Source organism: Nonomuraea sp. NPDC001699 (assembly GCF_053596455.1).
In genome coordinates, this window is the sequence record NZ_JBSFGF010000001.1 from 166,471 (window position 1) to 221,795 (window position 55,325).

Annotated in this window: 53 protein-coding genes (2 of these 53 only partly in view); 32 read left to right on the forward strand and 21 right to left on the reverse strand. The window is 69.3% G+C overall.

Going from position 1 to position 55,325, the window contains the following annotated elements; all coding sequences use genetic code 11:
* Positions 1–213 carry the start of an FHA domain-containing protein gene (locus tag ACWCSU_RS00845; protein ID WP_125644444.1) on the reverse strand. Its footprint begins 435 nt before the window's first position, so 213 of the gene's 648 nt are visible here — the first part of the coding sequence; it begins with the start codon at positions 211–213; the stop codon falls past the left edge of the window.
* 181 nt (positions 214–394) lie between these two features.
* Here ACWCSU_RS00845 and ACWCSU_RS00850 point away from each other — a divergent pair, with 181 nt between their 5' ends.
* From ACWCSU_RS00850 to ACWCSU_RS00860, 3 genes are read left to right on the forward strand one after another with little or no spacing between them, the layout of a single operon-like run.
* The gene (locus tag ACWCSU_RS00850) at positions 395–1,516 is read left to right on the forward strand and encodes a citrate/2-methylcitrate synthase (RefSeq protein ID WP_357707762.1); all 1,122 of its coding nucleotides are present in this window, start codon (positions 395–397) and stop codon (positions 1,514–1,516) included.
* The gene (locus ACWCSU_RS00855; protein ID WP_357707760.1) at positions 1,513–1,812 is read left to right on the forward strand and encodes a DUF3017 domain-containing protein; all 300 of its coding nucleotides are present in this window, start codon (positions 1,513–1,515) and stop codon (positions 1,810–1,812) included. Before ACWCSU_RS00850 ends, ACWCSU_RS00855 begins: the two co-directional genes overlap by 4 nt.
* 53 nt (positions 1,813–1,865) lie before the next feature.
* On the forward strand, positions 1,866–3,083 hold the full coding sequence (locus ACWCSU_RS00860) for an NADP-dependent isocitrate dehydrogenase (RefSeq protein WP_449932654.1): 1,218 nt from the start codon (positions 1,866–1,868) through the stop codon (positions 3,081–3,083).
* 252 nt (positions 3,084–3,335) lie between these two features.
* On the opposite strand, the gene ACWCSU_RS00865 is transcribed toward ACWCSU_RS00860, so the two are convergent.
* Entirely contained in the window at positions 3,336–3,839 is a 504-nt protein-coding gene (locus ACWCSU_RS00865; protein ID WP_449932656.1) for an SRPBCC family protein, read from the reverse strand.
* 143 nt (positions 3,840–3,982) lie between these two features.
* Between ACWCSU_RS00865 and ACWCSU_RS00870 the strand changes: the two genes are divergently transcribed.
* From ACWCSU_RS00870 to ACWCSU_RS00915, 10 genes are all read left to right on the forward strand, one after another.
* Positions 3,983–4,882, forward strand: a complete 900-nt coding sequence (locus ACWCSU_RS00870; RefSeq protein ID WP_397040410.1) for a LysR family transcriptional regulator — start codon at positions 3,983–3,985, stop codon at positions 4,880–4,882.
* Between the two features lie 815 nt (positions 4,883–5,697).
* Positions 5,698–7,056, forward strand: coding sequence for a radical SAM protein (locus tag ACWCSU_RS00875; RefSeq protein ID WP_449932659.1), 1,359 nt, complete (start codon positions 5,698–5,700; stop codon positions 7,054–7,056).
* Complete coding sequence (locus ACWCSU_RS00880; protein ID WP_449932661.1) at positions 7,037–7,495, forward strand: hypothetical protein; 459 nt, start codon at positions 7,037–7,039, stop codon at positions 7,493–7,495. The genes ACWCSU_RS00875 and ACWCSU_RS00880 overlap by 20 nt, the downstream gene beginning before the upstream one ends.
* 115 nt (positions 7,496–7,610) lie before the next feature.
* Complete coding sequence (locus ACWCSU_RS00885; RefSeq protein WP_357707751.1) at positions 7,611–8,069, forward strand: hypothetical protein; 459 nt, start codon at positions 7,611–7,613, stop codon at positions 8,067–8,069.
* Between the two features lie 100 nt (positions 8,070–8,169).
* Positions 8,170–9,042 (forward strand): SPASM domain-containing protein, encoded by an 873-nt coding sequence (locus ACWCSU_RS00890; RefSeq protein WP_449932663.1) that lies wholly within the window; start codon positions 8,170–8,172, stop codon positions 9,040–9,042.
* A 215-nt stretch (positions 9,043–9,257) separates the two neighbouring features.
* Positions 9,258–10,460, forward strand: a complete 1,203-nt coding sequence (locus tag ACWCSU_RS00895; protein WP_449932665.1) for a S8 family serine peptidase — start codon at positions 9,258–9,260, stop codon at positions 10,458–10,460.
* Positions 10,461–10,469: 9 nt separating this feature from the next.
* Positions 10,470–11,636, forward strand: coding sequence for an NAD-dependent epimerase/dehydratase family protein (locus tag ACWCSU_RS00900; protein WP_449932667.1), 1,167 nt, complete (start codon positions 10,470–10,472; stop codon positions 11,634–11,636).
* Positions 11,637–11,779: 143 nt separating this feature from the next.
* A complete protein-coding gene (locus ACWCSU_RS00905) occupies positions 11,780–12,763 on the forward strand; it encodes a zinc-binding dehydrogenase (RefSeq protein ID WP_449932669.1) in 984 nt (327 codons plus the stop codon).
* Positions 12,764–12,785: 22 nt separating this feature from the next.
* On the forward strand, positions 12,786–13,541 hold the full coding sequence (locus ACWCSU_RS00910; RefSeq protein ID WP_449932671.1) for a hypothetical protein: 756 nt from the start codon (positions 12,786–12,788) through the stop codon (positions 13,539–13,541).
* Between the two features lie 86 nt (positions 13,542–13,627).
* The gene (locus ACWCSU_RS00915; RefSeq protein ID WP_449932673.1) at positions 13,628–13,933 is read left to right on the forward strand and encodes a hypothetical protein; all 306 of its coding nucleotides are present in this window, start codon (positions 13,628–13,630) and stop codon (positions 13,931–13,933) included.
* Between the two features lie 50 nt (positions 13,934–13,983).
* Here ACWCSU_RS00915 and ACWCSU_RS00920 read toward each other — a convergent pair whose 3' ends face one another.
* On the reverse strand, positions 13,984–14,565 hold the full coding sequence (locus ACWCSU_RS00920) for a GNAT family N-acetyltransferase (protein WP_449932675.1): 582 nt from the start codon (positions 14,563–14,565) through the stop codon (positions 13,984–13,986).
* Between the two features lie 52 nt (positions 14,566–14,617).
* On the opposite strand from ACWCSU_RS00920, the gene ACWCSU_RS00925 reads away from it, so the two are divergent.
* Entirely contained in the window at positions 14,618–15,541 is a 924-nt protein-coding gene (locus ACWCSU_RS00925; protein ID WP_357707743.1) for a LysR family transcriptional regulator, read from the forward strand.
* On the opposite strand, the gene ACWCSU_RS00930 is transcribed toward ACWCSU_RS00925, so the two are convergent.
* Genes ACWCSU_RS00930 through ACWCSU_RS00950 form a run of 5 tightly spaced genes read right to left on the reverse strand, consistent with a single transcriptional unit; the run spans position 15,510 to position 20,321 of the window.
* The gene (locus ACWCSU_RS00930; RefSeq protein ID WP_449932677.1) at positions 15,510–16,262 is read right to left on the reverse strand and encodes a serine hydrolase; all 753 of its coding nucleotides are present in this window, start codon (positions 16,260–16,262) and stop codon (positions 15,510–15,512) included. The genes ACWCSU_RS00925 and ACWCSU_RS00930 overlap by 32 nt on opposite strands.
* Positions 16,259–17,842 (reverse strand): N-acyl-D-amino-acid deacylase family protein, encoded by a 1,584-nt coding sequence (locus ACWCSU_RS00935; protein WP_449932679.1) that lies wholly within the window; start codon positions 17,840–17,842, stop codon positions 16,259–16,261. The genes ACWCSU_RS00930 and ACWCSU_RS00935 overlap by 4 nt, the downstream gene beginning before the upstream one ends.
* 31 nt (positions 17,843–17,873) lie before the next feature.
* The gene (locus ACWCSU_RS00940) at positions 17,874–18,626 is read right to left on the reverse strand and encodes an amino acid ABC transporter ATP-binding protein (protein ID WP_357707809.1); all 753 of its coding nucleotides are present in this window, start codon (positions 18,624–18,626) and stop codon (positions 17,874–17,876) included.
* A 1-nt stretch (position 18,627) separates the two neighbouring features.
* A complete protein-coding gene (locus ACWCSU_RS00945) occupies positions 18,628–19,458 on the reverse strand; it encodes an amino acid ABC transporter permease (RefSeq protein ID WP_449932681.1) in 831 nt (276 codons plus the stop codon).
* Positions 19,455–20,321 (reverse strand): ABC transporter substrate-binding protein, encoded by an 867-nt coding sequence (locus ACWCSU_RS00950; protein WP_357707736.1) that lies wholly within the window; start codon positions 20,319–20,321, stop codon positions 19,455–19,457. Before ACWCSU_RS00950 ends, ACWCSU_RS00945 begins: the two co-directional genes overlap by 4 nt.
* Before the next feature lie 122 nt (positions 20,322–20,443).
* Here ACWCSU_RS00950 and lysA point away from each other — a divergent pair, with 122 nt between their 5' ends.
* A complete protein-coding gene (lysA, locus tag ACWCSU_RS00955; protein ID WP_357707735.1) occupies positions 20,444–21,679 on the forward strand; it encodes a diaminopimelate decarboxylase in 1,236 nt (411 codons plus the stop codon).
* A 16-nt stretch (positions 21,680–21,695) separates the two neighbouring features.
* Here the strand turns inward: lysA and ACWCSU_RS00960 are convergent, their stop codons facing one another.
* Positions 21,696–22,211 (reverse strand): pyridoxamine 5'-phosphate oxidase family protein, encoded by a 516-nt coding sequence (locus ACWCSU_RS00960; RefSeq protein ID WP_449932684.1) that lies wholly within the window; start codon positions 22,209–22,211, stop codon positions 21,696–21,698.
* A 356-nt stretch (positions 22,212–22,567) separates the two neighbouring features.
* Between ACWCSU_RS00960 and ACWCSU_RS00965 the strand changes: the two genes are divergently transcribed.
* Positions 22,568–23,596: a polysaccharide deacetylase family protein gene (locus ACWCSU_RS00965; protein WP_357707733.1), complete on the forward strand. Its 1,029-nt coding sequence runs from the start codon at positions 22,568–22,570 to the stop codon at positions 23,594–23,596.
* Here ACWCSU_RS00965 and ACWCSU_RS00970 read toward each other — a convergent pair.
* A complete protein-coding gene (locus ACWCSU_RS00970; RefSeq protein ID WP_449932687.1) occupies positions 23,571–23,960 on the reverse strand; it encodes a hypothetical protein in 390 nt (129 codons plus the stop codon). The genes ACWCSU_RS00965 and ACWCSU_RS00970 overlap by 26 nt on opposite strands.
* A 546-nt stretch (positions 23,961–24,506) precedes the next feature.
* On the opposite strand from ACWCSU_RS00970, the gene ACWCSU_RS00975 reads away from it, so the two are divergent.
* Both ACWCSU_RS00975 and ACWCSU_RS00980 read left to right on the forward strand, forming a co-directional pair.
* The gene (locus ACWCSU_RS00975) at positions 24,507–26,672 is read left to right on the forward strand and encodes a protein kinase domain-containing protein (RefSeq protein WP_449932689.1); all 2,166 of its coding nucleotides are present in this window, start codon (positions 24,507–24,509) and stop codon (positions 26,670–26,672) included.
* Between the two features lie 55 nt (positions 26,673–26,727).
* Positions 26,728–27,702 carry a malate dehydrogenase gene (locus tag ACWCSU_RS00980; protein WP_357707730.1) on the forward strand — a complete coding sequence of 325 codons (975 nt, stop codon included), beginning with the start codon at positions 26,728–26,730 and terminating at the stop codon, positions 27,700–27,702.
* A 34-nt stretch (positions 27,703–27,736) separates the two neighbouring features.
* Here the strand turns inward: ACWCSU_RS00980 and ACWCSU_RS00985 are convergent, their stop codons facing one another.
* Together ACWCSU_RS00985 and galE are read right to left on the reverse strand one after the other, a co-directional pair.
* Complete coding sequence (locus tag ACWCSU_RS00985) at positions 27,737–28,969, reverse strand: MFS transporter (RefSeq protein ID WP_449932691.1); 1,233 nt, start codon at positions 28,967–28,969, stop codon at positions 27,737–27,739.
* 219 nt (positions 28,970–29,188) lie between these two features.
* Positions 29,189–30,139: a UDP-glucose 4-epimerase GalE gene (gene galE / locus ACWCSU_RS00990; RefSeq protein ID WP_364086101.1), complete on the reverse strand. Its 951-nt coding sequence runs from the start codon at positions 30,137–30,139 to the stop codon at positions 29,189–29,191.
* 86 nt (positions 30,140–30,225) lie between these two features.
* On the opposite strand from galE, the gene ACWCSU_RS00995 reads away from it, so the two are divergent.
* Together ACWCSU_RS00995 and trpS are read left to right on the forward strand one after the other, a co-directional pair.
* Entirely contained in the window at positions 30,226–31,539 is a 1,314-nt protein-coding gene (locus ACWCSU_RS00995) for a hemolysin family protein (RefSeq protein WP_449932694.1), read from the forward strand.
* A gap of 14 nt (positions 31,540–31,553) precedes the next feature.
* Positions 31,554–32,558, forward strand: coding sequence for a tryptophan--tRNA ligase (gene trpS, locus ACWCSU_RS01000; protein ID WP_357707725.1), 1,005 nt, complete (start codon positions 31,554–31,556; stop codon positions 32,556–32,558).
* Positions 32,559–32,593: 35 nt separating this feature from the next.
* Here the strand turns inward: trpS and ACWCSU_RS01005 are convergent, their stop codons facing one another.
* The 3 genes from ACWCSU_RS01005 to ACWCSU_RS01015 form a co-directional block, all read right to left on the reverse strand.
* A complete protein-coding gene (locus tag ACWCSU_RS01005; protein WP_357707724.1) occupies positions 32,594–32,800 on the reverse strand; it encodes a hypothetical protein in 207 nt (68 codons plus the stop codon).
* Positions 32,801–32,896: 96 nt separating this feature from the next.
* A complete protein-coding gene (locus ACWCSU_RS01010) occupies positions 32,897–34,087 on the reverse strand; it encodes a helix-turn-helix domain-containing protein (RefSeq protein WP_449932697.1) in 1,191 nt (396 codons plus the stop codon).
* A gap of 134 nt (positions 34,088–34,221) precedes the next feature.
* Entirely contained in the window at positions 34,222–34,695 is a 474-nt protein-coding gene (locus tag ACWCSU_RS01015) for a MarR family winged helix-turn-helix transcriptional regulator (protein WP_364086107.1), read from the reverse strand.
* A 93-nt stretch (positions 34,696–34,788) separates the two neighbouring features.
* Here ACWCSU_RS01015 and ACWCSU_RS01020 point away from each other — a divergent pair, with 93 nt between their 5' ends.
* Positions 34,789–35,652 (forward strand): haloalkane dehalogenase, encoded by an 864-nt coding sequence (locus tag ACWCSU_RS01020; protein WP_449932700.1) that lies wholly within the window; start codon positions 34,789–34,791, stop codon positions 35,650–35,652.
* On the opposite strand, the gene ACWCSU_RS01025 is transcribed toward ACWCSU_RS01020, so the two are convergent.
* Complete coding sequence (locus tag ACWCSU_RS01025) at positions 35,649–36,155, reverse strand: MarR family winged helix-turn-helix transcriptional regulator (RefSeq protein WP_357707717.1); 507 nt, start codon at positions 36,153–36,155, stop codon at positions 35,649–35,651. The genes ACWCSU_RS01020 and ACWCSU_RS01025 overlap by 4 nt on opposite strands.
* A 61-nt stretch (positions 36,156–36,216) precedes the next feature.
* On the opposite strand from ACWCSU_RS01025, the gene ACWCSU_RS01030 reads away from it, so the two are divergent.
* Positions 36,217–37,494: an amidohydrolase family protein gene (locus ACWCSU_RS01030; protein ID WP_449932702.1), complete on the forward strand. Its 1,278-nt coding sequence runs from the start codon at positions 36,217–36,219 to the stop codon at positions 37,492–37,494.
* Positions 37,495–37,524: 30 nt separating this feature from the next.
* A complete protein-coding gene (locus ACWCSU_RS01035; RefSeq protein ID WP_449932704.1) occupies positions 37,525–38,538 on the forward strand; it encodes a YihY/virulence factor BrkB family protein in 1,014 nt (337 codons plus the stop codon).
* A 48-nt stretch (positions 38,539–38,586) separates the two neighbouring features.
* Here the strand turns inward: ACWCSU_RS01035 and ACWCSU_RS01040 are convergent, their stop codons facing one another.
* A complete protein-coding gene (locus ACWCSU_RS01040) occupies positions 38,587–39,573 on the reverse strand; it encodes a D-alanyl-D-alanine carboxypeptidase family protein (protein WP_449932706.1) in 987 nt (328 codons plus the stop codon).
* A gap of 198 nt (positions 39,574–39,771) precedes the next feature.
* Between ACWCSU_RS01040 and ACWCSU_RS01045 the strand changes: the two genes are divergently transcribed.
* Entirely contained in the window at positions 39,772–40,002 is a 231-nt protein-coding gene (locus tag ACWCSU_RS01045) for an SCO4848 family membrane protein (RefSeq protein WP_357707710.1), read from the forward strand.
* Here ACWCSU_RS01045 and ACWCSU_RS01050 read toward each other — a convergent pair.
* Entirely contained in the window at positions 39,974–41,365 is a 1,392-nt protein-coding gene (locus tag ACWCSU_RS01050; RefSeq protein ID WP_357707709.1) for a peptide ligase PGM1-related protein, read from the reverse strand. The two genes, ACWCSU_RS01045 and ACWCSU_RS01050, sit on opposite strands and share 29 nt — an antisense overlap.
* 489 nt (positions 41,366–41,854) lie before the next feature.
* Between ACWCSU_RS01050 and ACWCSU_RS01055 the strand changes: the two genes are divergently transcribed.
* Entirely contained in the window at positions 41,855–43,081 is a 1,227-nt protein-coding gene (locus ACWCSU_RS01055) for a M20 family metallopeptidase (protein ID WP_357707707.1), read from the forward strand.
* Between the two features lie 47 nt (positions 43,082–43,128).
* Here the strand turns inward: ACWCSU_RS01055 and ACWCSU_RS01060 are convergent, their stop codons facing one another.
* Positions 43,129–45,009 carry a Xaa-Pro dipeptidyl-peptidase gene (locus tag ACWCSU_RS01060; RefSeq protein WP_449932710.1) on the reverse strand — a complete coding sequence of 627 codons (1,881 nt, stop codon included), beginning with the start codon at positions 45,007–45,009 and terminating at the stop codon, positions 43,129–43,131.
* A 340-nt stretch (positions 45,010–45,349) separates the two neighbouring features.
* Between ACWCSU_RS01060 and ACWCSU_RS01065 the strand changes: the two genes are divergently transcribed.
* The 6 genes from ACWCSU_RS01065 (at position 45,350) to ACWCSU_RS01090 (ending at position 52,163) form a co-directional block, all read left to right on the forward strand.
* Positions 45,350–46,366 carry a BMP family lipoprotein gene (locus tag ACWCSU_RS01065; RefSeq protein ID WP_449932712.1) on the forward strand — a complete coding sequence of 339 codons (1,017 nt, stop codon included), beginning with the start codon at positions 45,350–45,352 and terminating at the stop codon, positions 46,364–46,366.
* Positions 46,367–46,461: 95 nt separating this feature from the next.
* Entirely contained in the window at positions 46,462–48,069 is a 1,608-nt protein-coding gene (locus ACWCSU_RS01070; RefSeq protein ID WP_449932714.1) for an ABC transporter ATP-binding protein, read from the forward strand.
* Positions 48,069–49,211, forward strand: coding sequence for an ABC transporter permease (locus tag ACWCSU_RS01075; RefSeq protein ID WP_357702390.1), 1,143 nt, complete (start codon positions 48,069–48,071; stop codon positions 49,209–49,211). The genes ACWCSU_RS01070 and ACWCSU_RS01075 overlap by 1 nt, the downstream gene beginning before the upstream one ends.
* Complete coding sequence (locus ACWCSU_RS01080; RefSeq protein WP_449932717.1) at positions 49,208–50,497, forward strand: ABC transporter permease; 1,290 nt, start codon at positions 49,208–49,210, stop codon at positions 50,495–50,497. Before ACWCSU_RS01075 ends, ACWCSU_RS01080 begins: the two co-directional genes overlap by 4 nt.
* Positions 50,494–50,889 carry a cytidine deaminase gene (locus ACWCSU_RS01085; RefSeq protein WP_357702394.1) on the forward strand — a complete coding sequence of 132 codons (396 nt, stop codon included), beginning with the start codon at positions 50,494–50,496 and terminating at the stop codon, positions 50,887–50,889. The genes ACWCSU_RS01080 and ACWCSU_RS01085 overlap by 4 nt, the downstream gene beginning before the upstream one ends.
* Positions 50,890–50,891: 2 nt before the next feature.
* Positions 50,892–52,163 (forward strand): thymidine phosphorylase, encoded by a 1,272-nt coding sequence (locus ACWCSU_RS01090; protein ID WP_449932719.1) that lies wholly within the window; start codon positions 50,892–50,894, stop codon positions 52,161–52,163.
* A 70-nt stretch (positions 52,164–52,233) separates the two neighbouring features.
* Here ACWCSU_RS01090 and ACWCSU_RS01095 read toward each other — a convergent pair whose 3' ends face one another.
* Complete coding sequence (locus ACWCSU_RS01095) at positions 52,234–52,620, reverse strand: MarR family winged helix-turn-helix transcriptional regulator (RefSeq protein WP_449932721.1); 387 nt, start codon at positions 52,618–52,620, stop codon at positions 52,234–52,236.
* A gap of 135 nt (positions 52,621–52,755) precedes the next feature.
* Here ACWCSU_RS01095 and ACWCSU_RS01100 point away from each other — a divergent pair, with 135 nt between their 5' ends.
* Positions 52,756–54,114: an MFS transporter gene (locus tag ACWCSU_RS01100; protein ID WP_357702400.1), complete on the forward strand. Its 1,359-nt coding sequence runs from the start codon at positions 52,756–52,758 to the stop codon at positions 54,112–54,114.
* 49 nt (positions 54,115–54,163) lie between these two features.
* Here the strand turns inward: ACWCSU_RS01100 and ACWCSU_RS01105 are convergent, their stop codons facing one another.
* On the reverse strand, positions 54,164–55,325 hold the 3' portion of the coding sequence (locus ACWCSU_RS01105; RefSeq protein WP_449932724.1) for a hypothetical protein. The gene runs 494 nt beyond the window's last position; 1,162 of the gene's 1,656 nt are visible here — the last part of the coding sequence; its start codon lies beyond the right edge, outside the window — the gene reads right to left on this strand; its stop codon occupies positions 54,164–54,166.

The following is a 55,325-nucleotide window of genomic DNA, read 5'->3' on the forward strand; positions in this document are numbered from 1 at the left end:
CGGCCTGCCGTTCACCCGTGTGCCGTTGCGGGACAGGCCCAGGTCAACGACGTACAGGTAGGGTCCTCGTCTGACGAACTCGGCATGGAGTCGAGACACACTGGGGTCGGTGAGCCGGATGTCCACACCCCGGCCTCTCCCGACCGTCGTGATCTCGGGGCGCAACGGGACCACGTCGCCGGTGTCCTCGATGCGTATGAACGGCCCCTCCACGGCAGTTCCTCCCCAGGTAGCCCGCCGTAACTATTACTACAGCTCCGGCTTACCCAACCGAGGGGATGCGGAATCTCCTTTGCCGAAAGGAGAATCCGTCGTGAAATTGGTCTGGACCTCTGCGGACGGTTTTACCTGCTCACGGGTAGACTTCGGAGGAAGATAAGCGGAGGAATCACTCATGGCGGACAAGCCCACGAAAGGCCTGGCCGATGTCGTCGCCGCGTCCACAGCGCTGAGCGACATCGACGGCAAGGCCGGTCGCCTCTTCTACCGTGGATACGACATCCACGACCTGGCCGGCCGAGCGACGTTCGAGGAGACCGCGTACCTGCTGCAGTACGGCAAGCTGCCCGGCCGGGCGGAGCTGGAGGCGTACGGGGCCGACCTGGCGCAGGGCAGGGAGCTCGGCGCGCTGGTCGCGGCGAACGTCGCGGAGATCGCCGAGAAGCAGAAACCCATGGAGGCGCTCCGCTCGCTCGTCTCCCTCTCCGGCGCCGACGACCCCGACAAGGACTCCACCGCCCCCGACGCCAACCTGCGCAAGGCGGCGCGCCTGACCGCGCAGCAGCCCGTGCTGGTCGCCCGCTACCACGCCGCGCGCACCGGCGGCGCGGTCCCCGAGGCCGACCCCGGGCTGAGCATCGCCGGGAACTTCCTGCTCCAGGTCACCGGCCGCGCCCCCGAGGCGCGCGCGGTCGAGATCTTCGACGAGTGCCTGGTGCTGCACGCCGACCATACGATGAACGCCTCGACGTTCGCCGCCCGCGTCTGCGCCGCGACCCTGTCGGACATGCACTCGGCCATCGTCGCGGCCATCGGCACGCTCAAGGGCCCCCTGCACGGCGGCGCGAACGAGCAGGTCATGAAGACGCTGGAGTCGATCTCGCCGGGCGGGGTGGCCCAGGCCGTACGCGACAGGCTCGCCGCGGGCGAGAAGATCATGGGCTTCGGCCACCGCGTCTACAAGACCGAGGACCCGCGCGCCACGCATCTGCGCCGGATGTCGGCCGAGCTGGCCGAGTCCACCGGCGACGACACCTACTACCGGATGTCCAAGGAGATGGAGGAGGTCGTCTTCGAGACGAAGGGCCTCTATCCGAACGTCGATTTCTACGCGGCGTCCGTCTACCACTACCTTGGCATTCCGACGGACCTGTTCACCCCCGTCTTCTCGATCAGCCGCATGTCCGGCTGGACCGCGCACGTGATCGAGCAGCATGCCGACAACAGGCTGATCCGGCCCGACAGTGAATACATTGGCGAGCGCGATCAGAAGTGGAAGCCAATAGAAGAGCGTTGAGCCGAGAGAACGAACGCGAACGTTGGGGACCGTTCCCGCTGATCCTGGCGGGAGCGGTCGTCACCGTGCTCGTGATCCTGCTGGTGGACCCGCGCTGGGGCGGGTTCGCGCTGGGTGGCGTGCTGATGGTCGCCGCCGCGCTCCGGTTCGCCGGGTTCGACGGGCAACTGGCCGTCCGCGACAGGAGGACGGACGTCATCACGCTGACCGCGTTCGGCTTCCTGATGGCCTTGACCTCGCTGGCGCTGTACAACAACGCGTTCAAGGCCTGGCTTCTGTCCCTTTTGGCCGGTTGACGGGACGGTCCGATAGCCTCAACGCATCCATTCATTGAAGGGGAACCATTCGCATGCCCAAGATCAAGGTGGAGGGTCCGGTCGTCGAGCTCGACGGCGACGAGATGACCCGGATCATCTGGCAGTTCATCAAGGACCAGCTGATCCTTCCCTACCTCGACGTCGACCTGAAGTACTACGACCTGGGGATCGAGTACCGTGACTCGACGGACGACCAGGTCACCATCGACGCCGCCAACGCCATCAAGAAGTACGGCGTCGGTGTGAAGTGCGCCACCATCACCCCGGACGAGGCGCGGGTCGAGGAGTTCGGGCTCAAGAAGATGTGGAAGTCCCCCAACGGGACCATCCGCAACATCCTCGGCGGCGTGATCTTCCGTGAGCCGATCATCATGTCGAACGTGCCGCGGCTCGTGCCCGGCTGGACCAAGCCGATCGTCGTCGGCCGTCACGCGTTCGGCGACCAGTACCGCGCCACCGACCTGAAGATCCCCGGCGAGGGCACCCTGACCCTCACGTACACGCCGAAGGACGGCTCCGAGCCGATCGAGATCGACGTGTACGACTTCCCGGGCAGCGGCGTCGCCATGGCGATGTACAACCTCGACGAGTCGATCCGCGACTTCGCCCGCGCCTCCATGCGCTACGGCCTGGCCCGCAACTACCCGGTCTACCTGTCGACGAAGAACACCATCCTCAAGGCGTACGACGGCCGCTTCAAGGACATCTTCGCCGAGGTCTTCGAGACCGAGTTCAAGGCCGACTTCGAGAAGGCCGGGCTCACCTACGAGCACCGCCTCATCGACGACATGGTCGCTGCGGCGCTCAAGTGGGAGGGCGGCTACGTCTGGGCCGCCAAGAACTATGACGGCGACGTGCAGTCCGACACCGTCGCGCAGGGCTTCGGCTCGCTCGGCCTGATGACGTCCGTCCTCATGACCCCCGACGGCCAGACCGTCGAGGCCGAGGCCGCCCACGGCACCGTCACCCGCCACTTCCGCGAGCACGAGAAGGGCAACCCCACCTCCACGAACCCGATCGCCTCGATCTTCGCGTGGACGCGTGGCCTGGCCCACCGCGGCAAGCTCGACAACACCCCCGCCGTGACCGACTTCGCCAACAAGCTGGAGCAGGTCTGCATCGAGACCGTCGAGAGCGGTCAGATGACCAAGGACCTCGCCCTGCTGGTCGGCAGCGACGCCAAGTGGCTCACCACCCAGGACTTCCTGGCCGCCCTGGACGAGAACCTCAAGAAGAAGATGTCTGCTTGAGAGAGAACGGCCTCTACCTGCGGCTTCGTCGTACGGTAGGGGCCGTTTCGCATGTCCGGCAGTCTGAGCTTCGGGATGACACCCGCTCGTACGAGGGCCGTCCTTCAGGGGACGTTGTTGAAGCCCGGCCGGCACGTCGATGTCCGCGCTGCGCGCCGCGTGAGAGAGGTGTCTCCGACCCTGTGGATCAAAGACGCCTTCCTTTTGACGGTCGCCTCGCAGCAGGCCATCTCCTTGCCGTGACTGCCAGGGTCACGGCGCCTCGGCGGCGGTCTTGATCGAGCCGAGCCAGCGCGTCAGCTCGGCGTGCAGTTTCGCGCTGTTGTAGAAGAGCCCGAGCAGGGAGCCGGCCATGGACTCCTCGGTTCGCAGGAGCGTGGTTCCGTCCTGCCGGGTGGTGATGAGGTGGCGGTGCGCGGCGCGCGAGCCCATCGCGCTGCCGGTCCAGGTGATCTCGCGCAGTGGCTCGACGACGGCGAACCGGGAGCTGATGGCGGTACGGCCGTTGACCCAGGTGAACGGCGTATCCACCGTGACGCCGCCGTCGCCCGCGATGCGCACGTCGCGGATGGCTCGGTGGAATGCCGACCATGCGGTGGGGTCGGCGAGCAGACCCCAGACCCGCTCAGCCGGTGCGTCGATCACCACCTCGTGCGCGGAGCGGATGGGCGCCTCCTCGTCGATCCGGTGCCGCTTGGCGTAGTTGTTGTGCAGCTCATCCAGCGACGGTCCGCGGTAGCGAATCTCCCGCAACATCTGGGTCCCCCATGCGTGATCACGAGTGGGCTGGGCGTTCGCCAGCCGTTTGCTCCGTCCACTCTCGTCAAGACCCTGGCCTGGATCAACGTATACTTCACGCCCGTGCCGATAACGCACGGGTTATGACTAGGGCGGGGCTTGTGGAACTTCGGGACATCGAGATCTTCCTGACGCTGGCCGAGGAGTTGCATTTCGGGCGGGCGGCCGAACGGCTGCACGTGTCCCAGGCCCGTATCAGCCAGGCCATCAGTCAGCAGGAACGCCGGCTGGGCGGGGAACTGTTCGACCGCTCCAACCGCCGCCAGATCCGTCTCACCCCGCTGGGCCGGCAACTCAGCGACGACCTTCGACCGATCTACACGAGCCTGAACGACAGCTTGGAACGCGCGCGAATGGCCGCCGAAGGCGTCGCCGGTGTGCTCACGCTCGGCAGCATGGGCCCGCAGGGCTGGATGATCCGCGAGATCGTCGATCGGTTCCGCAACCGATGTCCGGCCGTCCGGCTCGTGCATCGCGAACTCAACGTCGTCGACCCGCTCACATCGCTTCGAGCCGGTGAGGTCGACGTGGCCCACCTGTGGCTGCCGGTCGGCGAACCCGACATCACCACCGGTCCGGTCACCCACACCTCACCGGTCGTCGTCGTCATGGCCGCCACTCATCCGTACGCCGACCGGGAATCGCTGAGCTTGGAGGACTACGGAGACCTGACCTTCATGGGACACCGATCACCGATCCCGGCATCCATGGAAGAGGCGTTCCAGCCCTTTCACACGCCGTCCGGGCGCCCGGTCGCCCGCGGCCCGGTCATCTCCAACTGGGAGGACGAGCTCAAGGTCATCAGCACTGGACAAGCCGTCGGTGCCGCCGCCGCCGAGGCCGCCCGTTTCTATCCTCGACCGGACCTCGCCTATGTCCCCGTGACCGATGCCCCGCCCCTTCGATGGGCTTTCGCCTGGCGCGCCACCGACACCAACCCGCTCATCCGTGCCCTCGCAGAGGCCGTCGACACCCTGCCGCGTCCAGGCTCGCGGCGCTGAAGGACATGCCGGCGGAGAGCGAATCCACTCATCACAGCAGTCAGTCGGCGACCCTGACGACGCGGATAAGGCGTTGCGGGCCCGGCTGCTCGGCATGAGGGGGTGTAGGTCCGCAGGGTGATGCGCGGACGAGGTTTTCGCTGAGGGCCGTGATGTTGTCTCCGGCGCCCAGGAGCGCTGAGGCGTAGGAGTGGCCACAAGGCTGTGTATGGTGCGCTCGCGGGCGGCCTGTGCGGCTCGGGATGCCACCTGCTCCGTCTTCGTTGGACGTTCTTCATACTCGGCCGGCCGCGACGTCAGGTCATCAACGGGCCGTCCGCGGATCCATACGGCGGACTTCCGCGGAGTGCCTGGCGGCGCGCCGTACTGCCTGACGACTTCGCCGGCCGTCGGCTTGTGGAAGCGCCTCGACGCACCGCCAAGAGGCCGTCGTGAGCCAGGCGCCGGCGTTGAGCGCCCGGGCCCGGCAGCGCCACCGGTCGGGAACGCCTCGACGCCTGGCCGGAAGCATTCACCATCAACTGATGGGTGAGCTTAGGTGGTCGCTCGAACAGCGGATGGCCGAACCTTTGCAGCAGTCTTCGTTGACTCCCTCAAGACGGCAGATAGTCTCGGACCAGAGCTCGGGATTGAGATAGCATCCGAAGTTTTTCGAAGCCTCTTGAGGTGAAGTTCTCGGTTCTGCGACGCAGAACTCTCGTCAGCCCTCAAGGAATCGCGTCCGGATGGCATCGACGGTTGGAATTCCCGCTGAGCGGCGCCGGGCGAGTGCATTCAATGGTTGAAATCACAGCCAAGTCCAAGGGAGTGGTCGCATGGACATGAGGAGTGCGCTGCGCGACGGCCAAGGTGTCCTGAGCACCGAGGTGTCGATTTTCGACGGGGCCGACGGCGAAGCGATAGTCCACCTGCCATTGAAAGGGCGGGCCTTCCGTGTCGACGAACGCGTCAGGCGGAATGTCGAGGAACTCGCGGCAGGTCTGAGGGCGCCCGACGAGATCGGCGACGACGTCCGGGAGGTCCTGCACCGCATGGGCATCCTGGGTGGCGAAAGGACGCCTGAACCACGGACGCCGCCTCTGCAGGAGTTCACCCCCCTCGAGGCCACGCTGATCCTCACCGAGAGCTGCAATCTCGGGTGCACCTACTGCTATGCGAGCGCCCTGCCGAAGAAGTCTCCGCCGATGAGCGAAGAGATAGCGCGCGCGGCTGTCGACCTCGTGCTCCAGAACGCGAGCAAGACGGAGCAGAATCTTGCGCTGTTCCGCTACATAGGCGGCGGTGAGCCCACGGTCGAGTGGAATCTCCTCAAGGCGATCACGGAGTACATCGGCACGACGTCTCGGGAGCTGGGAGTTCGGTACCAGATCCGCCTCATCACCAACGGCACGCTGCTGACGCCGGATCGGGTCGCCTGGATCAAGGAGAACATCCAGTTCGTGACCTTGTCCTTCGACATCCTGCCCGAGCTCCAGGCGCAGCGGGCGTACGCGAACGGGCGGTCGACGCACGGAAAGCTCCTCGATGTCGTCAGGGAGCTCGCGGACAATGGAGTCGCCTTCCACCTGCGTACCACCGTGTCCGCCCGAGGTGCGAGTCGGCTGGCCGAAATGGTGGCGTTCGTACACGAGCACACGGCAGCCAAGAGCATTCGCTTCGAGCCGATGGCCGAGATCGGGCGATCGCTTGAGCAGGGAATGGCCAAACCCTTGCAGCAGGAGTTCGTCGACTCCTTCAAAGAGGCGTACGAGCTCGGCCGGGAGCTCGGCATCGAGATCACCTGCAAGATGTTCCAGAATACCCTGAGGCGAAGTTCGCGGTTCTGCAACGCCGAATTCTCCGTCACTCCCGAAGGGATCGTGTCCGGCTGCCATCGATACAGCCGGGAGGAGCACGACGGATACGATCTGTTCCGCATCGGGCGATACGACGGCCAGCGGTTTCAGTTCGACATCGACCGGGTGAACGCCCTGCGGTCCATCGATGTGCACTCGTTCGCCGAGTGCACATCGTGCATGGCGCGCTGGAACTGCGCAGGCGGTTGTCTTTCTGCCCGGGTGGGACGCAACGGGGAGATCTCCCAGAAGGGCCCGCTTTGCGACCTCACCAGAGACCTGCTCGTATTCTCCATCGAGCAGCAAGTGGAGGATGCAAATGTCGAACGAAGAGGATGAGCTGTTCGTCTCGGACCCGATCGACCTGAGCCGCCAGGTTTATGTGGACGGTAACGACTACCAGCTCCTCTGCTGCGGCCCGGGTGGTGGAGGGAGCTCCGGAGGCGGGGGTTCGACAGACGAATGGGTGACTGCGGCTGAAGTTCTGTACGAGCTGACCGGAAATCCGGGTCAGGTCGTGCGCGACGTCATCACCTACCAGCATGAGGAAGGCACCGCGATCGAAGTCGACCTGCTGAAGGGGTACTTCAAGATCAAACGCGGTGACGAAACGCTGTACTCCGGTCGCAAGGCCTTGGAGTTGCTGATGCGGATGAAGAGCCTGACCTTTGATCAGGCGCTTGAATGGATCGTCGAGAAATACTCCGTCGAAACGGCCAGAATGCTGGCCGAGGATTACGTCAAGAGGCGCTTGGCGGCCCTCTCCGATCCCTCCTGAAGCGACGGCGACTCCAATCGGGGTCCGCCGGGTCTCGTGGTGCTGCCTCCGTCACGCCGGGGACCGGACCAGAGACCTTCCTGCAGTATCTGTCGAGCGAGAAGTAGAGGATGAGATGTCGAACGAAGAGGATGAGCTGTTCGTCTCGGACCCGATCGACCTGAGCCGCCAGGTTTATGTGGACGGTAACGACTACCAGCTCCTCTGCTGCGGACCGAGTGGCGGAGGAACTTTCGGAGGAGGGGGTTCCACGGACAACTACCTGACTGCGGCGGAAGTTCTCTATGAGCTGACCGGAAATCCGGGTCAGGTCGTGCGCGACGTCATCACCTACCAGCACGAGGAAGGCACCACGATCGAAGTCGACCTGCTGAAGGGACACTTCAAGATCAAACGCGGTGACGAAACGCTGTACACCGGCCGTAAGGCCTTGGAGTTGCTGATGCGGATGAAGGGCCTGACCTTTGATCAGGCGCTTGAATGGATCGTCGAGAAATACTCCGTCGAAGCGGCCAGAATGCTGGCCGAGGATTACGTCAAGAGGCGCCTTGCGGCGCTCTCCGACCCCTCCTGAAGGGACGGAGCAGTACTTCTGACCGACGTGGGGTTGCCCGCTACGGCCCTGGCCGCGATCCAGTAGCACGCCGGCCCGGCACGGGCATGGAGGAGACAAGGTGCCGCCGCAACGCGTCCTTGAGATCACGACCAACATCGGCTGTCGGCTGCGGTGCTCCTACTGCCCGCAGTCGACGGTGGTCCGCGCCTATCACAAGGAGCCGGACGGGGGCGGAGCTCCGCGGGCGTTGCTCCACACCATGACCCGGGAGTCGTTCAGGGCGTACATCGACACCGTTCCGGCGTCCGTGCACATCCACTTCTCCGGCTTCAGCGAACCCTGGCACGCCGAAGACTGCGTCGAAATGATTCACATCGCGCATGAGCGCGGCCACACGATAGCTGTTTTCACGACTGCGGATCGGATGACGGCCGAGGACGTGTCCCGCCTCGCCGGCATCCCGTTCAAACGGTTTCTGGTGCATCTGCCCGACGGCGGAGGGGAGATGCGCAAGAAGGTGGGCGCCGAGTACGTCTCGTTGCTGAGGCTGTTGGCGTCGAGCGCGATCCATAATCTTGAGTACCACACCATCGGCACGCCCCACCCGCGGATCGCGACCGAACTCGACGCAATGTGGTCCACTCGACGCATCCAAAGTCGTGCAGGCAATGTGAAATGCTCGTCCACAGCGGTCGGCGTGGCTTTCAGCGCAGCCGAGATCGCGGCACGGAACGCGCGTACGACATTGATATGCCGCAAGGACCGCATATTCGCCAACGTTCTTCTGCCCAACGGGGACGTACACCTCTGCAGCATGGACTACGGCCTGGAACACCGGCTCGGCAATCTGGGGGACCAGACGTACCAGGAGATCGCGACGGGGCCGGGATTCGCGCGGACTCTTGCCGCGCTGAACGATCCGGATTCGGATGTTCTCTGCCGGCGATGTGAGTACGCCCTGCCGGGCGCCTATCGCGGCCGTGACACGTGACACGGTTCGAGGCCCGTCCTCCCGAAGGGCCGGAGACAGCAGAGAATTTTCTTTCCTTTGAGGATGGCCGACGACCTGGGCGGCAGACTCCGAGCTACGCTCGGAGTCGCGACGCCGACCACCGCGTCTGCGGAGGCGCTCTTCGAGGTGCTTTTCGAGAGCGCCGACGGTTCACCTGTTCCCACTCGTTGAGATCACTCCGTGCTGGAGGTGGCGTGATCGATATTGGCGGCCTCTACCATGCGCAGTGGCATCTCCACAGTCGGCTCAAGCACGATGAGGTAGATGTCCGTTCATCGCTTCGCTGCGACGAGGCGTGGGCTGAGCTGAACAACTTCGGCGACCCTCATGTGGTGGTCGCGACCACCGACAGTGGGTGCCGGCTCGACCATCCTGCTTTCGGCGGGCTGGAGAAGTTCGCCGGATGGGGATACTTCGAGGGCAGGGAACTGCGCACCATGGCCACGTCGAGGAGCATGGGCTCGGGGATGTACCTGCCCGGTCAGCATCATGGAACCTCAATGTGCGCGCTGATCTCGGCGGTCGGCGGAGACCAGCCTGTCGGCGTCGCGCCGGCATGCCGGTTACTGCCGATCAGATTGCCGACCGATGCCAACCTCGCCCATGTCTCGGAGGATGCGATACTTCGCATCCTGGATTACGTGGCCGAACGGGCGGACGTGCTTCTGATCTCCTGGTCGAAACTCCCGTACTTCTTGCTGTCGAGTACCGTTGTCGACCGCATCGGGGAGCTCACGGAGTGCGGAGGCCGGCGCGGCAGAGGAGTTGTCGTCGTCTGTGCGGCAGGTAATTCCAACTGTCCGATCCAGTTCAGTTCCGGGACCGCGATACCGTACGAGGCCCATTTCGGGAGGGGCAGGCCGTTCGGGCCGGACGTCAAGCGCTCAAGGACGTTTCGCAACGTTCTCGTCCCGTTGCCGGGCGTGTTGCATGTGAGCTCTGTTTCAAGTTTGGCCCGGCGTTGCCACTACTCGTGTTACGGCCCGGGAATCGATCTCTGTGCGCCGTCGAGCAACTCGCGGGTGTTCCGGGGTGACATGCTGGCCGGTCTGGGGCTCACGACGGCCACGGGTGACCCGGCGAAACCAACCCATCGGTTCAAGGGCACCTCGGGTGCGGCGGCGCTCGTTGCCGGCACGGCCGCGCTGGTGGTGAGTGTGAACTCAGGACTGTCGGCGTTGGAAGTGTGCCGGGTCTTGCAGGAATCCGCTTCGAAGGATCTGGACCACGCCGGTTACGGACCGCCTTCGCCCGCGTCACCTGATTCCGCATGGGACCTTCCTCCCGTCACTCCCTTCGGTCAGGGGTCGTTCAACGACCATGGGTGGAGCCCCTGGTTCGGCTACGGCAAGGTGGACGCGGTCCAAGCGGTGACATTGGCACGGAATTGGAAGTGAGCTGGCCTGATGGAGGGCACAGACCGGGTGAACCGTTGTCGCGACCGCGAGACAGACCTGTGGATCGCGGTGACCCCAGAATGCGCCACCTCCGTCCGCTCGGAGGCGGTGCACGAGCCCTCGGCGGACGTCGCGCTGAACGCCGGAGCCGGCGCTGTGGTCCAGGCCGCCGACAGCGGGCATCGATCGCGATCAGGCGGAGTTGTGCGCGCTCTGGTAACCGGTGCCGCCGGATTCATCGGAAGCCACCTCGTCGAGCGACTGCTCGCCGAGGGCCATCGTGTGCGGGGAATCGACTGCTTCAGCGACTTCTACTCGCCCGCACTCAAGCGCGGGAATCTGGCGGGCGCCGTCGATCACCCGCGCTTCGAGTTCGTCAACGCGAATCTCGCCCGTGTCGAGATCGACCGGCTCCTGGGTGAGGTCGATGTGGTGTTCCATATGGCCGGCCAGCCAGGCGTACGAACGTCATGGGGTGACAACTTCGCGGCGTACGGCCGGAACAACGTGGGTGTCACGCAGCGGTTGCTGGAAGCGGCGAGCCGCGCTTCCGTCAGACGAATGGTCTTCGCCTCCAGCTCCTCGGTGTACGGGGAACAGCAGGCATGGCCCACCGGCGAGGAGGCGCCGACGCTGCCGGCAAATCCGTACGGAGTCACCAAGCTCGCTGCCGAGCATCTGTGCCGGGTGTACGCGCGGAGCCACCAGTTTCCGGTCGTGAGCTTGCGGTATTTCACCGTGTACGGTCCCCGGCAGCGGCCGGACATGGCGTTGCACCGCATGCTGAGGGCTGCCTGGGACGGCGTGCCGTTCCGGCTCTTCGGCGACGGCGACCAAGTACGCGACTTAACCTTCGTCGCAGACGTGGTGACAGCGACCATCGCCGCCGGGACATTGCCGGTGGAGCCGGGTGCGGTGCTCAACGTCGCCGGTGGCTCGGCGACGTCGGTGAAGGAGCTGATCTCAATGGTGGAGGAGGTCGTCGGTCTTCCCGTGCCGATTCTGGGCGGCGCATGCCAACCGGGCGACGTCTCGCGCACCGGAGGCGCCATCGAGCGAATCAAACGCGTGCTGTGCTGGAGTCCACGAGTCGAACTCCGGGAAGGGGTCCGGGCCCACGCGGAATGGTATCGGCGGTGCGTGTCCCTTCAGGGGACTCTTCGGCACCGCTCTTGATCCGTCAGCGCGACCGTCCGTGCGGTGGTCGCGATCGGGCCGGATCACCTGAGCAGACTCGCCTCTGCCATTGACGATGATCCCCCGCTCTCAGGGCTGAAGAGCCCATGCGTGCGGGGTTACGGGCCGGTGGGAGCCGTGACGTGAGTTACCGACAACGTGAGGTCGTCTTCGAAGGTCCGGGTGACATCTCGATAAGACCACGCGAGCTGCCCTCATCGCCGTCGCCCTACAACCTGATCGTTCGAACGCGCTCGTCGATCATGAGTTCCGGCACTGAGACGGCGTTTCTCTACCACCCGCCGGGGTCTCCGGCGAGTCCGAGATTTCCCATCCGGCCCGGGGCGGGGATCGTCGGAGAAATCGTGCGGGTCGGGGACGCCGTGAAAGGGGTTCGTCCCGAACTCAGGCTGGGGCAGAGGGTGTTCGTCAGACAGCATCATCAGGCGTATGCGCACTGTGATGCTCTGAGCGACTGCATCTACCCGGTTCCTGACGATGTCACCGACGAGGCGATGCTCCTCGCCCGCCAGGCGATCATCGGAATTCACGCGGTCAGGACCGCCGGTATCGGGCTCGGTACTTCTGTTCATGTCATCGGGCTGGGGGTCATCGGGCAGCTGATCGCCCGTCTTGCCGTCATCGCCGGTGCGCGGCCGGTGTCCGCCGTGGATCATCATCGGAACCGTCTTGCCGCGGTCCAGCGGGTCGCACAGGTGGCACCACTCGCCGAAGACGTGAAGAACGAGGTCGACGTCGTACTTGTGGCATGCGGCAGTCCTTCCGCCGTCACGGAAGGGCTCGAGATGACCGCGGTGGGCGGCGCCCTGCTGCTTGTCGGCGGCCGGGCGGGGATGACGAGTATCGACCTGACAGGCCGGGTGTTCCGGCGGAATGTCCGGATCATCGGTGTGCACCAGACCGGCGCCGTGGGGCCGAACGGCGACTCCGCGAAATGGCAGAGCCTCCTGGATCTGGCTGTTCGCCTCATCCGTGACGGGTCGCTCAACATAGAAGGACTCATCACCCATCATGTAGCTCCGAGTGAGATCGCGTCCTCGTACGAGTTGTTGCTCGGGGACAAAGGCAACCGCATCGGGGCGATCATTGATTGGACCATCGATTGAATGGCGGTTCGGAATGTCATCAGTGGGGATCTGGTGCGCGGTCTCGGAATCGGAATATGCCTTGCTCGGTCTCACCCTGCGAAATCTGCTCGAACACGACGCTGTCCGCACCGCGCTGGTACTTCACACCGGCCCCAGGCGTCCTCCCGACTACGGCGGTCTCGCCTCCCGCTACAGCAAGGTTCGCGAAGTTCACCGGGACTTCGGCGAGGGGTACTCCAGGAGCCTTGGCCAAGGAGGCTACGACCAGTTGTCGGCCAGGAACCATGCATTGGACCTGATCGAGGACTCCGGTGTGGAGTGGCTGCTCCAGTTCGATGCCGACGATTATTACGATCCCGGCCTCGTCTCGATCGTGACGCGACTGGACGAGGGGCACGATGCGGTGGTCTGCTCCTACTACACCCTGACGTCGGAGACTCGTCATTGGCATGAGCCGCGACTGGACAAAGTCGTCGGAGGAAAGCTGTTGCTCGACCCGCACACGAGAGTCTGGCGCTCTTCCCTGCAGAAACGGTTCGAGCTCTGTCCGGTCGCCTCGAAACAGTACGAGAACATCACCCGTCACTGCGGTGTGTCCTTCTCCGGTCATCCTCCATGGCACTTCAGGACCTTGGAGGGGCAATTCCACTTCCACCTTCACTGCCTGCTGGGCAAGCGGCACACCGCGGCTCGCACGGTGAGCCGGGAGTTGCCGACGCCCATCTCGCCGGAACTGCAGGAGTGCCTACAGGAGCTGAAACGTTGTGCAGGCCCGCGAGTGGCGGGGGATGGGTGAGGGGTTGACGGCGGAGCGGGAGTGGTTATGTTCCTTTTAGGAAAGTTTCCTAAAAGAACGTCCATCGGTCCTCAGGAGGCGTCCTCATGCTGTCCAGGAAGTGGGCCACCGGCCTGCCCGCCGCGACCCTGCTCACCACCGCGCTGCTCGCGGGCCTCGCCCCGGCCGCGCACGCCGTCCCCGACGGCTGCACCACCAGCGTGAACGGCTCGACGGCCGAGAGCCGCTGCACCGGCGGCACGGGGCAGCACCAGATCGCGATCACCGTCCTGCACGTCAACCCCAGCGTCGGGTACGTCTACAACGTCGGCCCATGGGTCTCTCCCGGCCAGGTCTCCGCGGCCACCATCCCGCCCGGCACGATCATCTCCATCCGCACCAACAAGCGCTGAGACGCGGGCGGCCGCCTCCGGGCGGCGGGCTGACCCGCCGTCGAGGCGGGCTACCTGCTCGCCCGGCGCCAGTCGCTCGCGGCGAGGCGGTACAGGACGTGGCGGCGCAGTCGGTGCCCGGGTGGCAGGACGGGGTGGTCGAAGTCCCCGCCCGGGTCATGGACCATGCCGAGTCGTCGCATGACGGCGCTGGAACGCGTGTTGACCGTGGCCGTGAAGGAGACCACCTCCGCCAGCCCGAGGCGGTCGAAGGCGAAGCCGAGCGCGGCGGCGGCCGCCTCGCTCGCGTAGCCGTGGCCCCACGAGGCGCGCTTCAGCCGCCAGGCGACCTCCGTGGCCGGCATGAAGTCGGCCTCGAAGGTGGGCTGGTTCAGGCCGGTGAAGCCGATGAACTCGCCGGTGTCCAGCCTCTCCAGCGCCCAGCGTCCCCAGCCCTGCCGGGTGATCGCCTCGTCGCTGGCGGCGGCGAACGCGTCGCTCTGCTCGCGGCTGAGCGTGGCGGGGAAGTGTTCCATGACCTCGGGATCGGCGTTGAGCGCCGCGAAGGGCTCGCGATCGGCGGGCAGCCAGGGGCGCAGCAGGAGCCGCTCGGTGCGCAGCCCGACCGGCGGCAGAAGGGTGGAGTCGATCACCGGTGACATCTTATGCGCGGAGCGAGGTGGGGGAGCTCGTACGCTTGGTCCCGTGTTGAGTAGTAACCGGCTGCGTGTCCTGCTTGAGGTGTTCCGGACGGGCAGCATCGCCGGTGCGGCCCGGGTGTTGAAGCTGTCGCCGTCTGCCGTGTCCCACCAGCTGTCGCGGCTGGAGCAGGAGGCGGGGGTCGGGCTGGTCGAGCGCAACGCCCAGAGCCTGCGGCTGACCGAGGCCGGACGCCGCCTGGCCATCCGCGCCCAGGAGGTCGTCGACATCATCGAGGCGGCCGAGAAGGACCTGCTCGCCCAGGCCAGGGTGGACGCCGGCGAGCTGCGCATCGGCTTCTTCGCCTCCGCCGGGTACCGGTTGCTGCCGCTGGCTCTGTCGCGCTTCGCCTCCCGGTATCCCAAGGTGGCGCTCGACCTGGTGGAGGGCCAGCCGTACGAGCTGCTGCCCGATCTGGAACGCGGCGCGCTCGACGTGCTGGTGGTCTTCGAGCACGCGCTCGACCCGTGGCAGTGCCCGGAGGGAGTGGAGGTGGTCCACCTGTTCCACGAGCCGCAGCTCCTGGTGCTGCCGACCGGCCACCCCGCCGCCCAGCGCTCCGGCATCCGGCTCGCGGACCTGGCCGAGGAGCCGTGGATCACCACGTTCGGCGCCGAGCACCCGGTGTCGATCCTCGAACGGGCCAGCACGCTGGAGGGCTTCTCGCCGCGCATCCGCTGCCGCAGCGACCACTACGAGGTCACGATCGGCCTGGTACGGGCCGGGCTCGGCGTCGCGCTGGTGCCCAGCCTCGGCCTGCAGGGCGCGACCGGGCTGCACACCTGCCGCCTGACCACGCCCAACCTGTTCCGCAGGATCGGCGTGGCCAGGCGGCCGACCAATCCGAACCCGGCCGCCCGGTCGTTCCTGGCCTACCTGCGTACGGCCTCGGCCCAGCTCAGGAACTCGCTGGAGCCTTCACTGCGCTGAGGCGGGCGGCGACGTCCAGGCCGGCTCGCCGTACGGCGGTGGTCAGGTCGTGCTCGCTGCCCGCCGGGCCGTGGGCGAGGACGGCGTAGGCGATGCGGCCGTCCATGATGCCGACGTCGGACCGGACGCCCTCGTCGGTGCCGGTCTTGTTGGCCAGCCAGTCGCCCTCGGGATCGTGCCTGAGCAGGGCCGGGACGAGACCGTGGTCGGTGTTCCTGCGCATCCACCCGCGCATGAGCGCCTGCCACCCGCCCGGACCGGCGAGGAGCGCGGCCAGGCCGGAGAGCTCGGCCGCGGTGCCGATCGCGAACGTCGGCGGGTCCTGCGGGGTGCGCGGCTCCCTGATGCGGTCGAGCAGCCTGGTCCGCGACAGCCCGAGCGCCGCGGCGGCGGCGTTGACCCGGTCCAGGCCGATCGTGCGCAGCAGCGCGTTCGTGGCGGTGTTGTCGCTGACGGCGGCGGTCAGCACGGCGAGGTCGCCGACCGTCCAGCTGCGCGCCGACAGCGCCGTGAGCAGCCCGGAGCCGCCGCAGTAGTCGTCGTCGTGCAGCGTCACCGGCGTGTCGGGGGCCAGGATGCCGCCCTCGACACTCATCGCCACCTCGGCCAGCAGCAGCAGCTTGCCGACACTGGCCAACGGCAGCTCGGCGTCCTCGTTGACGCCGTGGAACTCGCCCGTCGCCAGATCGCGCGTCGCGACGGCGAGCGTGATGTCGTTCACCGCCCGATGATCCTTCCTGGTCTGTCCTCGGTGAGCCTGTTGTCCTGCACGGCGAGCCGTCCGGCCACGACGACGGCCCTGATGCCGACGGGGGGCAGCAGCGGGTCGGCGTAGGTCGCGCCGTCGGCGACCGTCCCGGGGTCGAAGAGCACCAGGTCGGCGTGCGCCCCGTCGCGTACGACGCCCCTGTCCTCCAGCCCGAACCGGTCGGCCGCCATGCCGGTCATCTTGTGGACGGCGGTCTCCACCGGGAACAGCCCCTGGTCGCGGGAGTAGCGGCCGAGCACCCTGGGGAAGGTGCCGGCCAGACGGGGGTGAGGGTGGCCCGGCTTGGGCACGCCGTCCGAGCCGATCATGGCGAACTCGCTCGACAGGACCCGCTGGACGTCGTCCTCGCGCATGGAGTGGCTGATGATCGTCACCTCGCCCTCCTCGGCGAGGAGCAGCTCGGCCGCCGCGTCCACGGGGTCGCCGCCCAGCTCGGCGATCGTGCGGCCCTCGGCCTCGGGGTGACGGGTGGCGCAGGCGACCGAGATGCGGTCCCAGCCGCCGTTGCCGACCGTGTTCTCCCAGCCCGGCACGCCCGTCTCGATGGCCGCGCGCATCCGGTCGCGCTGGCCGCGGTCGCGCAGCCGGTCGAGCAGCGCCTCGGTGCCGCCGTCGTTGGCCCACGGGGGGAACATCGCCGACAGGGACGTGCTGCCCTCGGTGTAGGGGTAGACGTCGCAGGTGAGGTCCATGCCCTGGGCGCGCAGCGCGGCGATGCGGGGGAGCGTGCGCAGGGTCTTGCCCCAGGCGTGCTTCCCGGCGGTCTTGTGGTGGCTGACGTGCAGCGCGGCCCCGCTCCGGCGGGCGATCTCGACGGCCTCCTCCAGCGCCTCCTCGACGCGGGACATCTCGTCCCGCAGGTGGGTGACGTACGGCTTGCCGTGCCTGGCCGCGACACGGGCCAGCGCGACCACCTCGGCGGTGTCGCCGTACGTGCCCGGGGTGTAGATGAGGCCGGTGGACAGCCCGGCGGCCCCGGCGGCGAGCGCGTCGTCCAGCAGCGCGCACATGGTGTCGAGCTCGGCGGGGGTAGCCGGGCGGTCCTCGTAGCCGAGCACACCGGCCCGGAGGGTGCCGTGGCCGACGAGGGAGGTCAGGTGGTTCGACCGGGGAGCCCGCTCGTGCGCCTCCACGAATTCCTCGTAGTCCTGAAAAATGGGGATGTTGCCGCCGAAGCCGGCCCTGCTGGACCGGCGCAGCGCCGGCACCCGCTCGGGCAGTGCCGGGAACAGGCTCGACCCGCAGTTGCCGCAGATCTCCACGGTGACGCCCATGAGCACGGGCGCGGCGGCCAGCTCCCGGCCCGCCTCGCCGAGCAGGGTGACCGCGTCGGAGTGGGTGTGGACGTCGATGAAACCGGGCGCGACCACCAGCCCGGCGGCGTCGATCACCCGCCCTCCGCCGCCGTCGGACGGGCCGCCCCCGGGCAGCAGGACGAGGCGGTCACCGCGGACGCCGACGTCGGCCCGGCGCAGCGGCGAGCCCGTCCCGTCGGCCACGAGGCCGCCGCTGATCAGCATGTCGAGGCTCACGTGGCCGAACCCTTCCCGAGTGGCGAGCCGTTCACAGCACCTGCCCGAGAAAGGCCCGGGTGCGTTCGTGACGTGGTGCGGACAGCACCTCGCGGGGCGGCCCCTCCTCCACGATCACGCCGTCGTCGATGAACACCAGGTGGTCGCCCGCCTCTCTGGCGAAGCCCATCTCGTGGGTCACCACGATCATCGTCATCCCGCTGGCCGCCAGGTCGCGCATGACCTGCAGCACCTCCTGCACCAGCTCGGGGTCGAGCGCGCTGGTCGGCTCGTCGAACAGCATGAGCTTGGGGTCCATGGCCAGGCTGCGCGCGATCGCGACCCGCTGCTGCTGGCCGCCCGAGAGCTGCCGCGGGTAGTGGCCGGCCCGGTCGGCCAGCCCCACCCGGTCGAGCAGCGCCTTCGCCCGCTCGGCCGCCTTCGCCTTCGGCAGGCGCTTGACCGTGCACGGGCCCTCCATGACGTTCTCCAGCGCGGTCATGTGCGGGAACAGGTGGAAGCGCTGGAAGACCATGCCGATCTCCTGGCGCTGGCGGCACAGCTCGTCGGGCCGCAGCAGGTGCAGCTTGCCGCCCTGCTCGCTGAAGCCCATGAGCTTGCCGTCGACCCACACCCGGCCCGCGTCGATCGTCTCCAGCCGGTTGACGCAGCGCAACAGCGTCGACTTGCCGGACCCGGACGGGCCCACCACGCAGACCACCCCGCCGGCCGGCACGTCGAGGCTGACGCCCTTCAGCACCTCAAGCTGGCCGAAGCGCTTCCTCACCGATTCGATCTTCACCATGCTAGTGGCCACGGCTGAACCTCCTCTCCAGAAAGCGCTGGCCGACGGTGGCCACGCTGGTGAGCAGCAAGTACCAGGTGGAGGCGACCACCAGCAGTGCGATCACCTCGAAGTTGTCCAGGTAGATGCGCTGGGAGACGGTCAGCAGCTCCGCGCCGGAGATGACCGAGACCATCGAGGTGGTCTTCAGCATGGAGATGAACTGGTTGCCGGTCGGCGGGATGATCACCCGCATCGCCTGCGGCAGCACGACCCTGCGCAGGATCTGCCGGTGCGACATGCCCAGCGACTCGGCCGCCTCCTGCTGCCCCGGATCGACCGACCGGATGCCGGCTCGGACGATCTCCGCCATGTACGCGCCCTCGTTGATGGTCAGCCCGAGCAGCGCCGCCGTGAACGGCGTGATCAGCTCGTTGGCCGGCCACTGGAGGAACATCGGCCCGCCGAACGGCACGCCGATCCCGATCTCGGGGAAGACCAGGCCGATGTTGAACCAGAAGATGAGCTGCACCAGCAGCGGCGTGCCCCGGAAGAACCAGGTGTAGAGGCCGGCCGCGCCGCGCAGCACCGGGCTGTCGGAGAGCTGCATGACGGCGGCGACCACGCCCAGGGCGACGCCGATGACCATGGACAGCGCGGTGAGCGCGATCGTGATCCACAGGCCGCCGAGCACGCGGCCGTCCAGCAGGAACTCGGAGATCACGTCCCAGTGGAGGTTGGGGTTGACGATGACGGTGTAGGCCAGCCACGCCATCAGCAGCGCCGCGACCGCCGCCGCGACGAGCCGCCCCGGTCTGGGCGGCTTCACCGCCTCGATCGGGAGCTCCATCATGCGCCGGTGTTGATCGTGACCTTGGGCACGGCGTTGGCCGTCGTGCCGTACTTCTCCAGGATCTTGCCGTACTCGCCGCTGTCGATCAGTTCCTGGAGCGCCTTGGCGACGGCGTCGCGCAGGCCGGTCTGCTTCTTGTCGATCGCGATGCCCCAGGGGCCGGCGTCGTACTGCTCGGCCAGGACCTCGTACTTGCCGGTCTCCTTGGCGTACATGGCGGCCACGGGGGAGTCGACGATCGTGGCGACGGTGCGGCCGGAGTCGATGGTGAGCAGGCCGGTGGGGGCGTCCTCGCTCTGCATGATCTCCATCTTCTGGGCGCACTTCTCGTTCTGGCGCTTGCCGATCTCCAGGTTGGAGCTGCCCTTGGCCAGGACGACCTTCTTGCCGCACAGGTCTTCGAGGGTCTTGATGCCCTCGGGGTTGCCCTTCTTGACCATGATCGAGCCGCCGGCGTTGAAGTAGTCGACGAAGTCGACGGCCTTGCGGCGCTGTTCGAGGTCGCTGAGCGCGGCCATGGCGATGTCCCACCTGCCGCCCTGGAGGCCGGGGATGAGACCGTCGAAGGAGGCGTTGATGATCCGGGTCTTCAGCCCGAGTCGCTGCCCGACGGCCACGGCCAGGTCGGCGTCGACGCCGGTCATCTCCTGGGTGCCCGGCTTGTACATCTCCATCGGGGGATAACCTTCCGAGGTCGCCATGCGGAGCTCGCCCGACTTCCTGATGGAATCGGGGACGAGATCGCTGGCGCTCTTGCCGGTCGAGGAGGGCGGCGTGGGGGTCGCCGTACCCGAGGTGGACCTCCCGCATCCCGCGCCGAGAGCGCAGGCCGCCACCAGGGCGATGACCAGGTGTGTTCGCATGGCATGTCATCGTGGCCAGGCCGTCAGGCGCCACCAAGTCTCGTGAAGGCATGCGACCCTCAGCAACGAATCCGTCGATGCTCGACCCCGTGAGCCCTCGGGGTTGCTTACGCTCGCCCCTCATGAGTTTGGACATCTGGCCCCAGACCGCCGCATGGCACGACGGGGAGCTGCATCTCGGCGGGATCGGCGCGGTCGAACTGGCCCGGGTGCACGGCACGCCCGCGTACGTGCTGGACGAGGCCGACTTCACCGCCCGCGCCCGCGCCTGGCTGGACGCGCTCCCCGACGGCGACGTGCACTACGGCGGCAAGGCGTTCCTCTGCCCCGAGGTGGTGCGCTGGCTGGACCGGCTGGGCCTGTCGCTCGACGTCTGCACGGGCGGCGAGCTCGCCGTGGCCATGGCCGGCGGGATGCCGCCCGAGCGGGTCGTCTTCCACGGCAACAACAAGTCGGCCGACGAGCTGCGCCGGGCCGTGGCCTGGGGCATCGGCTGCGTGGTCGTCGACTCCTTCGCCGAGATCGCCAGGCTGGCCGGGATCGCCGCCTCCCTGGGCGTGCGGCAACGGGTGATGATCAGGGTGACGCCGGGCGTGGACCCGCACACCCACGCCTTCATCGCCACCGGCGGCGAGGACTCCAAGTTCGGCTTCTCGCTCAGCGCCGGCGCCGCGGCGCTCGCGGTGGCGCAGGTGACCGCCGAGCCCTCGCTGGAGCTGTACGGCCTGCACTCCCACATCGGCTCGCAGATCTTCGAGCTGGACGGCTTCGCCACCGCCGCGGCCAGGATGGCCGCCTTCGCCGCCGAGACCGGCGTCATGAGGCTCGACCTGGGCGGCGGCCTCGGCATCGCCTACACGCCGGACGACCCCACCCCGCCCACGCCCGCCGAGCTGGTCGCCGTGCTCAGGAAGGAGACCCAGGGCCTGCACCTGGCCGTCGAGCCGGGCAGGTCCATCGCCGGCCCGTCCACGGTGGCCCTCTACGAGATCGGCACGATCAAGGGCCGGTACGTCAGCGTGAACGGCGGCATGAGCGACAACCCCCGCCCCGGCATGTACGGCGCCGCCTACACCGCAGTGCTGGCCAACCGCGCCTCCGACGCCCCTGCCGGTGCCTTCACCGTGGTCGGCAAGCACTGCGAGAGCGGCGACGTGCTGGTGCGCGACATCGCGCTGCCCGGCGACGTGCGGCCCGGGGACCTGCTCGCCGTACCGGTGTCGGGCGCCTACCAGCGCTCGATGGCGAGCAACTACAACCACGTGCCCCGGCCGCCGGTCGTGGCGGTGCGGGACGGCGAGGCACGGGCCGTCGTCCGCCGGGAGAGCGAGGAGGACCTGCTGCGGCTCTACCTGTGAGAGCCGCGCCGGCCGGTCAGGACGTGAGCTTGGCGAGATCGGGGGCGTAGACGGTCATCCAGTGCGGGTGCAGCCGGAAGTAGACGACGTCGTCGTCCCAGTCGAAGGCGTTCTCGCCGTAGAAGTCCTTGAGGTAGGCGAGCAGGTCGGGCCAGTCGGCGGCCGGCTCGCCGTCCTGCGGGTTGAGGATCTCCACCGTGCCGTGGGTGAACACACCCAGGTCCTCCCCGCGCATGTGCGCGACGCTGGCCACCGGACGGGCCGCCAGGTGGCGTGCCTTGGCGGCCCCGCGCGCGGTGCCGAAGACCCACCTGCCGTGCAGGAAGTGGCCGTCCGCGCCGCTGATGCGGGGCTCGCCCTTCGCCGTCACGGTGGACAGGGCGAGGACGCACATGCCGGTCAGGACGCGGGTGAGCTGCTCGGCGTCCAGGGTGCGCTCGGTGACGACCGAGCGCAGGTGCGAGGTGGAGCGGGAGAGTGAGGCGTCGAGGAGCGCCTGAAGCTCTTCGAGCTCCTGCGGGGTTTCACGCATTGAGGTCCTTGTCTGTCCGTACGCACCGGCCCCCGTTCGGCTGGGCCGGCAGGACCATGCTCGTCCGGAAACCCGACACCCTGTGTCATGTTTTCCGGACTCAGGACGAATCTCTGACGCGGGCGGCCTGTTCCTCCTGGACCCCGCGGGCGGTGCGCAGGAAGCCGAGGATCACCGCCAGTTCGTCCGGCCCGTAGCCGTCCACGATGTCGCTGCTCGCCCGCGGGTTCGGCCTCGGCGGGGGATGACGCTTTTCGCAATCCCTGACGCTTCTTTGACGAGGTCGCGGCGTGGCGCAGTTGATCATCTGGGTAAGGCCCAACCTGTAACAGTCGTACGCGTCTCGGGGGGTTCGGATGCGACTGGGTATTTTGACAGGAGCGGGGCTGCTCGCGGTCGCCGTCGTCCTGACCGGGTGCGACTCGCCGCCCGACACAGCCAAGATCACCGACAGCAAGGCCGAGGCCGCGGCCAGGCTGAAGCAGAGCAAGGCGGCCAAGATCGCGCTGGCGCGCAAGGTCAAGGCGAACGAACTGGGCCAGATCCCGGTGCTGATGTTCCACCGGGTCATCAAGAACCCGGCCACCACCGACGACAGGACTCCGCAGCAGTTCCGCTCGGACCTCGAACGGCTGGTCAAGGAGGACTACGTCCCGATCAGCGCCTCGGAGATGGTGACCGGGAAGATCAACGTCCCGGCGGGCAAGCATCCCGTGGTGCTCACGTTCGACGACTCGTCGCCCTCGCAGCTCACCCTGAACGAGATGGGCGTCCCGCAGCCGGACACCGCCGTGGCGATCCTGCGCGAGGTGGCCGCCAAGCACCCGGGCTTCCGGCCGGCCGCCACCTTCTACGTCACCCGCGACATGTTCGGCAAGACCGTGCGCGAGGAGCAGGCCCAGACGCTGGGCTGGCTCAAGGACAACGGCTTCGACATCGGCAACCACACCCGCGACCACGTCAACCTGCGCGGACGTTCGGAGAAGGAGGTCGAGGACCAGATCGGCGGCATCGCCAAGCAGATCGACGACCTGACCAAGGTCAAGCCGAACTCCATCGCCCTGCCGTACGGCAACCAGCCGAGCAAGAAGGAGTGGGCGCTGCACGGCAAGCTCTACAACCACGCCGGCGCGTTCCTGGCCGGGTACACGCCCGCGCCCTCGCCGTTCAGCAAGGCGTTCGACCCGGGCGGCATCCCGCGGATCCGCGTCATGGAGAAGAAGGGCGACTGCGCCCAGTTCTGCTCGGCGGCCTGGCTCGACTGGCTCAAGAACAACCCGGACATGCGCTACACCTCCGACGGCGACGTCAGCACGGTCGCGTACCCGAAGTTCAAGAACCCGTACCTGCGCAAGTCCTTCACCACCTGGAGCCTGCCCTACTGACGGACGCGCCCGAGCACCACGCCCAGCTCGGCGGGCCCTGCGCCCTGACCGTGAGGGTGTCCTCGTCCTCCCAGCGCAGGAGGGCGGCGAGCCACCAGCCGGTGGCCAGCCGCGGCGTGACCGTGCGCACGTGCTCGCCCGTCTTCGTGTCGAACAGGGCGACGCCCTGCTGGAGCACGCCGTCGGGGGTGAGCTCCCGGTGCCGTGACGCGATCAGGCGGCCGGAGGGGGACGGCTCGATGGTCCACTCCACGTTGCCCGGCATGGTGTAGCTGCGCAGCAGGTGGCCCTTGGGCGAGTAGACGGCGAACCAGACCGATCTGAGGTGTCCCGGGGAGCGGCGGGAGGGCTCGCCGCTCTTCATGACGAGGCCTTCCGACGTCCATCCGGCCACCTGCCCGCGACCCGGGAGGCGGGTGGCCGTGCCGCGCGCGGCTGCCTGACGGGAGCCGTTCGACGGTTCCCGTCCGAAGGTCGGCCACGACGTGGGTGTTGTCACTGTCCCTCAGGAAGGCGGCACGCCGGCCGTCCCGGCTGAGGGCGAACATGCTCTCGTCGAAGCCGTACGGCGCTGGTGGGGGAGCGTCGCCGGCGCGGGACGCCACTTCGTCCACGTGATCTCCTCGGCCGCGACCAGGAACGTGCACTCTCCCGTTGATCAACCGTAGCGATCGGCAGAGTCGGGATGCCAGGTTGGAAGCAGGATTTCCTGATGGACCCGATGCCGGCGGGAGGCCGTCGGCGGCCTGGTCCATAAGCAGTCAAGACCGTAGTTACAGGGTCCGAATGGACGCTGTGTACGGGCTTTGTGTAAAAACCGGTGAGTCACGAACGGTTAACGGATCCCTGGGAAGTTGCTGAGCGTCGTAAAGTTTGCGTGGTTGGGGTTCAGTGAACGTGGGGAAGACGAATGCCGCAGATCGCGCCGCTGGTGGCCGGCGATCCAGCGTTGCTGGGTTCGTTCCGGCTGTCCGGACGGGTCGGCGAAGGCGGCCAGGGGATCGTCTACCTGGGCGTCAACGAGCAGGGCGAGCGCGCCGCGATCAAGCTGCTGCACGTGAAGTTCAGCGGTGACACGATCGCCAGGTCGCGTTTCGCCCGGGAGCTGAAGGCGGCGCAGCGGGTGGCCTCCTTCTGCACCGCGCGGGTGATGGAGGCCGACCTCGACGGCGACACGCCGTACATCGCGAGCGAGTACATCGACGGGCGGGCGCTGCGCGACATCGTCGAGACCGACGGCCCGCTCAGCGGCACGGTCCTCGACCGGCTGGCAATCGGCACCGCCACCGCGCTCACCGCCATCCACCACGCCTCGATCGTCCACCGGGACTTCAAGCCCGACAACGTGCTCATCGCCGCCGACGGGCCGCGCGTGGTCGACTTCGGCATCGCCCGCATCATCGACTCGACCGGCACGATCACCAGCCGCGCGATCGGCACGCCCGCGTACATGGCGCCCGAGCAGATCGCCGGCGACGACATCGGGCCCTTCACGGACGTGTTCGCCTGGGGGGCGACCATGGCCTTCGCCGCCACCGGGAAGGCGGCCTTCGAGGGCAAGTCGATCGCGGTGGTGCTCAACCGCATCCTGAACCACGAGGTCGACGTGGAGATGATGCACGAGCCGCTGCGGGGGGTGGTGCGTTCGGCGCTGGCCAAGTCGCCCGACGAGCGGCCCTCGGCCGACCAGCTCCTGCTGCGCCTGCTCGGCCAGACCGGCACGGCCGCCGGCGCCTCGACGGCGGTGCTGACCAGGGGCGTGCAGGTGGCCGGTGACGACACCACGCCGTTCACCCGGGTGTCGGCGACGTCCATCACCGAACGGCCCGTCACGCAGGCCACGGGTCACCCCGTCCACCCCGCCGACCCCGCCGCCTCCGGCCGTCCGCCGGCTGGCACGGCCCCCGGCCACGACCGCATGACCGGGCAGCAGGTCCGCCATGACCGCACGACCGGGCAGAGCCGGTCGGGCCCGCCGGTGACCGCGCCCCCCGGCCCGGTGACCGGCCCGGTGACCGGTTCGATGACCGGTTCGGCGAGCGGCCCGATGACCGGCTCGGCGGCGGGTCACATGACCGGGACCGGGAGCCACGCGACCGGGACCGGTGGCGCGGGGCAGGTGGAGACGACACCTCCCGGCCAGGGCCCCGCGCCGCGGCCCCTTGACGAGCCCGTGCCGTCCGGCGGCCGGCGGCGGCTCAAGGTGTGGCTCGCGCTGGCCGCCGCGCTCGTCATGCTGGTGGTCGCCGCCGTCGCTGCGATGGCGAACGGCTGGTCGCCGCTGGCGTTCAAGGGTGAGGTCGTGACCCCTTCGACGACGGGCAAGAAGACCCAGCGGCCCCCCACGTTCGCCTCGGTGGTGGACAAGGTCGCCCAGACCGGCAAGATCGTCATCGGCGTGAAGGCTGACCTGCCGGGCGTCGGCCTGCAGAACGGCGACGAGTTCACCGGCTTCGACGTCGAGGTGGCCAAGCTGGTGGCCGCGGCGCTCGGGGCGGAGGAGACCAGGTTCGCCCGGGTCGGCCGGAACGACCGGGCGGCCGCGCTGGCCGAGGGCAGGGTCGACCTGGTCGTCGCCACGTACTCGGTGGACAAGAGCGAGACCCGGTTCGCCGGGCCGTATTACGTGGCCCACCGCGACGTGCTGGTCCGCGCCGGCACCGACATCGACTCGCTGGACGACCTCAAGGGCAGGAAGATCTGCGCGCTCGACACCCCGACGGTCGGCGAGGTGCAGGACAGGGTGAAGGTCGAGCCCGTGACCGCCGCCAACTACGCGGAATGCATGGACCTGCTCAGGAACGGCAAGGTCGACGCGGTGCCCGGCGAGGACCTGATCCTGGCCGGGTTCGCCAGCCGGGAGAACCTGCGCTACAAGATCATCGGTGCCAAGCTGGACAACGAGCGGTACGCGGTCGGCATACGCGGCGGCGACACCAAGACCTGCGCCGCGGTCAAGGGGGTCATCGCCGACCTCTACCGCACGGGCACCATCAAGAAGCTCCTGAACAGCCACTTCGACAAGGTCGACTTCCAGCCCGAGCTGAAGGTGCCCGCGATGGAGCCCTGCGGATGACGAGCGGTAACATCCGAAAGTCCAACGAATTCATCCTGTGAGTTAGGGGAAGGCCATGGCCACGCCCGTCAAGGTAACCGTCACCGGGGCCGCCGGTCAGATCGGCTACGCACTGCTGTTCCGCATCGCGTCGGGACAGCTGCTCGGCGCTGACGTCCCGGTCAAGCTGAGCCTGCTGGAGATCCCGCAGGCGGTGAAGGCGGCCGAGGGCACCGCCATGGAGCTCGACGACTGCGCGTTCCCGCTGCTGTCCGGCATCGAGATCACCGACGACGCCAACGTCGCCTTCGCCGGCGCCAACGTCGCCCTGCTGGTCGGCGCCATGCCACGCAAGGCCGGCATGGAGCGCGGCGACCTGCTCGGCGCCAACGGCGGCATCTTCGGCCCCCAGGGCAAGGCGATCAACGAGCACGCCGCCGACGACATCAGGGTCCTGGTCGTGGGCAACCCGGCCAACACCAACGCGCTCATCGCCCAGCAGAACGCGCCCGACGTCCCGGCCGAGCGCTTCACCGCGATGACCCGCCTCGACCACAACCGCGCGCTGTCCCAGCTCGCCGCCAAGCTCCAGGTCCCGGTCACCGAGATCAAGAAGATGACCATCTGGGGCAACCACTCCGCCACCCAGTACCCCGACCTGTACCACGCCGAGGTCGGCGGCAAGGTCGCGGCCGAGCAGGTCGACGGCGAGTGGCTGCGCGAGACGTTCATCCCGACGGTCGCCAAGCGCGGCGCCGCCATCATCGAGGCCCGTGGCGCCTCCTCGGCCGCCTCGGCCGCCAACGCCGCGATCGACCACGTGTACGACTGGGTCAACGGCACCGAGTGGACCTCGGCCGCCGTCGTCTCCGACGGCTCGTACGGCGTGCCGGAGGGGCTCATCTCGTCCTTCCCGGTGCGTTCGGTCAACGGCCGGTACGAGATCATCCAGGGCCTGGAGATCGACTCCTTCTCCCGCGAGCGCATCGACGCCAGCGTGGGCGAGCTGACCGAGGAGCGCGACGCGGTCCGCGAGCTCGGCCTCATCTGAACCCGGCGCGACACCACGGACGCGCGTCCCCGGCTCAGCGGGGGCGCGCGTCCGCCGTCGTGAGGGGGAGGGCGGCGGCGCGGGTGCGCTCGGCCCAGCGGGCCACCGGCGGCACGGCGAGCCCGGCCGCCAGGAACAGCCCGCCGAACAGCAGCCAGCCCGGCAGCCCCCAGCCCACGATGACCGTGGTCATGACGGCCGGCACGACGATGTTGGCCACCTGCTGGCCCATCCCGTACAGGCCCTGGTACTGGCCGATGGCCTGCGGCGGGGCCAGCTCGTACGACAGGCCCCATGAGCCGGCGGCCTGGAGCAGCTCACCGAAGACGTGCAGCAGCGCGCCGCCGAACAGGGCGACCAGCGCCACCCAGACCGGCTGCCCGGCGGCCAGGGCCAGCAGCACGCAGGCCAGCAGCAGGAACACGCCCGAGCGGCGCTGGGCGCGGGCCGCGCCGGCCGCGTCGTCGGTGCCGCGGCTGAGCCGCACCTGAAGGAGCGTGACGGTGACGGTGTTGACCATGGCCACCGCGGCGACCGTCCACGTGGGCGCGGACGTGCGGCCGGCCACCCAGAGCGGGATCGCGATGGTGAGCAGCCCGTTCTGCATGAACAGCACGGCGTTGAGCAGCGCCAGCACCGTGTACGGCCGGTCGCGCAGCACGATCCAGACCGGCTCGCCCGCCTTCCGCCGGACCGGCGCGACCGACGGCACCCGGAACGTCAGGGCCGCGCTCCCGAGGTAGCAGAGCGCGCAGCCGAAGATCATCCCCAGGTACACCGGCCTGCTGTCGAAGTGCAGCGCCGCGCCCGCGCCGAGCCCGCCGACCGACCAGCCGACGTTGGTCACCGCCCGCAGGTAAGCCCGCACCCGCACCCGGTCGGGCCCCGGCACCGCGCCCCCGACCAGCGCCGCCCGCGCGGTGCCCTCCGCGGCCTCGGCGAACGTCACCAGGGCGGCCACCACGACGAACCCGGCGAACCCCGACACCAGCGCGTACACCGGCACCAGCAGCCCACCCGCGGCGGAGAAGGCGATCTGCACCCGGCGCGGCCCGGCCAGGTCGGCCAGCCGCCCTGCGGGCAGCCCGGCGGTGAGCCCGACGGCCGCGGCGATCGTCATCCCCAGCCCGATCTCGCCGTCCGACAGGCCGACCGAGAGCTTGAAGAACAGCACGCTCACGGTGACGAACAGGCCGCGGCCGACGGAACGCAGGAGTGTGGCGTAGGTGAGCGCGCGGACGGGCCGGCTCTCGGGGAGGAGTGACACGGCGGAACACGCTACTGGTCACCCGGAATCTCCTGTTCGTCCACCCCCGGGCAGGAGGGGACGGGCTGGGCGGCCGGCGCGGGCTGGGAGGTCGCGAAGATCACCCCGGCTGCCGCGGCGAGGCTGCCCAGCAGGATGAGGGCACCAAAGACCAGCTTCGTGACCCTTGGTGAAAAGCTCCTCACATTTGGGTATCACAGCACATACTCGCCACCCGCATCAGGCGTTCCCGGAAAGTGCCGTCCACGCGTCGGAGACGATGTCGCGCAGCGCCGCCCGCTCCGCCTTCCAGCCCAGGTCGCTCTGGATGCGCGCGGACGAGGCCACCAGGACGGCCGGGTCGCCGGGCCGCCGGTCACCGACGACGACCGGGATCTCGTGGCCGGTGACCTCGCGGCAGACCGAGATCACCTCCTGCACGCTGAACCCGGTGCCGCTGCCCAGGTTGTAGATCTTGTGCTCGCCCTCGGCGATCGCCTCCAGGGCCAGCAGGTGCGCCCGCGCCAGGTCGCTGACGTGCACGTAGTCGCGCACGCAGGTGCCGTCGGCAGTGGGGTAGTCGGTGCCGAACACGCTCACCGAGTCGCGCTCGCCGGTGGCGACCTTGAGCACGTTCGGGATGAGGTGGGTCTCGACCGTGTGCCGCTCGCGGAAGCGGCCGTAGGCGCCGGCCACGTTGAAGTAACGCAGGCTCACCGCGCCGAGCCCGCGGATGCCCGCGTAGGCACTCAGGGCCGTGTCCACGGCCAGTTTGGAGGCGCCGTAGGGGTTGGTCGGGCGCGTCGGGTCGCTCTCCTCGACGGGGGAGCGCTCGGGCTCGCCGTACGTGGCCGCCGTGGAGGAGAAGACGATCCTGCGCACGCCCTTGTCGCGCATGGCGTCGAGCAGGGCCAGGGTGCCGCCGAGGTTGTTGGCCCAGTAGAGGCCCGGCTTCGCCACCGACTCGCCCACCAGGGACTTGGCCGCGAAGTGCAGCACGGCGTCGATGCCGTCGAGCGCGTCGTGGGCGTTCGTGATCGACTCGCGGACGAACCGGGCGCCCTCGGGCACCGCGTCCTCGTGGCCCGTGGACAGGTCGTCGAGCACGGTCACCTCGTGCCCCGCCTCGACGAGCTGCGCGGCGACGACGCTGCCGACGTACCCGGCGCCTCCGGTGACCAACAGCCTCATGTTCACTCCTGTTTACATATGTTTGATTTTGTACGGCTTGCCGTTCAGCATACGCGGGAAACCCGCCGAGTACGCTGCCAACCACCATGTTTGACACCCTCGGGGCGAACATCGCCCTGGTCCTGCTCTTCATCCTGGTCGGCGGGTTCTTCGCGGGCGCGGAGATCGCGATGGTCTCCCTGCGTGAGAGCCAGGTCCGCAAGCTCGCCGAGCGCGGCCGCAGGGGCGAGCGCGTGGCCAAGCTCGCCCGCGACCCCAACCGCTTCCTGTCGGCGGTGCAGATCGGGGTGACCGTCGCCACCATGCTCTCGGCCGCCTTCGGCGCCGACCGGCTCGGGATGCAGCTCGTCCCGGTGCTCGAACGCTGGGGGGTGCCGCAGGGCGTCGCGCCCGTGCTCGGGCTCGTGCTGGTGACGCTGGCCATCTCGTACGTCTCGCTGGTGCTCGGCGAGCTGGCCCCCAAGCGGCTGGCCCTGCAACGGACCGAGGGGCTGTCGCTGTTCGTCGCGCCCTTCCTCGACCGCATCGCCTCGCTGTCCCGGCCGATCATCTGGATGTTGTCGAAGTCGACCGACCTGGTCGTCCGGCTGCTCGGCGGCAACCCGGAGGCCGACCGGGAGGAGGTCACCACCGAGGAGCTGCGCGACATGGTCGTCGGGCACGCCGAGCTCACGGCCGACGAGCGCAAGCTCATCGCCGAGGTGTTCGCCGCCGGCAAGCGCCAGCTCCGCGAAGTCATGCTGCCCCGCACCGAGGTCGAGTTCATGGACGCCGAGACGCCGCTGGCCGAGGCCGCGCACCTGGCCGCCACGCTCCCGCACTCCCGCTTCCCCGTGTACCGCGAGTCATACGACGAGGTCATCGGTTTCGTGCACGTGCGCGACCTGCTCGACCCCGAGCTGATCGGCCGCACCGAGCCCATCAGCGCGGTGGTGCCGATCCGGCCGGCCAAGTTCGTGCCCGCCTCCAAGCGTCTGCTGAGCACCCTGAACGAGATGCGCGACGAGGGCCAGCACCTGGCCATCGTGGTCGACGAGTACGGCGGCACCGCGGGCATCGTCACCATGGAGGACCTGGTCGAGGAGCTGATCGGCGACATCAGGGACGAGTACGACGTCGAGGAGGACGTCGTCGTCCTGCCCGCGGGCGAGATCGAGATCGACGGCCTGACCAACCTCAACGACTTCGCCGCCGAGACCGGCGTACGGCTGCCCGACGGCCCGTACGAGACGCTGGGCGGGTTCGTGATGGCCATGCTGGGGCACGTGCCGGCCGTCGGCGAGCAGGTGGAGATCCAGGGCTTCGAGCTCACGGTCACCGAGCTGGACGTGCGCCGCATCGCGCGGGTGAGGGTGAAACGCCGGGCCGCCGTCGAGTCGCCGCCCGACCAGGATTCCTGACACAATTGCCTGCTATGGCCAGACCTCGTGTTCTCTCCGGCATCCAGCCCACCGCGGACTCATTCCACCTGGGCAACTACCTGGGTGCGGTCCGTCAGTGGGTCACGATGCAGGAGACCCACGACGCCTTCTACTGCGTGGTCGATCTTCACGCGATCACCGTGCCGACCGAGCCCGCCGCCCTGCGCAGGCGCAGCCGGGTGGCCGCAGCGCAGCTCTTCGCCGCCGGGCTCGACGCCGAGCGCTCGACCGTCTTCGTGCAGTCGCACGTGCGCGAGCACACCGAGCTCGCCTGGATCCTGATCTGCCTCACCGGCATGGGCGAGGCGGCCCGGATGACGCAGTTCAAGGACAAGTCGGCCAAGTTCGGCGAGAGCGCGGCCAGCGTCGGGCTGTTCACCTACCCGATCCTCCAGGCCGCCGACATCCTGCTCTACCAGGCCAACGCCGTCCCGGTGGGGGCCGACCAGAAGCAGCACCTGGAGCTCACCCGCGACCTCGGTCAGCGCTTCAACCACCGCTTCGGCGACACGTTCACGCTGCCCGACCCGTACATCCTCAAGGAGGTCGAGAAGATCACCGACCTCCAGGACCCGACGGCGAAGATGTCGAAGTCGTCCTCCAGCCCGGCGGGCATCCTCGACGTGCTGGAGCAGCCGGGGCCGCTGCGCAAGAAGGTCATGCGTGCGGTGACCGACACGGGCTCGGAGGTGCTGTTCGACGAGGAGAACAAGCCGGGCATCTCCAACCTGCTGCGCATCCAGTCGGCGCTGACCGGCACCCCGATCCCCGACCTGGTCGCCCGCTACGAGGGCCAGGGCTACGGCACGTTCAAGAAGGACGTCGCCGAGGCGGTCGTGGAGACGTTCACGCCGATCCGGGAGCGCACGGAGAAGCTGCTGGCCGACGAGGCCGAGCTCGACCGCCTGCTGGCCGTCGGCGCCGAGCGCGCCGCGACCGTGGCCCGGCAGACGATGGCCGAGGTCCGCGACCGCGTGGGCTTCCTGCCCAAGCTCTGAGGCCGGAAGGGCGGCGGGTCGCCGCCCTTCACGGGTCATCCGGGGCGCGCGCCTGACCGGTCGAGCGGGCGTACGCGCAGCCGGGCGCGGAGCGCGGCCAGGCTCCGGCCGGTGAGCCGGACGTCGCCCGACACGGCGGTCCATCCCGCTCGTCCCCGGCTGAACGCCCAGCCGGGGAACTCGCGCATCGCCTCCTCCAGCAGACGTTCCATGACGACGGCGGCACTCGGCGTTGTGGTCATGGGACGCACAGTGCCACCCCGGCGCCTCTCCGTGACGAACCGCGGTGACAGATCTCCCTGTTCGGCCGGAGCGAACTCGGAGTTCGGTCGCCGGCCTCAGACGTCGATGTTGTGCCGTTCGGCGAGGAAGCGCACCTCCGGCGCCCACGACGGCCGCGCGCGGCGCACCAGCGAGCGGACCATCTCCCGCAGCAGCAGCTTGTGGTCGAGCTCCTCGGGGCTCTCGCGCTCGATGCGCAGCAGGTAGACCAGGCTCGCGGCGTCGTCGCCCAGGTCCTCGCAGGCGCGGGCGACGTGGCACAGGTGCGTGGTGCGCCGCTCGATGGAGGGCGTCCTGCGGATGTCGATGTCGTCGGCCAGCCGCAGCACGGCCTCGGGGTGGCCGGTGTCGTTCTCGATGCTGGCCATGTGGATGGCCACGTTGGTGGGGCCGAAGAAGGCCAGGTCGTAGGCGCCGGAGTGGTCGTCGGCGTGTTCGGCCAGCCGGGCGGCGGTGCCGCGCACGGTCTCCCTGGCCTGGTCGTCGTCGCCGCCCCGGGCCGCGCTGATGGCGGCCAGCAGGTGCAGCGCGCCGAGGGCCTTGATGTGCCGGACGTCGCCGTCGGCCACGTGGGGTTCGAGGATCTCGATGCCGCGCCGGGCCACGTCGTGGGCGATCTGGTGCATGTCGTCGGAGAGCATCGACTGGCCGAGGTTCCAGTGGGCCCAGGCGAGCATCAGCGGGTCGGCCGACTCCTCGGCGTAGCGCATGGCCCGGTCGGCGGCCAGGTGCGCGAGATCCACCCGCTGCAGGTGCTTGAGCACCCCTCTGGCCAGCATGTACGCGTCCGTCGCCGCCCTGTAGGCCGTGGGCGTGCGCTCGGCCGCCAGGCTCTCGGCGTCGGCCACCAGCGAGGGCAGCGCGGCCATCAGGATCGAGTACCGGCGGGCCGAGGTGAACCAGGCGTTGCGCGCCGCCGCCACGCGTTCGGTCAGTTGCCCGGCGTCGGGCGGTTCGAGGTCGGGCTCGCCGGCCCGGCAGGCGAACAGGGCCCGTTCGATGTCGCGGATCTGCGGCCTGCTGGGCTCGTGGGAGTCGCGGGGGGTCTCGCCCAGGAGCACGGCGGTGCGTACGCCGAGGACCTTGGCGATCTCGCGGAGAAGGGGCAGCGAGGGAGTGCGTTTGCCGTGCTCGATCAGTTCGATGTGCCGGGTGGTGCAGCCGGACTGGGTCGCCAGCGCGGTCGTGCTCATGCCCCTTCGTTCGCGCTGGAGTCGCACCATCTGCCCGGTGCTGATTTCGGTCATGGGGGTGACGCCTCCTGGCTAGGTCCCGACACAGCACAGGCTAGGGTCACCGGACCGGCGCTGCCATGCGTTCCCCCTGGTCAGGAGGTATGTCGGCAAGCTCCCGCGCCTCGGCTTTTACTGGTTTTTGCCCACTATTGGGATGGTTGGGAGTGGTGGTCGCGCAGCCGTGCGAGCAGCCCGGTGAGCTGGTCGCGCTCGGGGCCGGTCAGCGGGGCCAGCAGCTCGTCCTGGACGGTGTCGACCAGTGCGTCGAGCCGGGTGAGCCGGTCGCGGCCGCGCTCGGTCATGGAGATCACGTTGCGCCTGCGGTCGGCGGGGTCGGGGGCGCGCTCGACGAGGTCGCGCTCGGCCAGCTCGTTGAGCAGCGCGACCATGTCGCTGCGGTAGATCCCGGTGCGCCGGCTCAGCTCCGCCTGGCTGGCCGGGCCGGCCTCGCGCAGCGCGACGAGCACCGCGTAGTGCCACTTGCGCGCGTCGGCGTCCGCGAGCCGTTCGGTGACCAGGCGGTCGGCCTGCATCGCGACGTGGGCCAGCAGGCGGCTCGGCAGGCTGCGCAGGCGGGCGGGGGCGGCCTGGTCGCCGGCGTCGGTCATGTCGTGGCTCATGCCGGCGATCCTATCCCGGTTGCGTTAGTGGCACTAACGATGTACTTTCGTTAGAGCAACGAACGTTAGATAGACAAACGAAAGAGACGTGTCATGCCTGTCGTCGATGTGCTGGACTCGACCATGTACTACGAGGACCGGGGCGAGGGTGTCCCGATCGTCTTCCTGCACGGCAACCCGAACTCCTCCCACCTGTGGCGCAACGTGCTCCCCGCGGTGGGCGGGCCCGGCCGGTTGCTGGCCCCCGACCTGATCGGCATGGGCCGTTCGGGCAAGCCCGACCTGGCCTACCGTTTCACCGACCACGCCCGCTATCTCGACGCCTGGTTCGACCGGCTCGGCCTGGAGGACGTGGTGCTGGTCGGGCACGACTGGGGTGGCGCGCTGGCCTTCGACTGGGCGGCGCGGCATCCGGACCGGGTGCGCGGGGTGGCCTTCTTCGAGACCATCGTGCGGCCGATGAGCTGGAGCGAACTGGGCGAGGGGCCGCGCGCCCGCGGCGAGCTGATCAGGAGCGAGGAGGGCGAGCGGCTGGTGCTCGACGACAACTTCCTGGTGCGGACGGCCTACACGGGCGGGGTGCTGAACCCGCTGAGCGAGGAGGAGATGCGGCCGTACCTGGAGGCGTACGCGACCAGGGAGAGCCGCCGGCCGCTGCTGCGGTGGGCGCGCTCGATCCCGCTCGACGGCGACCCCGCCGACGTGACCGAGGCCGTCGAGCGTTACGACAAGTGGCTGGCGAGCAGCGGCGACGTGCCCAAGCTGCTGCTCACCTTCGACTCCTCGCCGACCCTGCTCATCCAGAGCGAGGTGCTCGACTGGTGCGCCGGCAACATCTCGGCGCTGGAGATCGAGCACCTGGGCCCGGCCGGCCACCACGCCCCGGAGGACCAGCCGGAGGGCATCGCGGCGGCGATCCGCTCGTGGGCCGACCGCCACGCCCTGCGTGCGAGCTAGCGGAAGCGGCGGCGGCCGACGAGGCCGAGCACCTCGCGCAGCGCGTCGGCCGCCGCCCTGACGTCCTGTTCCGGCACCCCGGCCAGCACCTCCTCGTGCGCCCGCGACGACGCGTCGAGCGCCGTCAGGGCCACCCGGAGGCCCTCGGCCGTGAGCTGCACCCACCGGCTGCGCGCGTCGCCCGCGTTGGCCTCCCGCTCGACGTAGCCCGCCGTCGTCAGGCGTTGCAGCACGTTGCTGGTGCCCCCCGAGGTGAGCAGCAGCGCCTTGGACAGCTCGCTCGGCTTCATCCGGTGCGGCGCCGGCGTACGGGTGAGCGCGGCCAGCACGTCGAACTCGGCGTAGGTCAGCCCCAGCTCGGCCAGCTCGGCCTTGATCGCCTGCTCGAAGACCAGGTGCAGCCGGGACAGGCGCTTGCTCAGCTCCAGACCGGCGATCAGCGACGACGACAGCCCGGACTCCGTCCAGCGCGGCACCATCGCGTCGATCTCATCCGGTTTCACGCCATCGAGAATACCCATCGCCAGATTGCTTTCTGAAAAGCTTCCTCTTAAGCTTTCCGGCATGGCAACTCTCCTGATCAAGAACGGCACCGTGATCGACACCGAGCCCGAGCCCGTGGTGCTCGGCCAGGTGGACGTGCGCGTCGAGGACGGCCTGATCGCCGAGGTGGGCCCCGGCCTGCCCGACGTCGCCGGCGCCGAGGTGATCGACGCGACCGGGCGGATCGTGCTGCCCGGGTTCGTCGACACCCACCGGCACACCTGGCAGGCCGGCATCAGGGCGGTCGCCCCCGACCTCGCCTTCGACGGCTACCTGCGCCGCGTGCTCAACGAGCTGGCCCCCAGCTACCGCCCGGCCGACGTCTACACGGGCAACCTGGCCGGCGCGCTGGAATGCCTCGACACCGGCATCACCACGCTGCTCGACTGGTCCCACATCCAGCTCTCGCCCGCCCACACCGAGGCGACCGTGCGGGCGCTGCGCGACTCGGGGATCAGGGCCGTGCTCGGCTGGTGCCACGGAGGCGAGCCCGGCGGGCTCGTCCGCGAGGGGCTGCGGGTGCACGGGGAGCACTTCGGGGCGGGCGGCGGGCGGGTCACCATGGTCGTCGCCGCGCTCGGGCCGGAGATCGTGGGCGAGGAGCACGCGCTGGCGGAATGGCGTCTGGCCCGCGAGCTCGACCTGCCGGTCACCGTGCACATGGGCGTCGGGGGCCCGGACGGCGCCGCCCGCGGCCTGGCCTTCCTGGAGGCGAACGGCCTGCTCGGGCCCCGGACCACGTACGTGCACGCCACCAGCTACAGCGACGACGACCTCAAGCGGGTCGCCGGCAGCGGCGGCAGCGTGTCGGTCTCACCGGTGGACGAGATGACGCTCGGGATGGGCTACCCGGTCACCGGACGGGCCAGGGCGGCGGGCATCCCGACCGGTCTCGGCATCGACACGGTGAGCTGCGCGCCGGGCGACATGTTCAGCCTGATGCGGGCGGCGTACCTGCTGGAACGCGGCCGGCCGGGCGGCGGGGGCATGGGCTTCACCACCCGCGACGTGCTGCGCATGGCCACCGTCGAGGGGGCCGAGGTGGTGGGCCTGGGCGACGTCGTCGGCTCGCTGCGGCCGGGCAAGCAGGCCGACCTGCAACTGCTGCGTACGGACACGCTCGGCATGGCGGCGGCGCACGACCCGATCGGCGCCGTCGTGCTCAACGCCGACCCGAGCGCGGTGGAAACCGTGCTGGTCGGCGGGCGTGCCGTCAAGCGAGGTGGGCAGATGCTCCACCAGGACCTGGCGGCGGTCCTGGCGTCACTGACAGAATCGGCCGACGCCGTGACGAGGTGATCGTTCGCCTCCGGCAGGGGGTGTGAGGGCGTGAAGGCGAGTCTGACCGAGCGGATCGCGTCGATACGCGCCTGGGGCCGCAGGACGCTCGACCACTGGCGGGTCCGCCGGTTGTGGATCGACCACCTGGTCAGGGCCGTACGCCGCTACCAGCTCCAGGGCGGCGACCGGCTGGCCGGCTCGGTCACCTATTTCTGCTTCCTGTCCTTCTTCCCGCTGCTCGCGCTCGGGTACGCGGTGCTCGGCTTCACCCTCGACGCCAGCAGCGCGACCAGGGAGGCACTGGAGACCGCCATCACCGAACGGCTGCCGGGCATGGCGGCCGACCTCAACCTGGAGCAGATCGCCGGCGCCCGGACCACCGCGGGCATCATCGGCCTCCTCGGCCTCCTGTACGCCGGCCTCGGCGCGATGGACGCCCTGCGCGCGGCGCTGCGCGAGATGTCGATGACCACCGTGCCGCCGCCCAACTACTTCCTGGGCAAGCTGCGCGACCTGGTCTCGGTCATCCTGCTCGGGGCGACGCTGGTGGTGTCCGCGCTGGTGTCCGGGGCCGCGACCACGGTCACCGACAAGGTGCTCGATCGCATCTTCGGCGACAACTCGCTGCTCAGCACCGAGGCGTTCCGGATCTTCGTGGTGGTGGCGAGCGTCGCGGCCGACTGGGTGCTGTTCGTGATCATGCTCGGCTGGGTGGCCAAGCCCGCCGAGCCGTTCAAGGTCATCGTCAGGGGCGCGCTGCTCGGCGCCATCGGGTTCGGGCTGCTCAAGCAGCTGGCGAGCCTGCTGCTCAGCCACACGCTCAGCAACCCGGTCTACGGCGCGTTCGCCGCCACCGTGGGGTTGCTGGTGTGGATGAACTTCTCCGCCCGGCTCGTGCTGCTGGCCGCCGCCTGGACGTCCACCACGGGGTTGTGCCCGCCGCCGTCCCCGTCGCCGATCCCGTCGCTGGGGGACCCGACGGAGGTGCCGGCGGCCGACCCGGGCCCGGCGCCCGGCCCCGAGTGCAAGGGCGCGACCCCGCGCCCGACCTCGGAACCCTGACCCGGCCCCCTCCTCGGGGCCCGGTCCGGGCCCCGCCACGCCCTGTCGTCAGAGGCGGGACCTGTTGCGCTTGCGGCGGATGCCGAAGCCGAGCCACACCAGCCCGAACAGCAGGCCGCCGCCGATCACGGCCGAGCCGACCGTGCGGGTGGAGTCGGTCTGCTTCGAGGCGGCGGCGTCGAGCAGCGGCGGCTGGGCGGCCGGCGTCACCTTCGAGACCGGCGCCTGGGGGGCGGCCCGCACCCGGTCGGGCACCGGCTCGACGAGCTGCCCGACCGGGGCCGCCTTGCCCCTGACCGAGAAGCCCCAGTCGAGCAGCTTGGCCACCTCGTCCCAGAAGTAGCCCTCGTGCCGCATGATCGTGACGAGGATCGTGTGGCCGCCGCGCGTGGCCGCGCCGACGAAGCTACCCTGCGCCTTCGACGTCCAGCCGTTCTTGACGCCGATCATGCCCTGGTAGCGCCAGAGCAGCTTGTTGTGGTTGCTGATCTCGTAGTAGTCCTTGGGCGCCGGAAACTTGGCAACCTTTGTACTGATATATCGCCGAAAATCGGGGTTTGCGAGGCCGGCGCGGGCGATGAGCGCCAAATCGTACGCCGAGCTGCTCTGGCCGGGCTTGTCCAGGCCGCTCGGGGTCTTGGCCACCGTGTCGTACGCCTGCAACCGCTTGGCCTCGGCGTTCATGTCGCGCATGGTCTGGGCCACGCTGCCGTTCGTCTCGGCCAGCGCCATGGCGGCGTCGTTGCCCGAGGACATCATCAGCGCCCGGAACAGGTCGTCGACCTTGTACGTCATCTTGGGCGTCAGCCCGACCGCCGTGCCCTCCTGGTTGCAGGCGTTCTGGCTCGGCCGGACCTTGCGGTTCTTGTCGAGCTTCGGGAGCAGCGTCAGCGCCGTGAGCGTCTTGAGGGTGCTCGCCGGCAGGTAGCGACCGTGCGCGTCCTTCGCGGCGAGCACCTGACCCGTCTCCACGTCCGCGATGACGTAGGAAGTAGCCTTGCTCTCGGGGGGCGCCTTGACGCCTTGGGGTTGCACCAGCCCACGGCTTCCCAGCGCGTCACCGCCGACAGGCGTCGTCGGCGTGGCGGATGCGGTCCCGCTCGTGAGCGTGACCGCGGCGAGAAGTGCCGTAACCGGCACAAATTTCGTCCACATGGCGGTCTCAGCGTAGCTCCGTGTGAATGCCCATGTGGCGACACATTCCCCGGATGATCCGCCTTCGATACTGGAGAGATGACCATGTCACCAAAGATCGCCGGTTTCCTCGTCATCCTCGGCGTGTTCATGATCGTCGAGTGGATCAACCTGGGGTTTAACTTGGCCGACGGACATCCCACCGGCTTCTACGTCGTGCACGGCATCCTGATCGCGGTCAACGTGATCCTCGGCGCGGTGCTGGCGGTGATCGGGTGGCGCGGCCTGCGGGAGGCCGGGATCAGGCGTCGCAAAGAAGGCGCCGGGTGAGCGCGTGCAGCTCGTCGGCCTCCTCGCGCGAGTCGCCGATGGTGGTGAAGCCCAGCTTCCCGTACTCGGGGAGTGCGCCGAGCAGGTGGAAGACGTTGCCCGTGCGCCGGTCGGCGTCGAAGCCGATCCCGAGCCGGCGGGCGGTGCGCATGACCTCGCCCGGCGTACGGCCACGCAGGCAGGACGAGGAGCAGTTGTCGGTCGCGGTGTAGAACTTCGGCTGGTTCCCGGCCATGAGGAGGCCGGTGGCCGGGTCGTACCTGGCTCCGGTCGTCAGCACCGCGGCGCCGTACGGGTGCGTGGTGCCGCCGATCCGCAGGTTGATCTCGCACAGCAGCGCGGCGTACCCGGCGTCGGCCTTGAGGGCGAAGAAGTCCATGCCGAACAGGCCGACCACGCCGCGCTCGGCCAGGATGCCGGCGATGCGCTCGGCCGACTCGCCCACCTCGTGCCGGTACTCCGGGGCGGCGGGGAACGTGCAGCCCTGGTAGACGTCGTTGTTGGGGCCGCCGAGCACCTGGTCGTGCGTGGCCAGCACGGCCGCGTGCCCGCCTGGCGTGATTCGAGCCAGGGCGCTCGGGTAGTAGAGCGGGCGATGTTCGATGAACTCCTCCACCACCGCGCCGCGCTCCCTGATCTTCGTCGTGAAGCTGGTCCAGGTCTCCCCGGCCGCCGAAAATCGGGTCAGTGAGCGGTCGGCCTTGCTGACGATGGCGTTGCCCAGGCCCGAGTAGCCGTCGTTGAGCTTGACGATCACCCGTTCGCCGGGCAGCGAGTCGATGGCCTCGTCGATCGCGATGATGCTGTGCACGTCGCCGAAGCCGCGGGCCATGGGCACGCCGGCCTCGTGCCCGACCTCGCGGGCTCCGCTCTTGGAGCCGTAGTAGGCCAGCGAGGTGGCGGGTCCGTAGATGGGGACGTTGAGTGACGCGGCCAGCTCCTCCTCGGTCTCGCTGAGGACGAATGGCACCAGCCAGGCGTCGGCGTCGATCGCCGACCGTAACCGGTCGAGGACGTCGGGTCGGCGCAGCAGCGTCCGGGTGAGGGGTTGCGACCAGGGCTCGTCGAGGCTGATGAGCTCCAGGCGCTTGGCGGCGTCGTCCGGGTCGGGGAGGAAGCTGAGGTAGTAGTCGATGATGTCGGGATCGATCGGCGCGGAGGAGAGGTAGATCACCTTGACCCCGGGTTCCCGGAGCGTCAGGAGGAGGAAGAGAAGGCGCTCCTCGTACGATCGGGCTGCCGTGATGCGGCGGAGCTCGTCCTGCGGCAGGGAGAGCGAGGGTACGACCACCAGGGTCCCCTCACTCGGCTCGAAGATGCTCAACCCGGCATACTTCTCCCCGAACGGGATATTAGTGATCATATAGCGAGTGAAACACGCATTCTTCACAAATGCAGCAAGCGACAAAGTGTCATGACCATGACAGAAGGTGACAGGATTCAAAATCGGTGAGCACGTTTGGAAGTGGCGACATCGGGTCACCATCTAATGATCCCTTGTGACTATTTTCCGGATCAGGCGGACATGTGCGGAACGTGACCACCTGCGGTTACGGGCATGCCGTCGGCCAACTTTTGGTGTATCTGTCGGCGCGAAGGCGCACGGGGGCGATAAAGTCAGAAGCATCGCCATCGGGCTCACGGCTTACCGCCGTGCACCCGGGCTGCTGCGACCGATGAACGCGAAGCCCGTGCTGACGATCTCGCGCACCGAAACCTCCGGGTGTGGCTTTTGATTCGCCGAGCGGCCGCCTCAACCAGGTGGCTACCGCAGGATGGATGATTTTCGAGAGCGTTATGAGCCGCCGTCGCCGCGTGGGACGCGCGGCCTCGACGGGATGGATGGTGACATATGCGGGGACGTGAGCTGCGGGGAGAGCTGGACGCGTTCCTGGCGGAGATCGAGCAGGAGCTGGTGGCGTTCCGTCGCGACCTTCACATGCATCCTGAGCTGGCCTTCGCCGAATACCGCACGACCCAGCGCATCGCCGACCGGCTGACCGCCGCGGGGCTGACCCCGTCGGTGCTGCCGCGCGGCACCGGCCTCGTCTGCGAGGTGGGCAGCGGCGACGGGCCGACCATCGCCCTGCGGGCCGACATCGACGCGCTCCCGCTCCAGGACGAGAAGGACGTGCCCTACCGCTCCACCGTCCCCGGCGCGTGCCACGCCTGCGGCCACGACGTGCACACCACGGTCCTGCTCGGCACCTCGATCTTCCTGGCCCAGCAGGCCGCGGCCGGTCTGCTGCCCGGCCGGGTCCGGCTGATCTTCCAGCCCGCCGAGGAACTGCCCGGCGGCGCCCTGGAGGTCATGGCCCACGGCGGCATCAGCGGCGTCGACCGCATCTTCGGCCTCCACTGCGACCCGCGCGTCGACGTCGGCCAGCTCGGCCTGCGGAGCGGTCCCATCACCTCGGCCTGCGACAAGCTCGTGGTCAGGGTCTCCGGCCCCGGCGGCCACACCGCCCGTCCGCACCTGACGGCCGACCTGGTCTTCGCCCTCGCCAAGATCCTCACCGAGCTGCCCGCCGCGCTCTCCCGCCGGGTCGACCCGCGCTCGTCGCTCAGCCTCGTCTGGGGCCGGGTCGAGGCGGGCTCGGCGGCCAACGCCATCCCCGACGACGGCATCGCCGAGGGCACGATCCGCTGCCTCGACGAGAACGCCTGGCACGCCGCGCCCGACCTGATCAAGGCCCTGCTGGAGTCCGTCGCCGGCGCGTACGGCGTCGAGGCCGTGATGGACTACACGCGGGGCGTGCCGCCGGTTGTCAACGACGAGGTCAGCGTCGAGATGCTGGCCGAGGCGGCCGAGCGGGCCCTCGGGGCCGGCGCGGTGGTGCCCACCCAGCAGTCGCTCGGCGGCGAGGACTTCGCCTGGTACCTGGAGTCGATCCCCGGGGCCTTCGCCCGGCTCGGCACGCGCTCGCCCGACGGCGTCACGTACGACATCCACCAGGGCACCTTCGACGTCGACGAGAAGGCGATCGCGATGGGCGTGCGGGTGATGGCCGCCACGGCGCTGACCGCGCTGTGGGACGTCGGCCCGCTCGACTCGATCAGCAACAACGCCATGGCCTGAGCGCAGGTCCGACGGCCCGCCGCGCGACGCGGCGGGCCGTCGGCGTGTCAGGAGAGCCTGCCGAAGACCACCGGCAGCCGCAGGGACGAGTGCCCCGGCGACACGGTGACCCGGGTGCCCGCCGGGTAGCGCAGGGTGTAGTCGCGGTCGGTCGAGATGATCACCAGGCCCAGCCGGTGGCCCTTCTTGAACAGGTAGTCCTTGGGCTGGAAGTCCCAGGTGAAGGTGTACTCCTTGCCGGGGCGCAGCGGTTCGGTGCGGTCGGCGCGATGGCGGTTGCGCACGTCCAGCCATCCCCTGGAGACGATCTTGTACGCGGTCGTCGCCGTGCCGAGCCGCCGCAGCGTCGTGCAGCCCGTGTCACCCGGGACGCCCTCGCCGTAGCAGTAGCTCTGGCCGGTCGAGAGCAGGCTGCCGTCCGGGCGCACGTCCGTGCCGTAGTCCACCAGCAACGCCGTCAGGTACGGCGAGGCGCCGTCCTTGAACGAGGCCCGCACCGACACCGTCGGCGTGCCGGAGATCCGCACGTCGGCGGGCAGCTCGCCGGTCCGGTACGCCAGCCGGTTCGGATCGGCGCCGGTCGCCTCCACCAGTTGCTCGGCGCTCCTGGCGCTCTGGTCCACGAAGGACTCCTCGGGCGACAGCGGCCGGGGCAGCAGGCCCAGCCGTTCGCCCGCGGCCGGGTGCAGCGAGACCGTCGTGGCCCCGGGCAGCGGCCAGGAGGCGTGCTGCTGCCACTCGCCGACGCCGATCTCCACGTCGGCCTGCGGCTCGCGCATGATGCCCGAGTCGATGCCCTGCAACCAGTAGTCGAACCAGCCGTGCAGCTGGCGCAGCCACTCGGCGGTGCGCAGGTTGAAGGGGTTCATGTGGGTGCCCTGGTGCAGCCAGATCTTGCGCGGCACGTGCCGTTCGGCCAGGGCGTTCCACCATTGGGCGAACTGCTTGGTCTTGACGTTCCAGTCGTTGAGGCCGTGCACGAGGAAGACGCTGGCCTTCACCTTGTTCACGTCGTTGAGGTAGTTGCGGGCGTCCCAGAGCGGGCCGTAGTCGCCGGTGATCCGGTCCTGGGCCGCGGCGAGGGCGTCCATCTTGGCGCCGCAGACCTCGAAGCCCTTGTCCCTGGTCAGCACGAACTTGGCCAGCACGTCCAGGTCCTCGCCCTGGTAGCCGCCGGGGGCCAGGACGCCGCCGTTGGCGCGGTAGTAGTCGTACCAGCTGGAGATGGCGGCGATCGGGACGATCGTCTTCAGGCCCTCGACGCCGGTCGAGGCGACGGCGTTGGGCAGGGTGCCGTTGTAGGAGACGCCGATCATGCCGACCTTGCCGGTGGACCAGGTGGCGCTGACCTCGTTGCCGTCGGCGTCGAAGCCGCGGGCGCGGCCGTTCAGCCAGTCGATGGCGGCCTTGGGGCCGGCGGTCTCGTTGCGGTCGCCGGAGGTCGGGCAGCCGGTCGCGCGGGCGCTGCCCACGTTCTCGACCAGGGCGATGGCGTAGCCGCGGGGCAGGAAGTAGTTGTCGTAGTAGCCGTCGAACGGCTCACCGGCGAGCTTGTTCGAGGGCGACTTCAGGGTGGGCAGCGGGTTGCCGTTCTCGTCCACGTCCACGGGGTGGTTGGGGACGTCGTTACCCGGGGCGTAGTACGGGCTGGCCTCCATGATCACCGGGACCTTGAGTCCCTGGTCGGTCTCCTTGGGGCGCAGGATGTCCATGGCTACGCGGTCGGGTTTCCCGTCGTCGTCGCTGTCGGTCCCGGCGACCTCCACGAACACCGTCTGCTTGACGGCGTCGGCACGGGAGAAGACGGGCTGGGTGGCGTTGTTCTCGATCTTCAGGGCGGGGGTGTCCGCCGTCGCGGGGGTGGGGCCGCCCAAGGTCACGGCGAGGATCGCGACCAGCGGTACGGCCAGTGTCTTCCAAGGCTGCATACGGGGCTCCGATACGAAATTTCCACCGTTGATCGGAATCTCTGCCATGATCGACCGCTCGGCAAGGGCCCCTTCCATACCAAACTTGGGCAAAATCTTGCGGACACCGTCCCAAGTGCCTGAACCCAGATTCAGGTCACGGACGCGCTTGATGTCGATAACGGAGCGGTTGCGACCCTGTGTGCCGGTTTGGTCTGCCCTGGTCAAGCAACTATCTTCCGTGCAGGTGCCGTACGTTTCTTCGCGCCTGCGATGAAGTTCGACGGCGAGGAAATGGAAGGGAGTCGCCTTGCTCGGCAAGCGATTCAGCAGGATTGCCGTCGGTTCGGTAGCCGGCGTCATGCTCATGGCAGTCGCGGCCTGTGGCAGCGATGGTGGAGGCACCTCGGCGAGCACGCAGCCGAGCTCCGGCGCGAGCAGCGAGGCCCCCAAGGGCGGGCTGAAGGTCGGTCTGGCGTTCGACGTCGGCGGCCGTGGCGACAAGTCGTTCAACGACGCCGCCTACGCCGGCCTGGAGAAGGCCAAGACTGAGCTGAACGCCGACATCAAGGAGCTCAGCCCGGCGGCCGACGGCTCCAACCGCGGTGACCTGCTGCGCCAGCTCGCGGACGCGGGCTACAACCCCATCATCGGCGTCGGCTTCGCCTACGGCGACGACATCAAGAAGACCGCCGCCGAGTACCCCGACGTGCAGTTCGCCGTCGTCGACTCGGCCTCCAACGGCCCGAACGTGACCGGCCTGCTGTTCGCCGAGGAGCAGGGCTCCTACCTGGCGGGCGTCGCCGCGGCGACCAAGTCGGAGGCCGGCCACGTCGGCTTCGTGGGCGGCGTCGAGAACGACCTGATCAAGAAGTTCCAGGCGGGCTTCGTGATGGGCGCCAAGTCGGTCAAGTCGGACATCAAGATCGACATCAAGTACCTCACCCCCGACGGTGACTTCTCCGGCTTCAAGGCCCCCGACAAGGGCAAGGTCGCGGCCGAGAAGATGTACCAGGACGGCGCGGACATCGTCTACCACGCCGCCGGCGACTCCGGCCTCGGTGTGTTCCAGGCGGCCGCCGCGGCCAAGAAGAAGGCCATCGGCGTCGACTCCGACCAGCGGCAGACGGTCAAGGAGACCGACCTGCAGTCGGTCATCATGACCTCGATGCTCAAGCGCGTGGACGTCGGCGTCTTCGAGTTCGTCAAGGCCTTCCAGGGCGGTGCCAAGGGCGGCAGCAACACCGTCTACGACCTCAAGGTCGACGGCGTGGGTCTGTCCACCACCGGTGGCGAGATCGACGACATCAAGGACAAGCTCGACGCTGCCAAGAAGGACATCGTCGACGGCAAAATCACGGTTCCGTCCAAGCCGTAATCTGGGTAGGAACGGACGACCGAGGGCCCGGAGTCCCCACTTCGGGCCTTCTCGCTATCCGCCCCGTCCGCCCCCCATGCTCTAGGAGAGGCGAAATGAGCTCGGACACCCTCGCCGCGGTGCAACCCGCCGTAGAGCTGGAGGGCATCACCAAGCGTTTCCCCGGCGTCGTCGCCAACCACGACATCCGCATCACCGTCGAACCCGGCACGGTGCATGCGATCGTCGGCGAGAACGGCGCCGGCAAGTCGACCCTGATGAAGATCCTCTACGGCATGCAGAAGCCGGACGAGGGCACGATCCGGGTCAACGGCCGCGAGGTCGCCTTCCGCACCCCCAGCGACGCCATCGACGTCGGCATCGGCATGGTCCACCAGCACTTCATGCTGGCCGACAACTTCACCGTGCTGGAGAACATCGTCCTCGGCGCCGAGCCCACCAAGGCCGGCGTGCTCGACACCGGCAGGGCGCGGGCCCGCATCGCCGAGCTGGCCAGCAGCCACGGCCTGCGCGTCGACCCCGACGCGCTGGTGGAGAACCTCGGCGTCGGCGACCGCCAGCGGGTGGAGATCCTCAAGGTCCTCTACCGCGGCGCCCGCATCCTCATCCTCGACGAGCCGACGGCGGTCCTCGTGCCGCAGGAGGTCGAGGAGCTGTTCGAGAACCTGCGCGAGCTCAAGGCCGAGGGCCTGACCGTCATCTTCATCTCGCACAAGCTCGACGAGGTGCTGAACATCGCCGACGCGATCACCGTGATCCGCCGCGGCACCACCGTCGCCAGCGTGAACCCCGCCGAGGTCACCGCCCGCCGGCTCGCCGAGCTGATGGTCGGCAGCGAGCTGCCCACGCCGGAGACCCGCGAGTCCACCGTGCGGGAGAGCGTCACGCTGAGCGTGTCCCGGCTGACGATGGAGGCCGACGGCTTCCGTCCCGTGCCCAAGGGCACCTCCGTCGGCCTGTACGTCGACAAGCTCCGCGAGGAGGGCAAGCGCCTGATCCTCGACGACGTCTCCTTCGACATCCACGCGGGCCAGATCCTGGGCATCGCCGGCGTCGAGGGCAACGGCCAGTCCGAGCTGATCGAAGCGATCATGGGCATGCGTCCCGCCCACGGCACGATCACCCTCGGCGGCGTGGACGTCAGCGCCTGGTCCACGCTGAAGCGCAGGGAGGCCGGCATCGGCTACATCCCCGAGGACCGCCACCGGCAGGGCCTGCTGCTGGAGGCGTCCCTGTGGGAGAACCGGGTGCTCGGCCACCAGACCAGGTCCCCGGCGCGCCGCGGCATCTGGGTGGACCGCCGCGCCTCGAAGGCCGACACCGAGCGCATCGTCAAGGAGTACGACGTGCGCACCCCCAGCGTGGACACCCTGGCCCTGGCCCTGTCCGGCGGCAACCAGCAGAAGCTGATCGTCGGACGCGAGATGAGCGGCGAGCCGTCGTTCCTCATCGCCGCCCACCCCACCCGCGGCGTGGACGTCGGCGCCCAGGCCGCCATCTGGGACCACCTGCGCAACGCGCGGGCCGCCGGTCTGGCCGTGCTGCTGATCTCGGCAGACCTCGACGAGCTGATCGGCCTGTCCGACACGATCAGGGTCATCCTGCGCGGCCGGCTCGTGGCCGAACTCGACCCGTCCGACGTCACGCCCGAGCGGCTTGGCGGTTACATGACCGGCGCCATCGCCGGTACTGAGGAGACGTGATGCCCGCCGGGCTCAACCGGGCGCTGCTCACCGTCGCAGGCGCCATCGTCGCCATCGTCCTGGCGATCGCGATCTCCAGCGTGGCGATCATCGCGGCGGGCGCCAGCCCGATCGACGCGTTCGCCGCCTTCTTCGACTTCGGCGAGACCGCGCGTTCGGTGTCCAACGGCATCGCGGCGTTCCTCAACCGGGCGGTGCCGCTGTTCATCGCCGGTCTCGCGGTGGCGGTCGGCTTCCGCATGAACCTCTTCAACATCGGCGTCGAGGGCCAGTACCGGATCGCGGCCATCTGCGCGGCCTACGTCGGCTCGACGTTCACCGCCCCGAAGCCGATCCAGATCCTGGTGATCATCGTCGTCGCGGCGGTCGTGGGCGGCGCGTACGCGCTGATCCCCGCGGTCATGAAGGTGACCCGCGGCGTCAACGAGGTCATCTCCACGATCATGCTCAACTACATCGCGATCTCGCTGGCCTCCTACCTGGTACGCGGCCCGTTCGCGGGCCAGCGGGCGGCCGGTCAGCTCACCACGACCACGCCGCAGCTGCCCGAGTCGGCCATGTTCCCCAACCTGAACTTCGTCTTCGACTGGTTCGGGCTGCTGCCGCCCACCCGCGGCGGCGGCGTGTGGGGCTTCCTGCTCGTGGCCGTCGTGCTCGGCCTGGTGGTCTGGGTCGTGCTGGAGCGCACCCGCTTCGGCTTCAACGTCAAGGCCAGCGGGCTCAACGGCCCGGCCGCCTTCGCCTCGGGCGTCAACCCGAAGAAGATGGTCATCGCGGCCATGGTGCTGTCCGGCGCGATCGCGGGGCTCATCGGCCTGCCCGAGATCCTCGGCGACAAGGGCGCCTTCAACTCCAACTTCACCGCCGGCCTCGGCTTCCTCGGCATCGCGGTGGCGCTGCTGGGCAGGAACAAGCCCGTCGGCATCGCGATCGCCGCGCTGCTGTTCGCCTTCCTCGACCGGGCGCAGGGCGCGCTGCAGATCGCGGACGTGCCGTCGTCGGTCATCACGATCATCCAGGGCGTCATCGTCCTGCTGGTGGTCATCGCGAACGAGGTGACCAACCGCATCGCCATGCGGCTTGAGGAGCAGCGGGCCGCCCGGCAGCTCGACACGAACAGACCGGTTGAGGTGGCAGCATGAGCAGGGTCGGCAAATACCATCTGGCGCTGCTCGGCGTCGCCGCGCTCATCCTGCTGCTGTCGCTGGTGCGGGTCATCTCCGGCCAGGACGACCTGACCTCCTCCGGCACGTTCAACGCGGCGCTGCTGCTCGCGGTGCCGATCGGGCTGGCCGGTCTCGGCGGCCTGTGGGCCGAGCGGGCCGGCGTGGTCAACATCGGCCTCGAAGGCATGATGGTGCTCGGCACCTGGTTCGCCGGCTGGGCCGGATACCAGTGGGGTGCCGTGGCCGCGCTGCTCGCCGGGCTGCTCGGCGGCGCGCTCGGCGGGCTCATCCACGCGATCGCGACCGTCACGTTCGGCGTCGACCACATCATCAGCGGCGTCGCCATCAACCTGCTCGGCCCCGGCATCACCCGCTTCCTGTCCGAGGTCCTCTACGGAGAGGGCACCTCGGCCAGCGCGAAGGGCGCCGGCATCACCACCTCGCCGGCGATCAGCTCGGGCGCCCCCGAGGTGAGCCTGCCCGTGTTGTCGTCCGGCCCCGACCTGCTCGGCAAGCTGGAGAACACCCACTGGTTCCTGCTCTCCGACCTGGCCGGCATCCTGCGCGGCCTCACCCACGACGTGAACGCGCTGATCATCCTGGCCGTGCTGCTGCTGCCGGTGACGTACCTGGTGCTGTGGCGCACGTCGTTCGGGCTGCGGCTGCGTTCGGCGGGGGAGAACCCGTGGGCGGCCGAGTCGCTGGGCGTGAACGTCTACCGGATCAAGTACCTCGCGGTCGTCGTCTCCGGCGCGTTCGCCGGGCTCGGCGGCGTGTTCCTGGTCTTCGTCTCCAACAAGTACGTCGAGGGCCAGACACAGGGACGCGGTTTCATCGGCCTGGCGGCCATGATCTTCGGCAACTGGCGGCCCGGCGGGCTCGCGGCCGGCTCGTCGCTGTTCGGCTACGCCAGCGGCCTGCAACTGCGCAGCTCCGGCGACGCCAACGCGGTCACCACGTTCTTCCTGTTCGGCTCGCTGCTGCTGGTGATCTACATCGCGCTCCAGATCCGCAAGCTGGTCGCGCCGAGCCAGCCGGCCGAGGTCGTGACCAGGGGCGTCAAGGACTACACCGTGATCGCCGCCGCGGCGGTGGGCGCGCTCGTGCTGTTCTGGCTCTGGCGGACCGTGGAGACGCTGCCGGGCGAGTTCGTCTTCATCACGCCACACGTGCTCACGCTGCTCGTGCTCCTGGTCGCCTCGCAGCGTCTGCGGATGCCCAAGGCCGACGGCGTACGCTTCCGTCGGGGGGATCAACATTGAACATCGATTGGGACGGCCTGCGCGCCGAGGCCGCCACGGCCATGCGCAACGCCTACGCGCCGTACTCCAAGTTCCCGGTGGGGGCGGCGGCGGTCGTCGACGACGGCCGGATCGTCACCGGCTGCAACGTCGAGAACGCCTCCTACGGGCTCGGCCTGTGCGCCGAGTGCGGCCTGGTGTCGGCGTTGCAGATGTCGGGCGGCGGCCGGCTGGTGGCCTTCACCTGCGTCGACGGCCACGGCGAGCTGCTCATGCCGTGCGGGCGCTGCCGTCAGCTCCTGTACGAGTTCGGCGGTGAGGACCTGCTGGTCGAGACCGTCGACGGCCCCAAGCGCATGGCGCAGATCCTGCCGTACGCGTTCGGCCCCGACGACCTCAGCAGGAGCACGTGACCATGGACGCCATCGAGGTCATCCGCGCCAAGCGCGACGGCGGCGAGCTCAGCACCGCCCAGATCGACTGGGTGATCGCCGCCTACACCCGCGGTGACGTGGCCGACGAGCAGATGTCCGCCCTGGCCATGGCCATCCTGCTCAACGGCATGAACCGGCGCGAGATCGCCGACTGGACGCAGGCCATGATCCGCTCGGGCGAGCGGATGGACTGGTCGATGCTCGACCGGCCCACGGCCGACAAGCACTCCACGGGCGGCGTCGGCGACAAGATCACGCTGCCGCTGGCCCCGCTGGTGGCGGCGTGCGGGGCGTACGTGCCCCAGCTCTCCGGGCGCGGCCTCGGGCACACCGGGGGCACCCTGGACAAGCTGGAGTCCGTCCCGGGCTGGCTGGCCTCGCTCTCCAACGACCAGATGCTGCACGTCCTGCGCACGGCCGGTGCGGTGGTCTGCGCGGCGGGCTCGGGCCTGGCCCCGGCCGACAAGAAGCTCTACGCGCTGCGCGACGTCACCGGCACGGTCGAGTCGATCCCGCTGATCGCCTCCTCGATCATGTCGAAGAAGATCGCCGAGGGCACCGGCTCGCTGGTGCTCGACGTGAAGGTCGGCTCCGGGGCGTTCATGAAGACGACCGAGACGGCCCGCGAGCTGGCCGAGACCATGGTCGCGCTCGGCAGTGACGCGGGCGTGCGCACGGTCGCGCTGCTGACGGCCATGGACCGGCCGCTCGGCCGCGCCGTGGGCAACGCGCTGGAGGTCGAGGAGTCGATCGAGGTGCTGGCCGGCGGCGGGCCGTCCGACGTGGTGGAGCTGACCGTACGGCTGGCGCGCGAGATGCTGGCGGCCGCCGGGGTCTCCGGCAAGGACCCGGCCGACGCGCTGCGCGACGGCTCGGCCATGGACGCGTGGCGGCGGATGATCTCCGCCCAGGGCGGCAACCCCGACGCGGTCCTGCCGAGGGCGGCCGAGACCATGACGGTCGCGGCGCCGTCGTCCGGGGTGCTGGCCCACCTCGACGCGTACGCGGTGGGGCTGGCCGCCTGGCGGCTCGGCGCCGGACGGGCGCGCAAGGAGGACCCGGTGTCGTTCGGGGCCGGGATCGTGCTGCACGCCAAGCCCGGCGACCTGGTCCGCGAGGGGCAGCCGCTGATGACGCTGCACGCGGACGAGACGGCCAGGTTCGAGCGGGCGCTGGAGGCGCTGGCGGGCGGCTACGAGGTCGCCGAATCGGGGCGCGAACTGCTGCCCCTGGTCATCGACCGCATCGGCTGACCACCGGGAACACTCGTGCGCGGCGGCCGGACCCTGCCGGGGACGGCCGCCGGTCTTTCTCGCGGGCCGGCTAGGTGGTGACGGCGGGGACGTCGGTGAAGACGTCCGCGAGCACGGCGCGCTGCGTGGGCAGTGCCTCGGTGTACCGCTCGCGCCCCTCGTCGGTGATGCGGACGAACACGCCCCGGCGGTCGGAGACGCAGGTGTCGCGGGTGACGAGCCCGCTCTTCTCCAGCCTGGCCACGACCCTGGACAGGGCGCTCTGGCTCAGGTGGACCTCCTCGCAGAGCTCCTGGATGCGCAGCTTCCTGTCGTTGTGGACGATGCGGTCGAGCACCTCGAACTCGCTGGGCCCGAGCCCGTGCCGCTCGCCGAGCTCCCGCTCCAGCGCGCACATGGCCTTGGCGTGTTTGGCCAGGACGTAATGCCAGGTCTCGACCACGAACTCCTCGTCCATGTCGCGGAGGTTACCATCTCGGGAAGATTCATGCAACGGCATTAAATGCGCTTGCATTAGATGCGAGCGCATGTATTGTTCTGACTCATGTCCTCTTCCTCATCCCGTTGGGGCGCGCTCGCCGTGCTCTGTGCAGTGATCTTCCTTGACGCCCTTGACGTCTCCATGGTCGGTGTCGCCCTGCCGGCCATCCAGCACGACCTGGGCCTCAGCACCTCTTCCCTGCAGTGGGTGGTCAGCGGCTACGTGCTCGGCTACGGCGGTCTTCTGTTGCTCGGGGGCAGGACCGCCGACCTGCTCGGGCGGCGCAGGGTCTTCCTGGTCGCTCTGGGCGTCTTCGCCGTCGCGTCGTTGCTGGGTGGTGTCGTGGACGACGGGGGCCTGCTGATCGCCGCCCGGTTCGTCAAGGGGGTGGCCGCCGCCTTCACCGCGCCCGCCGCCTTGTCGATCATCACCACCACGTTTCCCGAGGGGCCTGAGCGCAACAAGGCATTGAGCATCTTCACCGCCTGCGCCGCCAGCGGCTACTCGCTCGGCCTCGTGCTCTCCGGCCTGCTGACCGGGCTCGGCTGGCAGTGGACGCTCCTCATGCCGGTGCCGGTCGCGGTCATCGCGCTGATCGCCGCGTTGAAGGTGCTGCCGAAGGGCCAGGAGGAGCGCGCCGAGGGCGGTCACGACCTCATCGGCGCCGTGCTGATCACCGCCTCGATGTTGCTGCTGGTCTTCACCGTCGTGCAGGCTCCCGAGGCCGGCTGGGCCTCGTTCCGGACGATCGGCTCGCTGGTGGCCGTGGCGGTGCTGCTCGGCCTGTTCGTCTTCACCGAGCTGCGGTTGAAGCACCCGCTGGTGCGGCTCGGCATCCTGCGCTCGGGTCACATCGTGCGGGCCAACCTCGGGCTGCTCATCCTGATGGGCTCGTACGTGGCCTTCCAGTTCGTGGCCATGCAGTACTTCCAGAACCTGCTGCACTGGTCGGCGCTCGGCACGGCCCTGGCGTTCCTGCCCGCGGGCCTGCTCGTCGCGGTCACCTCGACCAAGATGGGCGACTTCGCCGACAGGTTCGGCACCGGCAAGCTGATCGTCATCGGCGCCGCGGCCCTGGCCGGCGGGTACGCGGTCTTCCTGGGCATCGACGAGACGCCGAGCCTCGGCGGCCTGGTGATCCCCGGCATGGTCCTGCTGGGCGTGGCCTTCGCCCTGTCCTTCCCCGCGCTGAACATCCAGGCCACCAACGGCGTGGACGACGACGAGCAGGGCCTGGCCTCCGGGCTGCTCAACACCTCCGGCCAGGTCGGCGGCGCGATCGTGCTGGCCGTGGTGACCGCCGTGCTCACCTCGGGCGGCGAGACGCTGTCGATCGGCGCGCTGCGCTCGGCGATCGTGGTCGCGCTGGTGCTGGCCCTGGTCGGGCTGGTGATCTCGGCCACCGGCCTGCGCTCGGGCAAGGCCGCCGCGGTCGAGCAGGAGGACGCGAAGGTCTTCGAGGCCGTCTGACCTCCGCGCGGCAGGGAAGAGGGTTCCGCTCGAAGCGGGGCCCTCTTCCTCATTCCTCCAGCGCGCCGATCGGGTCGGAGTAGTCGATCCACTCCGTCGCGGAGTCGTCGAAGGCGGTGGCCTCGCCGGTGCGGACGTCCACCTGGATCAGGTACACGTCCTCGCGGTCCCACAGGCGCACGAGGACCTTGCCGGGGCCCAGCCAGCGTTCCACCCTGATCACTTCGAGGTCGTCGTCGTCCAGGCGGGGGCGGGGGCCGGCGACGCGGCCGGTGCGGGCGTCCATGGTGACCAGCCGGGCGTCGGCCGTCACCAGGGCCAGAAGGCGGCCGTCGGGCGAGAGCGCGGCGCCGTGCTCGACGAGGGCGGGGTCGATCCGGAACCCCTTCGTGCGGGTGCGCGCGCCGTCCAGCCTGAGCGTGCTGACGGAGGCGTGGCCGGGTACGTCGGTGGTGTCCCGGCGTTCGGCGACCACGCGCGTGCCGTCGTCGTCCACGGCCAGGATCTCGACGTCCTCGCCGCGTACGGTGCTGGTCGTGCCCGTCCGGAAGTCGAGCACCGCGCCGTCGCCGGACGCGCCGAAGGACAGCGAGAAGTAGCGGCCGTCCGGGGACGACGCGATGTGCGCCTCGCCGTCCCCGGCCGTCGCCTCGATGCGCTTGACCGCGCCCGTGGGCAGGTCGTGGACCAGGTAGCGGCCCTGCGGGTTCTGGTAGGCGAGCCGGTGGCCGTCCTGGCTGAGGGCGAGCGGCATGGAGTCGCCGGTGGCCGGGTCGTAGCCGGCCCGCGCGCCCGGCAGCCGCCACTCCGTGCCCGATCGGGTCGTGAGCACCCACTGGCCGCAGGGCCGGGGGTCGTGGGCGTCCACCTCGGCGTCGCGGCAGTAGCCCGGATAGGCGAAGCGGACCGGGTCGGGGAGCGCGGTGGGCAGCGGGTCGCGGGTCTCCTCGGCGGCGCCCGCCGCCCCGGGGTCGAAGGGGGAGCGGGCCATCGCCTCGTTCACATTGTCGGCCACCGCGGACAGGCCCGCCACGACCGTCGCGACCAGCGCGGCGACCAGGCCGGCGGAGGCGAGCGTCCACACCGACGCCCGTACCCTGCGCCGCGTCGTGAGCCGGCGCAGGACGGTGCCGGCGAGGTCGGTGCGCGGCAGCTCGGCGGCCAGGGAGAGCAGGGCGGCGCGCAGGGCCGGATCCGCGTCCTGACCCTCC

Excerpts from the sequence above, each read along its gene's own strand:
- ACWCSU_RS00965 (WP_357707733.1), top strand. The coding sequence starts at position 22,568 with ATGCGACTGGGTATTTTGACAGGAGCGGGGCTGCTCGCGGTCGCCGTC.
- ACWCSU_RS01070 (WP_449932714.1), top strand. The coding sequence starts at position 46,462 with ATGAGCTCGGACACCCTCGCCGCGGTGCAACCCGCCGTAGAGCTGGAG.
- ACWCSU_RS01090 (WP_449932719.1), top strand. The coding sequence starts at position 50,892 with ATGGACGCCATCGAGGTCATCCGCGCCAAGCGCGACGGCGGCGAGCTC.
- ACWCSU_RS01020 (WP_449932700.1), top strand. The coding sequence starts at position 34,789 with ATGCCTGTCGTCGATGTGCTGGACTCGACCATGTACTACGAGGACCGG.
- ACWCSU_RS01075 (WP_357702390.1), top strand. The coding sequence starts at position 48,069 with ATGCCCGCCGGGCTCAACCGGGCGCTGCTCACCGTCGCAGGCGCCATC.
- ACWCSU_RS00850 (WP_357707762.1), top strand. The coding sequence starts at position 395 with ATGGCGGACAAGCCCACGAAAGGCCTGGCCGATGTCGTCGCCGCGTCC.
- ACWCSU_RS00915 (WP_449932673.1), top strand. The coding sequence starts at position 13,628 with ATGCTGTCCAGGAAGTGGGCCACCGGCCTGCCCGCCGCGACCCTGCTC.
- ACWCSU_RS00980 (WP_357707730.1), top strand. The coding sequence starts at position 26,728 with ATGGCCACGCCCGTCAAGGTAACCGTCACCGGGGCCGCCGGTCAGATC.
- ACWCSU_RS01015 (WP_364086107.1), bottom strand. The coding sequence starts at position 34,695 with ATGAGCCACGACATGACCGACGCCGGCGACCAGGCCGCCCCCGCCCGC.
- ACWCSU_RS00960 (WP_449932684.1), bottom strand. The coding sequence starts at position 22,211 with ATGCGTGAAACCCCGCAGGAGCTCGAAGAGCTTCAGGCGCTCCTCGAC.
- ACWCSU_RS00950 (WP_357707736.1), bottom strand. The coding sequence starts at position 20,321 with ATGCGAACACACCTGGTCATCGCCCTGGTGGCGGCCTGCGCTCTCGGC.
- ACWCSU_RS00860 (WP_449932654.1), top strand. The coding sequence starts at position 1,866 with ATGCCCAAGATCAAGGTGGAGGGTCCGGTCGTCGAGCTCGACGGCGAC.
- ACWCSU_RS01065 (WP_449932712.1), top strand. The coding sequence starts at position 45,350 with ATGCTCATGGCAGTCGCGGCCTGTGGCAGCGATGGTGGAGGCACCTCG.
- ACWCSU_RS00875 (WP_449932659.1), top strand. The coding sequence starts at position 5,698 with ATGGACATGAGGAGTGCGCTGCGCGACGGCCAAGGTGTCCTGAGCACC.
- ACWCSU_RS01045 (WP_357707710.1), top strand. The coding sequence starts at position 39,772 with ATGACCATGTCACCAAAGATCGCCGGTTTCCTCGTCATCCTCGGCGTG.
- ACWCSU_RS00940 (WP_357707809.1), bottom strand. The coding sequence starts at position 18,626 with ATGGTGAAGATCGAATCGGTGAGGAAGCGCTTCGGCCAGCTTGAGGTG.
- ACWCSU_RS00945 (WP_449932681.1), bottom strand. The coding sequence starts at position 19,458 with ATGATGGAGCTCCCGATCGAGGCGGTGAAGCCGCCCAGACCGGGGCGG.
- ACWCSU_RS00865 (WP_449932656.1), bottom strand. The coding sequence starts at position 3,839 with ATGTTGCGGGAGATTCGCTACCGCGGACCGTCGCTGGATGAGCTGCAC.
- ACWCSU_RS01095 (WP_449932721.1), bottom strand. The coding sequence starts at position 52,620 with ATGGACGAGGAGTTCGTGGTCGAGACCTGGCATTACGTCCTGGCCAAA.
- ACWCSU_RS00995 (WP_449932694.1), top strand. The coding sequence starts at position 30,226 with ATGTTTGACACCCTCGGGGCGAACATCGCCCTGGTCCTGCTCTTCATC.
- trpS (WP_357707725.1), top strand. The coding sequence starts at position 31,554 with ATGGCCAGACCTCGTGTTCTCTCCGGCATCCAGCCCACCGCGGACTCA.
- ACWCSU_RS01050 (WP_357707709.1), bottom strand. The coding sequence starts at position 41,365 with ATGATCACTAATATCCCGTTCGGGGAGAAGTATGCCGGGTTGAGCATC.
- ACWCSU_RS01055 (WP_357707707.1), top strand. The coding sequence starts at position 41,855 with ATGCGGGGACGTGAGCTGCGGGGAGAGCTGGACGCGTTCCTGGCGGAG.
- ACWCSU_RS00900 (WP_449932667.1), top strand. The coding sequence starts at position 10,470 with ATGGAGGGCACAGACCGGGTGAACCGTTGTCGCGACCGCGAGACAGAC.
- galE (WP_364086101.1), bottom strand. The coding sequence starts at position 30,139 with ATGAGGCTGTTGGTCACCGGAGGCGCCGGGTACGTCGGCAGCGTCGTC.
- lysA (WP_357707735.1), top strand. The coding sequence starts at position 20,444 with ATGAGTTTGGACATCTGGCCCCAGACCGCCGCATGGCACGACGGGGAG.
- ACWCSU_RS01010 (WP_449932697.1), bottom strand. The coding sequence starts at position 34,087 with ATGACCGAAATCAGCACCGGGCAGATGGTGCGACTCCAGCGCGAACGA.
- ACWCSU_RS01030 (WP_449932702.1), top strand. The coding sequence starts at position 36,217 with ATGGCAACTCTCCTGATCAAGAACGGCACCGTGATCGACACCGAGCCC.
- ACWCSU_RS00880 (WP_449932661.1), top strand. The coding sequence starts at position 7,037 with ATGTCGAACGAAGAGGATGAGCTGTTCGTCTCGGACCCGATCGACCTG.
- ACWCSU_RS01080 (WP_449932717.1), top strand. The coding sequence starts at position 49,208 with ATGAGCAGGGTCGGCAAATACCATCTGGCGCTGCTCGGCGTCGCCGCG.
- ACWCSU_RS00970 (WP_449932687.1), bottom strand. The coding sequence starts at position 23,960 with ATGAAGAGCGGCGAGCCCTCCCGCCGCTCCCCGGGACACCTCAGATCG.
- ACWCSU_RS00885 (WP_357707751.1), top strand. The coding sequence starts at position 7,611 with ATGTCGAACGAAGAGGATGAGCTGTTCGTCTCGGACCCGATCGACCTG.
- ACWCSU_RS00975 (WP_449932689.1), top strand. The coding sequence starts at position 24,507 with ATGCCGCAGATCGCGCCGCTGGTGGCCGGCGATCCAGCGTTGCTGGGT.
- ACWCSU_RS01060 (WP_449932710.1), bottom strand. The coding sequence starts at position 45,009 with ATGCAGCCTTGGAAGACACTGGCCGTACCGCTGGTCGCGATCCTCGCC.
- ACWCSU_RS01005 (WP_357707724.1), bottom strand. The coding sequence starts at position 32,800 with ATGACCACAACGCCGAGTGCCGCCGTCGTCATGGAACGTCTGCTGGAG.